The sequence below is a fragment of the Proteiniborus sp. DW1 genome, assembly GCF_900095305.1.
Lineage (GTDB): Bacteria > Bacillota > Clostridia > Tissierellales > Proteiniboraceae > Proteiniborus.
Genome location: NZ_FMDO01000013.1, coordinates 57,672 through 115,342, shown reverse-complemented (window position 1 = coordinate 115,342; position 57,671 = coordinate 57,672). Strand labels below are relative to the sequence as shown.

Annotated in this window: 54 protein-coding genes and 1 other annotated feature (1 of these 55 only partly in view); of the genes, 6 read left to right on the top strand and 48 right to left on the bottom strand. The window is 32.2% G+C overall.

Annotation, left to right across the window (positions count from 1 at the left end):
- Window positions 1-353 precede the first annotated feature (353 nt).
- The gene (locus tag DW1_RS03545; RefSeq protein ID WP_074349258.1) at window positions 354-1,430 is read right to left on the bottom strand and encodes an anti-sigma factor domain-containing protein; all 1,077 of its coding nucleotides are present in this window, start codon (window positions 1,428-1,430) and stop codon (window positions 354-356) included.
- 4 nt (window positions 1,431-1,434) lie between these two features.
- Window positions 1,435-2,142 (bottom strand): RNA polymerase sigma-I factor, encoded by a 708-nt coding sequence (sigI, locus tag DW1_RS03540; protein ID WP_074349257.1) that lies wholly within the window; start codon window positions 2,140-2,142, stop codon window positions 1,435-1,437.
- Window positions 2,143-2,371: 229 nt separating this feature from the next.
- Here sigI and DW1_RS03535 point away from each other — a divergent pair, with 229 nt between their 5' ends.
- The gene (locus DW1_RS03535; protein ID WP_074349256.1) at window positions 2,372-3,118 is read left to right on the top strand and encodes a CAP domain-containing protein; all 747 of its coding nucleotides are present in this window, start codon (window positions 2,372-2,374) and stop codon (window positions 3,116-3,118) included.
- Window positions 3,119-3,199: 81 nt separating this feature from the next.
- Here the strand turns inward: DW1_RS03535 and DW1_RS03530 are convergent, their stop codons facing one another.
- The 21 genes from DW1_RS03530 to DW1_RS03445 form a co-directional block, all read right to left on the bottom strand.
- Window positions 3,200-7,477, bottom strand: coding sequence for a 2-hydroxyacyl-CoA dehydratase (locus tag DW1_RS03530; protein WP_074349255.1), 4,278 nt, complete (start codon window positions 7,475-7,477; stop codon window positions 3,200-3,202).
- A 150-nt stretch (window positions 7,478-7,627) separates the two neighbouring features.
- Window positions 7,628-8,332 (bottom strand): 16S rRNA (uracil(1498)-N(3))-methyltransferase, encoded by a 705-nt coding sequence (locus DW1_RS03525; protein WP_074349254.1) that lies wholly within the window; start codon window positions 8,330-8,332, stop codon window positions 7,628-7,630.
- 304 nt (window positions 8,333-8,636) lie between these two features.
- Window positions 8,637-10,550 (bottom strand): threonine--tRNA ligase, encoded by a 1,914-nt coding sequence (gene thrS / locus DW1_RS03520; protein ID WP_074349253.1) that lies wholly within the window; start codon window positions 10,548-10,550, stop codon window positions 8,637-8,639.
- A gap of 205 nt (window positions 10,551-10,755) precedes the next feature.
- Window positions 10,756-10,989: a binding site (T-box leader), on the bottom strand.
- Between the two features lie 100 nt (window positions 10,990-11,089).
- Window positions 11,090-11,515 carry a GNAT family N-acetyltransferase gene (locus DW1_RS03515; RefSeq protein ID WP_074349252.1) on the bottom strand — a complete coding sequence of 142 codons (426 nt, stop codon included), beginning with the start codon at window positions 11,513-11,515 and terminating at the stop codon, window positions 11,090-11,092.
- 91 nt (window positions 11,516-11,606) lie between these two features.
- Window positions 11,607-12,131, bottom strand: coding sequence for a hypothetical protein (locus tag DW1_RS03510; RefSeq protein WP_074349251.1), 525 nt, complete (start codon window positions 12,129-12,131; stop codon window positions 11,607-11,609).
- A 196-nt stretch (window positions 12,132-12,327) separates the two neighbouring features.
- Entirely contained in the window at window positions 12,328-12,483 is a 156-nt protein-coding gene (locus tag DW1_RS15430; protein ID WP_159433540.1) for a hypothetical protein, read from the bottom strand.
- An 8-nt stretch (window positions 12,484-12,491) separates the two neighbouring features.
- The gene (locus DW1_RS03505; RefSeq protein WP_074349250.1) at window positions 12,492-13,028 is read right to left on the bottom strand and encodes a hypothetical protein; all 537 of its coding nucleotides are present in this window, start codon (window positions 13,026-13,028) and stop codon (window positions 12,492-12,494) included.
- Between the two features lie 91 nt (window positions 13,029-13,119).
- Complete coding sequence (locus DW1_RS15425) at window positions 13,120-13,260, bottom strand: hypothetical protein (protein WP_159433539.1); 141 nt, start codon at window positions 13,258-13,260, stop codon at window positions 13,120-13,122.
- 25 nt (window positions 13,261-13,285) lie between these two features.
- Window positions 13,286-13,858 carry an MFS transporter gene (locus DW1_RS03500; RefSeq protein ID WP_074349249.1) on the bottom strand — a complete coding sequence of 191 codons (573 nt, stop codon included), beginning with the start codon at window positions 13,856-13,858 and terminating at the stop codon, window positions 13,286-13,288.
- A gap of 201 nt (window positions 13,859-14,059) precedes the next feature.
- Complete coding sequence (locus tag DW1_RS03495) at window positions 14,060-14,833, bottom strand: Nif3-like dinuclear metal center hexameric protein (RefSeq protein ID WP_074349248.1); 774 nt, start codon at window positions 14,831-14,833, stop codon at window positions 14,060-14,062.
- Window positions 14,834-14,963: 130 nt separating this feature from the next.
- On the bottom strand, window positions 14,964-15,314 hold the full coding sequence (locus DW1_RS03490) for a hypothetical protein (RefSeq protein WP_074349247.1): 351 nt from the start codon (window positions 15,312-15,314) through the stop codon (window positions 14,964-14,966).
- Window positions 15,241-15,672 (bottom strand): tRNA-specific adenosine deaminase, encoded by a 432-nt coding sequence (locus DW1_RS03485; protein WP_278335719.1) that lies wholly within the window; start codon window positions 15,670-15,672, stop codon window positions 15,241-15,243. The genes DW1_RS03490 and DW1_RS03485 overlap by 74 nt, the downstream gene beginning before the upstream one ends.
- A 238-nt stretch (window positions 15,673-15,910) precedes the next feature.
- Entirely contained in the window at window positions 15,911-16,048 is a 138-nt protein-coding gene (locus DW1_RS15420) for a hypothetical protein (protein WP_159433538.1), read from the bottom strand.
- Between the two features lie 59 nt (window positions 16,049-16,107).
- A complete protein-coding gene (locus tag DW1_RS03480; protein WP_074349245.1) occupies window positions 16,108-16,881 on the bottom strand; it encodes a GNAT family N-acetyltransferase in 774 nt (257 codons plus the stop codon).
- A gap of 71 nt (window positions 16,882-16,952) precedes the next feature.
- Window positions 16,953-17,273: a CPBP family intramembrane glutamic endopeptidase gene (locus tag DW1_RS03475; protein WP_083605511.1), complete on the bottom strand. Its 321-nt coding sequence runs from the start codon at window positions 17,271-17,273 to the stop codon at window positions 16,953-16,955.
- Window positions 17,274-17,279: 6 nt separating this feature from the next.
- Window positions 17,280-17,702: a hypothetical protein gene (locus DW1_RS03470; RefSeq protein ID WP_074349243.1), complete on the bottom strand. Its 423-nt coding sequence runs from the start codon at window positions 17,700-17,702 to the stop codon at window positions 17,280-17,282.
- Window positions 17,703-17,921: 219 nt separating this feature from the next.
- A complete protein-coding gene (locus DW1_RS03465; RefSeq protein ID WP_074349242.1) occupies window positions 17,922-18,269 on the bottom strand; it encodes a DUF885 family protein in 348 nt (115 codons plus the stop codon).
- 143 nt (window positions 18,270-18,412) lie between these two features.
- Entirely contained in the window at window positions 18,413-19,135 is a 723-nt protein-coding gene (locus DW1_RS03460; RefSeq protein ID WP_242942432.1) for a YetF domain-containing protein, read from the bottom strand.
- 308 nt (window positions 19,136-19,443) lie between these two features.
- Complete coding sequence (locus DW1_RS03455; RefSeq protein ID WP_074349240.1) at window positions 19,444-20,772, bottom strand: S1C family serine protease; 1,329 nt, start codon at window positions 20,770-20,772, stop codon at window positions 19,444-19,446.
- A gap of 217 nt (window positions 20,773-20,989) precedes the next feature.
- A complete protein-coding gene (locus DW1_RS03450) occupies window positions 20,990-22,408 on the bottom strand; it encodes a sensor histidine kinase (RefSeq protein ID WP_074349239.1) in 1,419 nt (472 codons plus the stop codon).
- Window positions 22,401-23,102, bottom strand: a complete 702-nt coding sequence (locus DW1_RS03445) for a response regulator transcription factor (protein WP_074349238.1) — start codon at window positions 23,100-23,102, stop codon at window positions 22,401-22,403. Before DW1_RS03445 ends, DW1_RS03450 begins: the two co-directional genes overlap by 8 nt.
- 171 nt (window positions 23,103-23,273) lie before the next feature.
- Between DW1_RS03445 and DW1_RS03440 the strand changes: the two genes are divergently transcribed.
- Window positions 23,274-24,056 carry a ZIP family metal transporter gene (locus DW1_RS03440; protein WP_143474348.1) on the top strand — a complete coding sequence of 261 codons (783 nt, stop codon included), beginning with the start codon at window positions 23,274-23,276 and terminating at the stop codon, window positions 24,054-24,056.
- Between the two features lie 199 nt (window positions 24,057-24,255).
- Here the strand turns inward: DW1_RS03440 and DW1_RS03435 are convergent, their stop codons facing one another.
- Window positions 24,256-24,438, bottom strand: coding sequence for an aspartyl-phosphate phosphatase Spo0E family protein (locus tag DW1_RS03435; protein WP_074349237.1), 183 nt, complete (start codon window positions 24,436-24,438; stop codon window positions 24,256-24,258).
- Window positions 24,439-25,406: 968 nt separating this feature from the next.
- Here DW1_RS03435 and pepT point away from each other — a divergent pair.
- A complete protein-coding gene (pepT, locus tag DW1_RS03430; protein ID WP_074349236.1) occupies window positions 25,407-26,639 on the top strand; it encodes a peptidase T in 1,233 nt (410 codons plus the stop codon).
- A 128-nt stretch (window positions 26,640-26,767) separates the two neighbouring features.
- Here pepT and DW1_RS03425 read toward each other — a convergent pair whose 3' ends face one another.
- The 12 genes from DW1_RS03425 to DW1_RS03370 form a co-directional block, all read right to left on the bottom strand.
- Entirely contained in the window at window positions 26,768-26,992 is a 225-nt protein-coding gene (locus DW1_RS03425) for a hypothetical protein (RefSeq protein ID WP_074349235.1), read from the bottom strand.
- 98 nt (window positions 26,993-27,090) lie between these two features.
- The gene (locus DW1_RS03420) at window positions 27,091-27,339 is read right to left on the bottom strand and encodes a hypothetical protein (protein WP_074349234.1); all 249 of its coding nucleotides are present in this window, start codon (window positions 27,337-27,339) and stop codon (window positions 27,091-27,093) included.
- Window positions 27,340-27,469: 130 nt separating this feature from the next.
- Window positions 27,470-28,423, bottom strand: a complete 954-nt coding sequence (locus DW1_RS03415) for an NAD(P)-dependent oxidoreductase (protein WP_074349233.1) — start codon at window positions 28,421-28,423, stop codon at window positions 27,470-27,472.
- A 170-nt stretch (window positions 28,424-28,593) separates the two neighbouring features.
- A complete protein-coding gene (locus DW1_RS03410) occupies window positions 28,594-29,934 on the bottom strand; it encodes a TldD/PmbA family protein (RefSeq protein WP_074349232.1) in 1,341 nt (446 codons plus the stop codon).
- Entirely contained in the window at window positions 29,934-31,322 is a 1,389-nt protein-coding gene (locus DW1_RS03405) for a TldD/PmbA family protein (RefSeq protein WP_074349231.1), read from the bottom strand. Before DW1_RS03405 ends, DW1_RS03410 begins: the two co-directional genes overlap by 1 nt.
- A 116-nt stretch (window positions 31,323-31,438) precedes the next feature.
- Window positions 31,439-32,395, bottom strand: coding sequence for an ABC transporter ATP-binding protein (locus tag DW1_RS03400; protein ID WP_074349230.1), 957 nt, complete (start codon window positions 32,393-32,395; stop codon window positions 31,439-31,441).
- Entirely contained in the window at window positions 32,388-33,413 is a 1,026-nt protein-coding gene (locus tag DW1_RS03395; RefSeq protein WP_074349229.1) for an ABC transporter ATP-binding protein, read from the bottom strand. The genes DW1_RS03400 and DW1_RS03395 overlap by 8 nt, the downstream gene beginning before the upstream one ends.
- A gap of 12 nt (window positions 33,414-33,425) precedes the next feature.
- Window positions 33,426-34,361 (bottom strand): ABC transporter permease, encoded by a 936-nt coding sequence (locus DW1_RS03390; RefSeq protein ID WP_074349228.1) that lies wholly within the window; start codon window positions 34,359-34,361, stop codon window positions 33,426-33,428.
- A gap of 12 nt (window positions 34,362-34,373) precedes the next feature.
- Window positions 34,374-35,309, bottom strand: a complete 936-nt coding sequence (locus tag DW1_RS03385; RefSeq protein ID WP_074349227.1) for an ABC transporter permease — start codon at window positions 35,307-35,309, stop codon at window positions 34,374-34,376.
- 74 nt (window positions 35,310-35,383) lie between these two features.
- Window positions 35,384-37,111, bottom strand: coding sequence for a peptide ABC transporter substrate-binding protein (locus DW1_RS03380; RefSeq protein ID WP_074349226.1), 1,728 nt, complete (start codon window positions 37,109-37,111; stop codon window positions 35,384-35,386).
- 347 nt (window positions 37,112-37,458) lie between these two features.
- The gene (locus DW1_RS03375; RefSeq protein WP_083605510.1) at window positions 37,459-37,587 is read right to left on the bottom strand and encodes an S-layer homology domain-containing protein; all 129 of its coding nucleotides are present in this window, start codon (window positions 37,585-37,587) and stop codon (window positions 37,459-37,461) included.
- Window positions 37,588-38,832, bottom strand: a complete 1,245-nt coding sequence (locus tag DW1_RS03370; RefSeq protein WP_074349225.1) for a S41 family peptidase — start codon at window positions 38,830-38,832, stop codon at window positions 37,588-37,590.
- 195 nt (window positions 38,833-39,027) lie between these two features.
- Between DW1_RS03370 and DW1_RS03365 the strand changes: the two genes are divergently transcribed.
- A complete protein-coding gene (locus tag DW1_RS03365; RefSeq protein ID WP_074349224.1) occupies window positions 39,028-40,080 on the top strand; it encodes an ArsR family transcriptional regulator in 1,053 nt (350 codons plus the stop codon).
- 312 nt (window positions 40,081-40,392) lie between these two features.
- Here DW1_RS03365 and DW1_RS03360 read toward each other — a convergent pair whose 3' ends face one another.
- The 3 genes from DW1_RS03360 to DW1_RS03350 all read right to left on the bottom strand — a co-directional run bounded on the left by DW1_RS03360 (window position 40,393) and on the right by DW1_RS03350 (window position 43,845).
- Window positions 40,393-41,658 carry a S41 family peptidase gene (locus tag DW1_RS03360; protein WP_074349223.1) on the bottom strand — a complete coding sequence of 422 codons (1,266 nt, stop codon included), beginning with the start codon at window positions 41,656-41,658 and terminating at the stop codon, window positions 40,393-40,395.
- 347 nt (window positions 41,659-42,005) lie between these two features.
- Window positions 42,006-42,842: a C40 family peptidase gene (locus tag DW1_RS03355; protein ID WP_074349222.1), complete on the bottom strand. Its 837-nt coding sequence runs from the start codon at window positions 42,840-42,842 to the stop codon at window positions 42,006-42,008.
- 490 nt (window positions 42,843-43,332) lie between these two features.
- A complete protein-coding gene (locus DW1_RS03350) occupies window positions 43,333-43,845 on the bottom strand; it encodes a D-glycero-alpha-D-manno-heptose-1,7-bisphosphate 7-phosphatase (protein ID WP_242942428.1) in 513 nt (170 codons plus the stop codon).
- Between the two features lie 145 nt (window positions 43,846-43,990).
- On the opposite strand from DW1_RS03350, the gene DW1_RS03345 reads away from it, so the two are divergent.
- Window positions 43,991-44,251 carry a cysteine-rich small domain-containing protein gene (locus tag DW1_RS03345; protein WP_074349221.1) on the top strand — a complete coding sequence of 87 codons (261 nt, stop codon included), beginning with the start codon at window positions 43,991-43,993 and terminating at the stop codon, window positions 44,249-44,251.
- 72 nt (window positions 44,252-44,323) lie between these two features.
- On the opposite strand, the gene DW1_RS03340 is transcribed toward DW1_RS03345, so the two are convergent.
- Complete coding sequence (locus tag DW1_RS03340; RefSeq protein ID WP_074349220.1) at window positions 44,324-44,728, bottom strand: C-GCAxxG-C-C family (seleno)protein; 405 nt, start codon at window positions 44,726-44,728, stop codon at window positions 44,324-44,326.
- 204 nt (window positions 44,729-44,932) lie between these two features.
- Between DW1_RS03340 and DW1_RS03335 the strand changes: the two genes are divergently transcribed.
- Window positions 44,933-46,714, top strand: a complete 1,782-nt coding sequence (locus DW1_RS03335) for a M3 family oligoendopeptidase (RefSeq protein ID WP_074349219.1) — start codon at window positions 44,933-44,935, stop codon at window positions 46,712-46,714.
- 94 nt (window positions 46,715-46,808) lie between these two features.
- Here the strand turns inward: DW1_RS03335 and DW1_RS03330 are convergent, their stop codons facing one another.
- The 8 genes from DW1_RS03330 to DW1_RS03295 form a co-directional block, all read right to left on the bottom strand.
- Complete coding sequence (locus DW1_RS03330) at window positions 46,809-48,110, bottom strand: TldD/PmbA family protein (protein ID WP_074349218.1); 1,302 nt, start codon at window positions 48,108-48,110, stop codon at window positions 46,809-46,811.
- Window positions 48,110-49,540 carry a TldD/PmbA family protein gene (locus DW1_RS03325; RefSeq protein WP_074349217.1) on the bottom strand — a complete coding sequence of 477 codons (1,431 nt, stop codon included), beginning with the start codon at window positions 49,538-49,540 and terminating at the stop codon, window positions 48,110-48,112. The genes DW1_RS03330 and DW1_RS03325 overlap by 1 nt, the downstream gene beginning before the upstream one ends.
- 93 nt (window positions 49,541-49,633) lie before the next feature.
- Window positions 49,634-50,407, bottom strand: coding sequence for a GNAT family N-acetyltransferase (locus DW1_RS03320; RefSeq protein ID WP_074349216.1), 774 nt, complete (start codon window positions 50,405-50,407; stop codon window positions 49,634-49,636).
- Between the two features lie 106 nt (window positions 50,408-50,513).
- Window positions 50,514-51,371 carry an amidohydrolase family protein gene (locus DW1_RS03315; RefSeq protein ID WP_074349215.1) on the bottom strand — a complete coding sequence of 286 codons (858 nt, stop codon included), beginning with the start codon at window positions 51,369-51,371 and terminating at the stop codon, window positions 50,514-50,516.
- A 12-nt stretch (window positions 51,372-51,383) separates the two neighbouring features.
- On the bottom strand, window positions 51,384-54,476 hold the full coding sequence (locus DW1_RS03310) for a GNAT family N-acetyltransferase (RefSeq protein ID WP_074349214.1): 3,093 nt from the start codon (window positions 54,474-54,476) through the stop codon (window positions 51,384-51,386).
- 821 nt (window positions 54,477-55,297) lie between these two features.
- Window positions 55,298-56,194, bottom strand: coding sequence for an aminotransferase class IV (locus tag DW1_RS03305; protein WP_242942427.1), 897 nt, complete (start codon window positions 56,192-56,194; stop codon window positions 55,298-55,300).
- Between the two features lie 47 nt (window positions 56,195-56,241).
- Window positions 56,242-57,243, bottom strand: a complete 1,002-nt coding sequence (locus tag DW1_RS03300; protein ID WP_074349212.1) for a DUF4349 domain-containing protein — start codon at window positions 57,241-57,243, stop codon at window positions 56,242-56,244.
- A gap of 278 nt (window positions 57,244-57,521) precedes the next feature.
- On the bottom strand, window positions 57,522-57,671 hold the final stretch of the coding sequence (locus tag DW1_RS03295; RefSeq protein ID WP_074349211.1) for a hypothetical protein. It continues 759 nt past the right edge of the window; the window shows 150 of its 909 coding nt (coding positions 760-909); its start codon lies off the right edge, out of view; it ends in the stop codon at window positions 57,522-57,524.

Below are 57,671 nucleotides of genomic sequence, written 5' to 3'. Positions count from 1 at the left end.
TATTGCCATTGTGGTGTCTATTGTGGTACTCTTAATCATTATTTCAATGTTTTAGCGAATGATACAGTCCGCATATTAAATCGAGTAGGAGGTAAATAATTATTTTATTTACCGTCCTCTCACACCACCGTACGTACCGTCCGCTATACGGCAGTTCATTAAGATAGTCTGAATTTTTCATAATGTGAAGATAAACTTTTAAAACCGTAATTAATCAGTCTTTGGTTAGTTACGATTTTGTTCAATATCGGACTTTCACCCACTAGCTTACGCCCATGCTGGGTGCACCGTGAAAAAAGCCCTAGCTTAGTGCAAGGGCTTAGTTTATGTGATTATTTTTTTGGATTATTTCTTTAATCGTTCTTCCCATTATTTTTTCTCTGCGTTTCTTTAGATTTATTATTTTTGTCCTTGTTAGCCTTATCCTGTTTATTATTATCCTTGCTCTTATTCTTTGAACTATTATTGAAATCGCCACTTGAATTGTTATCTTTACTTTTTTTACTTTCCGTATTTCCTTTTACCTTATCATTACTTATATTTCCTTTTCTATTGTTTTTTCTGTCTTCTAGCCTTTTTTTATCTTTATTATCATTTGATCTATTCTCTTTTTTCTTTTCCATTTTTCTAATGTTTTTTTCTATTTCTCTCTTCTCTTTTTCAATGTTTTTAATTTCTTTATCTAATTTCTTGTCTTCTTCTTTACTCTCTTTTTTACTTTCTTTCATAATATTCAATATTTCTTTAATTGACTTATCCTTAATCTCACTTGGTTCTATGTTTTTGTTTTCATTTACTGCTTTTTCTATTAACTTAGCCTTTCCAGGAGATGTGCTATCTTGTTTGGTTTCTTCGTAGGATTTCTTGTCGCTTTTTATAACTACTACCTCAGCTTCAATTGAAGAATCCTTTATGTGAGTATTTATTTCCTCTAATATTTTATTATCATCAATTTCATTTTTGCTTTCTGCTATAGTAACAAGTACTGCATTTTCGCTATTTTCTTTAATGTAATTTTCTCTAATGGCACTATCTATAACTTTGTTTACTACTACTTCAATAGGTTTGTTTTTATAATCCTTGACATGCGTCAGAATACTTTCTCCATCTTCATTAAGTCCTTTTATTCCAATAACTCTTTTATATAGATTATATGACAACTCTACCCTCGGATTGATATCCACATCTACATAACCGTAGACAGTATGATATCCAAATACGCCGTATCCACCTGACAAAAATAAAATAATCGCGGCTGCTATGGAGGCAACTCTCCTGAATACTCCAAGTTTATGATTAAAGCTACTTTTAACTTCTATCTCTTGTCCAATTTCTACTGGATTAATATAGTTCTTTATTTCTAAAAATTGACCATCAGTAGTCATTATAATAAGTCTATTTTTATCTTTTTCCATTACTATCCCTCGCAAAGTCTCACCTCCAGTTTATATATTCCTTTAGGTAAGGGTAATCCCCCTTCATCACTATTATTAGTGATATTATATATGTTCGACCTCTTTCAAGCTTTTTTCGATGTATTCCTGTTAGATTTTCAATTTCTTTTATCGGCAATCTTTTTTTATCTAACAACATATTAAGTAGCTCTTCATTTTCCATTATTAATCTTGCAACCTCTTTGTAAAGACTTCTTAGCTTCTCCTGCTTTGGAGATACCTTTACTAAATCAGAAAAATCAATTTGCCAATTATTCAGTTCATTTTTATATTGAAAGATTTCAAGTTTTATAGATTCATTTTCCTTTTCTTTCTCATATTCTTCCAATGCTCTTGCTGCTCCTATATCAATAGTACTTCCATCATGCTGTTGGCTAATCATTTCTAAGGAAATAACTTTGCCATCTTTTTTTGTTTTTCTATAGTAATCTATCATTCTTAAATTAATGACATGTTTTGCAAAGCTTAAGAACTTCCCTTTATTCTTATTAAAAGATTCTATGGATTCTTTAAATGCTAGCATCCCAATAGTCAGCTCGTCATCACGACCATATTCTAAAAACCGTCCAGTTCTTTTTTGAATTGTACTTGCTATAAAAGGCTTGTACTCTTCTATAAGTTTGTTCATTTCATCTGTATTTTTTTTTGCTTTCTCTACTCTATCTTCAAGAGAACTCTTAAAAAACATCAAGTCACCTCTTTTCTATATGGGCATCAATATATATTCGATAAATTGTAACTAATTATTAAGGTAATTTGTAGCGCTATTATATTGAGAGTTTATTTTCCTTTGATTATCAATTATACTATAGTTCTTCAAAATGATTATATTAAAGCTTATAAATAGATTGATTAGGAAACCTTTACCAATTATATATTTAAATTTAATTTCTAATAATAACAATGGAGGTGCTAAAATGCTTAAAAAAATATCTCTCGTAATTCTTTGCTTGTTATTGACGGTTTCATGCGCTAGGCAGCCACAAAGACCAGGCACTGAGGAAATGCTAAGAAACCAATCTTCAATAGATGGCATGAATACTGTTAAAACTGTTAGAACCACAGTAGATAATTGTGAGATAAGAAACGGTACTGATACTGAATCTGATGTAATACAAAGAGTTGATAAAGGGACCTTGCTTAATACGGTAGGTAAATCAGGAGATTGGTATGTCGTAAAAACAAAACATAATCAAATAGGAACAGTATCAGAAAATGATGTAGAGCCTGTAATAGACGATGTTAAAGATACTCCAATACAAGGTGTAGTTAGATTAACAGCTGAAGAACAGCAAATGGTAAATCTAGTAAACCAAGAAAGACAAAAAGCAAACCTTCAGCCTCTAACTGTAGATATGGATGTTGCTAGGGTAGCTAGAATAAAGGCTAAAGATATGGTGGACAATAATTATTTCAGTCATAACTCACCTACTTACGGAAGCCCTTTTGATATGTTAAAAAGTCATGGCATCAAATATTTACACGCTGGTGAAAACCTAGCAGGTAACCCTTCTGTTGAAAGCGCTCATCAAGCTCTAATGAATTCTGAAGGTCATGGAAAAAACATTCTAAATCCAAATTATACTCATATAGGCATCGGCACACAGAACAGTAATAGATATGGTAATATCATTGTAGAATTATTTATTAGTAAACCAAAATAAAAGTGAACAATCCAAATTTCATTTAGATAGACTCTAGATGATATGTTAGGGCTAGAAAGTTTTTTCCTTTCTAGCCTTATCTTAATGTGTTAAAGCCGCTTCTTGCTGATGCCCTTTTAATTCTATTTCTTTTTCAAGGTTTTTAAAAGCTACAGATAACATAAGTTTAATACGATTAAGCTGATTGACCTCACTAGCACCTGGGTCATAGTCAATGGCTGCTATGTTGGATTCAGGATAAGCTCTTCTTAGCTCTTTTATCATGCCTTTTCCAGTAATATGATTAGGAAGACAGGCAAATGGCTGTAAGCACACTATATTAGGTACTCCACTATTTATAAGCTCTACCATTTCTGCAGTTAAGAACCAACCTTCACCAGTTTGATTACATAAAGATAAGTGTTTTTCAGCTCCTTCTGCCAGTTCTTCTATAGATACAGGCGGTGTAAATCTTTTACTATTTGCTAATGCCTTTTTCATATCTTTTCTATAATATTCAATTGCTTCTATTGCAACTCCTGCAAATAATGAGCCCTTATATGAGCCAGATAATTCTCTATACTTTGTCTTGCTGTTAAATGCAGTATATAAAAAGAAGTCAGTTAAATCTGGCACTACTGCTTCTGCACCTTCTGATTCTAATATGCCTACTATATCATTATTAGCAGTAGGATGGAATTTGACTAGTATCTCTCCTACTACTCCCACCTTTGGTTTAATCATATCCTCATGGATTTCAAGGCTGTCAAAATCCTCTACTATACCATAAATATTTCTTATGAAGTCTTTTCTAGTGCCATTTTCCAAAGCATCCTTACATTTTTCTACCCAGTACTCATACAGCTTATTTGCAGAGCCAGGCACTTTTTCATAAGGTCTTACTTTATAGAGAACTCTCATGAGTAAATCTCCGTAAATCATCCCCATAAGTAGGTTGTTTAGTATAGGTATGGTTACTTTAAATCCTGGATTCTTTTCAAGTCCTCCAGCATTAAGTGATATAACAGGCACATGCCCCATACCTGCATCTTTTAGGGCCTTTCTTATAAAGGCAATGTAGTTTGTAGCTCTACATCCTCCTCCTGTTTGGGATATGATAACTGAAGTATTGTTTAAGTCATATTTCCCAGACTTCAAAGCCTCCATTATCTGTCCTACGGTTATAATGGAAGGATAACAAGCATCATTGTGAACATATCTAAGCCCCTCATCTATGGCTTTTTTATCTACTGATGGCAATATTTCAATATTATATCCGGCTTTCCTAAATCCAGTTTGTAAAAACTGAAAATGTATAGGCGACATCTGCGGAGACAGAATAGTGTGGGTTTTCTTCATTTTCTCTGTGAAAATAACTCTTTTTTGAATGCCATAAAGCTCTACTGGCTCAAAGTTTCGCTTTTCTCTTTCTGCTATGGCTGCCATTAGGGAACGTATACGTATCCTAACAGCACCTAGATTATTTATTTCATCTATCTTAATTACAGTATAAATTTTACCGAACCGCTCTAGTATTTCCTGTACTTGGTCAGTAGTTACAGCGTCTAATCCACAGCCAAATGAGTTTAGCTGAACTAGCTCTATGTCATTCCGCTTGGCTACATATGTGGCCGCTCTATACATTCTTGAATGATATACCCATTGATCTACAACTCTAATAGGTCTCTCTACCTCTGCTAAATGACATATTGAATCCTCTGAAATAACTGCAAATCCATAGGATTTAATCATCTCTGGTATTCCGTGGTTTATCTCTGGGTCAATATGGTATGGACGACCAGCCAATAGTATACCTTTTATATTATTCCTCTCTATATAGGCAATTGCTTCTTCGCCTTTTTTCCTAACATCTGCTTTGTATTTTTCTAGCTCCATATATGCCTTATCTACAGCATTAGAAATTTCACTTTTGCTTAGTCCTTCTTTAGCCAACTTTTCATATATCCTTTTCTTAAGTCTATTTGAATCATCTATAGGTAAAAATGGGTGATAGAATGTAATTTCATCTTCTCTTAACTCTTCTATATTTGCATTTATAGTCTCTGGATAAGATGTAACTATAGGACAATTATAGTGATTACCTGCTGTTTCGTCCTCAATTACATTATGAGCTATACAAGGATAGAAAATCTTCTTAATTCCCTTCTTCAATAAATCAATAACATGTCCATGGACCATCTTACCAGGATAGCATACTGATTCTGATGGTATAGTCTCCATTCCCAGTTCATAAATCTTTTTAGAGGAGCGACCTGACAATACTACTCTATATCCTAGCTCCGTAAAGAATGTAAACCAGAAAGGATAATCCTCATATATATTTAATACTCTAGGTATACCAATAGTACCTCTTTTTGCTTCTTCAACCTTTAAAGGCTTATAGTGGCTAAAGAGTCTCTTGTATTTATATTCATAAAGATTAGGTATGTCATTTTCTACTTTTTCAATACCTGCTCCTCTTTCACACCTATTTCCTGATATATACTCACGACCATCAGAAAAATGATTTATTGTTAACAGGCAATTGTTGCCACATAATCCACATCGTCTCATTGATATCTCCGACGTGAAGTCCTTTAATTCATCCTTCATTAGTAGTTTAGTTTCATAGCCTTCCCTATATTTTTCCTTTGCAACTATCGCAGCTCCAAAGGCTCCCATTATTCCTGCTATGTCAGGTCTAACTACTTCTCGATCCACTATAATTTCCATAGCCCTTAAGACTGCTTCATTGTAGAAGGTTCCACCTTGAACCACTATTTTCTCCCCAAGCTCCTCAACACTTCTAAGCCTAATAACCTTGTATAGTGCGTTCTTGATTACAGAAATAGATATTCCTGCCGATATATCACTAACATCAGCACCTTCTTTTTGGGCCTGCTTAACCTTCGAATTCATAAATACTGTACAACGAGTTCCTAAATCTACAGGATTCTTAGAGCTTAAGCCAGCTTTCGCAAAGTCCTTAACCTCCATATTAAGTGAGTTTGCAAAGGTTTCTATGAATGAACCGCAACCAGAAGAACATGCTTCATTGAGCATAATAGAATCTATTACACCATCATGAATCTTTAAGCTCTTCATATCTTGTCCACCTATGTCTAGGACAAAGTCTACTCCTGGAAGAAAGAATTCTGCTGCCTTGTAATGAGCTACAGTTTCTATTTCTCCAATATCTATTCTTAGGGCAGATTTTATCAAATGCTCTCCGTAGCCTGTAACTGCTGAATTTACTATTTTTATATCATCATTTAGCTTATTATATAAGTCTTTTAATGCATCCATTGTAGATTGTAGAGGACTTCCCATGTTGCTTCCATAAAAGGAATATAATAGCCCTCCCTCTTCATCTATTAATGCAACCTTAGTAGTTGTAGAACCTGCATCTATGCCTAAGTAAGCTTTTCCCTTATAGTCTTCTATAGGTACTCTCTTAACCTTGTGTTTATTATGTCTTTCTTTAAATTCAATATATTCATTTTCATCCTTAAATAATGGCATAAGCTTATTTTCTTCATCTGTATCAATTCTATTTATATCAGGTACCCTTTCATATAGACATTCAAAGGGGATTGGTTCCTCGCTTCTCGAAGATAAGGCTGCTCCTAATGCCACATAATATTGTGAATCATCAGGAAATATTATATTATCCTCTTCTAAATTTAACGTCTCAATAAATCTCTTTCGAAGCTCTGACATAAAATACAGAGGACCGCCTAAAAAAGCTACATTTCCTCTTATGGGCTTTCCCTGAGCTAATCCACTTATAGTTTGGTTTACTACTGCTTGTAATACTGATGCTGCAATATCTTCCTTAGCAGCTCCTTCATTTAATAGAGGTTGAATATCAGTTTTAGCAAAAACACCACATCTAGATGCTACTGGATATATTGTCCTATATTCTTTAGCGAGATTGTTTAGTCCTTCTGCATCTGTTTGCAAAAGGGCAGCCATTTGATCAATAAATGCTCCAGTTCCGCCAGCACAAGTACCATTCATTCTTTGCTCAACGGAATCTCCTAAATATGTTATCTTAGCATCTTCACCACCTAATTCTATTGCAACATCTGTATAAGGTATATATCTTTCGATAGTATTGGTGCAAGCTATAACTTCTTGTATGAATGACACGTCCAATTTTTTAGAAATAGATAGGCCTCCCGAACCAGTAATCATCATTGTAATTCTATTTCTTTCTAGAATTGACTTTGCATCTTCAAACATGGAAATAACTGTATTTTTAATATCTGAAAAATGTCTTAAATATTTTTTGTATAGAATATTAGTCATCTCGTCTAATATAACCATCTTTACTGTAGTTGAACCTACATCTAGTCCAACATTTAGCACACTATTCATTTTACTTTCCCCTCCAAGTAACATGCGAAGTAAGTTTGCAAAAAAATTACAACAATACAATTATATTTAAAAGACTATAATAATATAGCTTGTATTGCTTAAATTTATATCATAGATACTAGATTCACTACTAGCCTTCAGAATAGCAGGCTAAAGTCTACCTAATATTACTGGGATTGCTGTCTCTACTCTTAATATTCTATTGCCCAAGCTGACTACTTCAAAGCCTTGCTTCTTAAACATATCGATTTCATAGGGAATAAATCCTCCCTCTGGCCCTATAGCCAAAGTAACGGGCTCTTTTATGTTCCTTGGACATTCTTTATCTGCAATAGGATGTGCTACTATTGCCCTTGTACCTTTAACAATATCTGGTATGCGGTCTTCTACAAAGGGCTTAAAAAGCTTAACTACTTCTATTTCTGGAAGTATCGTATCTTTGCCTTGTTCTAGTCCCAATATCATATTTTCAAATAAGTTTTCTTCCTCTAAAACTGGACTACTCCAAAAGCTCTTTTCAACTCTCCAAGTTTTTATAATATATATCTTCTTTATGCCCATAGTAGTCACATCTTGAATTATTCTTTTTAAGGCTTTTGGTCTTGGCATAGCTAAAACTAATTGTATATTTAATGGTGGCGGGCTAAATTCTGTCAATTCTACTTCCATTTCCAATACTTCCTCATTAAGTTTTGTTATCAGGCCCTTTCCCATTTTATTATTTAATAGACCTACTCTTAGGCTATCTCCTAATTTAGCTCTATGAATAGTTAATACATGTCTTAATCTCCTGTCCACTAATCTAACTTTATTTTCTGTAACAAAATCTTCTTGAAATAAGAGTATTAGGTTCATTTAACAATCCTTCCTTCATTTTTATGACGAGTTCCTACCTATATATATCACAATATATTACATTTTATCACTTAATGCAAATGTAGACAATATATATCCAAAATATGAGAATTAGTGTACAAAATCAGTATCAAGTATAGCACAAACAATCTCTGTATTCCCAGTACCTTCTGATAAATTTTTGCAAAAATAGTCTAATATTTATATCAATTACTAATTTCAACATATAAAAATCTAAGTGTTTTAAATTTGCATGCATAAGCATAAAAAGCGACCTTTCGGTCGCTTTTACTTATATATTTTGTTATTTTACCTTTTCTTCTATTTCTTTCACTATTTTCTCATTAAATTCTTCCACTGCCATTTGACCAATATCTCCTTGGTCTCTTACTCTAACAGATACTAGGTCATTTTCTGCTTCTTTTTCTCCTACTATTAGCATATAAGGAGTTTTAGCAAGTTGTGCTTCTCTTATTTTAAATCCTATTTTCTCTGCTCTAGCATCTACTTCTACCCTTACACCTTTTTCTTGAAGTCTCTTTTGAATACCATATGCGTATTCATTGTATTTATCTGATATTGGTAATATATCTACTTGTACTGGTGATAGCCATACAGGGAATTTTCCTGCATAATGCTCTATCAACACTCCAATAAATCTTTCCATACTTCCTAATATAGTTCTATGAATCATGACTGGTCTATGCTTTTCGTTGTCTTGACCTATATATGTTAAATCAAATCTTTCTGGCATCTGGAAGTCTAATTGGATAGTTGCACATTGCCAAGTACGTCCTAAACTGTCTTCCAGATGGAAGTCTATCTTAGGACCATAGAATGCTCCATCACCTTCATTGATTATATAGTCTATACCTTTTTCTTCTAGTGCTTCTCTTAGGTTATTTGTAGCTCTTTCCCACTGTTCTTCAGTACCCATAGAATTTTCTGGTCTTGTAGAAAGTTCTACATGATATTTAAATCCAAATACTTGATACATATAGTCAGCTAAATCTATTACATTGATTAGCTCTTCCTTTACCTGCTCTGGTAGCATAAACAGGTGAGCATCATCTTGAACAAATGTTCTAACTCTCATAAGCCCATGTAATGCTCCAGCTAGCTCATGGCGATGTACTTGACCTAATTCAGCCCATCTAAGTGGCAAGTCTCTGTAGCTAAACATTTTAGATTTATATACTAGCATTGAGCCTGGGCAGTTCATAGGCTTAATGGCATATTGTCCTTCGTCAATTGTTGTAAAATACATGTTTTCTTTGTAATGGTCCCAGTGTCCTGATTGATGCCATAATTGCTCATTTAACACAAGTGGAGTTTTAATTTCTCCATAGCCTCTTTTAACATGCTCTTTTTTCCAAAAGTCCTGTATAGTATTCCACAATACCATTCCCTTTGGATGGAAGAATGGAAATCCTGGTCCCTCTCCATGCATACTAAATAAATCTAGTTCCTTACCTAGCCTTCTGTGGTCTCTTTTCTTTGCTTCTTCAAGGAATTCTAGATATGCATCTAGGTCTTTTTGCTTCTCGTAAGATGTTCCATATATTCTCTGAAGCATAGGTCTCTTTTCATCGCCTCTCCAGTAAGCTCCTGCTATGCTTGTTAGCTTAACAGCCTTTACCTTTTTAGTACTTGGCAGATGGGGTCCTCTACATAAGTCTATGAATTCACCTTGTTGGTAAAATGAAATCTCTGAATCTTCTGGCAGGTCTTCTATAAGCTCTACTTTATAAGTTTCTCCAAATTTCTTTACAAAATCTAGGGCTTGATCTCTCGGAAGCACATACTTTTTAAGCTCCAAATCTTCCTTAGCTATTTTAGCCATTTCTTTTTCTAATATTTCTAAATCCTCCGGCGTAAACCTGTGTTCCACATCTATATCATAATAGAATCCATCTTTAATTGCAGGACCTATGGCTAGCTTTGCGTCTGGAAAATGTCTTTTTACAGCCTGAGCTAACATATGAGCACTTGTGTGCCAAAATATTTCACGTCCACCTTCGTCTTCGAACTTCAGTAGCTGTACATCTGCATCTTCGTAAATTTCATCATTTAGTCCAAGTAAGCTTCCATTTGCTTTTGCTCCTAAAACCACCCTTGCTAATCCTTCACTTATGTCTTTTGCTATATCTATGACTTTTATTCCACTATCGTATTGTCTAACTGAGCCATCTGGCAATGTAATATTTATTTTTGACATTTTATAACCTCCTTTAATCTTTTTCTTATATCACTCCGAACGTTAGAGAAAGGTCCTGCTTTAGCAATAGCTTGGCGGCAGTTTAATGATAGAATAGCAATTGTTTAGCTACTTTTGCAAAACGAGATATTCTTCACTTCATTCAGAATGATACGAAATACTTTTTGCAATTAAATATAAAAAACTCCCGCTCCTAGAATTGTTATCTAGGGGCGAGAGCTATGTTCCCACGGTACCACCCTAATTAGAATCTTTAAAAAGCTTAAAGATTCCACTCAAGTGATTGTAACGTAATCAACGGAAATCCTTACCCAGTAAACTGGTTTCAGATACAACTCAAGGGTAGTTTTCAATTAGACTAATCTAGGGTCGCTTTCAGCCACGGCTTCCCCTCTCTTTAGACCGTTTACTAATTTACTCGTCCTATCATTGCTTTACATTTTATATTGTATTATTTAATATATTATATTTTTATTTTAATATTATGTCAAGGATATTTTCTGCACCAATTTGCTGTATAAGTTTTGCAGCCCTAACAGTTACAAGTTTTTTTTCATGAAATACCTTGTATGATTTATGGGGCAATCGCTAAGTTCACCAAAGATCTCATATCCCTGCTTAATATAGAAATCTTTTGCTTGGAAGTCAAATGTGTCCAAATGGACTAAATAGCAGCCCTGCTCTTTCGCTACATTTTCAACTTCTTTCAAAAGTATTGATCCATATCCTTCTTTTCTATACTCTTCTTTAACCCATAGTATATCTATATATAGACACTTCCAACAATATAATAAGCCAATTATACCTGCAATTATATTTCCCTCATCATCTTTCATTACTCTATTAATTGAGATAAAAGATGGTTCTTGTAAAAATGGTACTTTCTCTGAGTTATATTTTATTATTTCATCATCAATATAATTTAATTCTTCTCTTGTACCCTTCTCAATTGTATAGTTAATCATTTTTCACCCCTATTGTCCAAATTATTTACATAGAACTTCTTTGACCTATCAAAATAAAATACTGTACTGTAACAACTATTGCTAGCCTCTCCTATTTTAAAATAAAATCAGTCATCTTCGTTTCTTCCCATTCAACTCCTTTAGGTGAAATATTAGAATACAAAGTTATTGAACCATTTTCAGCAATAGCAACCTTTAGATGAAAATTCATTTCTTTTGGTTGTAAATATTCATCATACATTTGTTGATAGTTTTCATGGCCACTTTCCTTTGCTTCTTTAATATATCCCACTGTATCTGGATCTTTATCAAAGTTCTTATGTATTAATGTATATAAAAAAGTAGCTTCAACATTTCCATTCACAATTTCTTCTTTATAGTCTGATATATGAAACTCTAACAACTCGTAGTATGGAGAAAAAGCTTTTCGACATTCTTCTTCCATATATGCACTTATCTTATCATAGTTTGATTCATTATTTGATTCTTCTGCTTCAATAGAAGTCTCAATATCATTTATAAGATCATCCTTTTCTTTTTGTAGGCTCGTATCTTTACATGCTGTAACTCCAAATACTATAAACATTGTAAAGATAATCATTATAAACTTTCTCATTTAATAATCCTCCCTTATTATCTATTAAAATCTTATATTTCTTTTAGAGCTCCTTTGTTTTCATCCATAAATAACACCATCTCAATATAATAATCTATATATAGCTCATTCAAGATATAGTGAAATGGAAATTTTTTAGACACAGAATTCTCTTTTCTATAAAATTTCCTTATTATCAGCTGTATTATATATGATGCTATATGTCCTTAGTCATTATATTCTTATTGATTTCTCGGATTATAACTTCATCATTAAAATAGCTAGTTATAGCTTTAATTGCAAAAACTCTATGGTCAATTCCTGTCAAAAACATTATTCTACTCCCTTTATTCCTGTTAATAATATTTATCATATTATTACTTAAATGAGCATCTCTTTCTCTGTAGAAATTGCTAAGCTTCTCGTAAGGTGTGTCTTTAAACATAAATTATATAGTATATCAACTGCTGTGTCGTACTTTCCGTTATTACATTCTTCAGCAGTATGGTTTATAATCAAAGGCACTCTAATTTTATCAATTACATCAATCATATTTTTTTCTCTTTTGTATTCCTTTGTTGAATAAAATTCCTTTTCTAATATTTTGATATCAAGTGCTTCAAAGTATTTTTCAGGTATTAGATTACCTTCTATACTTTCCCCTAGCCAATCAAAGCCATAGATTTTACAACTATCTCCATACCTAAACTTTGCCTCTATCATTTCATAAGGATAATACTTTTCAAGATATTCTCTAGGCTGCAAAATATCTTCCTCTCTTATCTCAACTCCTATAACATCTGGCCTAAAACTATCTATAATTGAAAATACATCATCATAACTATAATACTTGTTGTCCTTATGCATTCCATGAATAGTTCCCAATATCATAAGCTCTGTTTTTTCTGTATTACTCATAATAATCTCCTTCCATCAAATACTAAGAAGCCTTGCAGTTTGTCTGCTTCTTCTGAAGATATACTGGAAAGACACTTGATTAAACAAGAATTTATCTGTCTAATTTGTTTATTTTTGGATTGTGTTTAAATATCATACTCAATAGAATACCTGTCATTCCTACAATTATAAATAAAAATGCCATTCCTGAACCTCTTCCTATACCAACTATCTTTCCAATGGTTTGTTGCATAAAAGCCGATTTCAACATCAGTGGTTCAAATACTTTGTCTGATAATATACCTCCTAATAGATATCCTAATAGCTAATACAGCTTGCAGACCTTTCAAAGAAATAATTGTTGTTGCAAAAATAGGTGTAAAAATTCTAAGAATAGAATCAGATAAAGACTGTAAACCACTGGCTCTGCTGTACTGATCCTTTGGTACAATTAGTGTAACAGCTACATTAGAGGCTGGTGATTGAAAAGCGTTCATCAATCCTAATAGGCTGTTAATGATATATAAATGCCACAATTGCAACAGACTTGAGTATTTTAGTATTAATACACATAAAGTACATATGGCTGCAATAGCATCAGAAATAAGCATTACAGCTTTTTTGTTCCATTTGTCAATAAATATACCAGCAAAAACACTTACCAATATATATGGTAAATAAGTACATACTGAAAGCAAAGATATTGACATTACAGTTCCATTTTTTTGATATGCCCAAATAATCAATGCAAAGCTTGTCATCGAACTACCAAGCTGAGAAATTGATTGGCTTCCTAGTAAAACCAAAAAATATCTTAAATCATTTATGATTTTCTTATTAATTTTTTCCATTTTGACTTTGCTCCTTCACTAGTTATTAGATACTTTGGTGAATGCAAAGTCTATGTATTTAGACGATTTTATTTACTCCATACAGGCAATCGTCTTTACTAGACCTTGCATGGAGCATAATCTCTGTGGGCATCTTTATTATATATAACATATTTAACTCTCTCCTTCTCTGAAGCCGGAAGACCCTCATGTATATGCCATTTATCGATTATAGGATTCTATATTGGCTTCATAATGTTCTTCATTGAGTTTCACTATTTCTAGTTCTTTTATACTCTCTTTCAACCTCAATGCTAGACCTTCAATTCCAAAGATTTCAGTGAAAGTATGACTTCCAATGATAAGATTTATCCCTTTAAACTTAGCATATTGAATCAAGTACAAATTAACTTCACCTGTAATGTATACATCACACTTGTTTTCTACTGACTCCTTAAGACAAGTTGTTGTACCTCCATTACCACAGACTAAGCCAACTCGCTTCACCTTTTCCTTATTAAATTGCCAATATTTCACTGGTTCTTCAAGCAGCTCTTCAATTTTTTTTACAAATTCATAAAACTCAATTTCTTCATCATATTCAGCAACTCTACCAAAATATAAGCCTTCCCACTCATGAGTTTTATTAATATCTGTAAAATTTAATTTTCTCAATAAGCTATCGTTGGTTCCAAAGTCGCAATCATCAAGGGGCAGGTGATTATAGTAGTGACTAATACCATGCTCTGCTAGTTTTTCTACACAGGCCTCTTTTAATCCATAGATTTCATCCCACGCATCATGGTGAGTGATCATCATATCAACTCCATGAATTCTTGCCTCCTCTATAGTTTCAAGGGTTAAGTTAACACAATACCCTAACTTTTTAACTGCTTTATTTGCATGATATGTGAGCCCAGACTCATTAAAATAAATTTCCTTATTCGTTACATTAAAAAGACCATTGATTCTTTCAACAATATGTATAGCATCCATATTCTACCACCCCAGCTTCTTTATATTTTGCATGTTCTTGAATTCTCTAGTCTAGTTAAATCTCAGATCCTTATAGTACCCTAATGATAAATTAGATTTTATCATTTTCAATAAATCTCATATCACTGAGTTACAGTTTAATCGCTCTTGTTGCAATTGATGTATAGATAAATTTATCCAATGCTGTTCCACCTGTATCCTCATAAAAGCCAACAATAGCAAATCCTGCATCTATTTGTCCTTGTATCTGGTCAGTTAATGTGTGCCCGAATATATAACCATCTTCCTTGCATACCCTTGCAACTGCTTCATCATCTAAATTCTCTAAATCAGAATATGGAATTTTATGTTTTACTACAAAATTTCCTTTCTCCAGCTCACCAAGATGAAAAATGAATTGAAGTGGATTACCAAAACCAGCAATTAAAACACCATTCTTTTTTAAAACTCTTGCACATTCTTTCCAAATCAGAAGCCCCACCTAAAGGGTTAATTTCTAAAAACCTTTGAAATAAATCTCTACTCTCTTCTTTTAGAATCCCACCATGTACTTTAAGGAGTTTAAATATTGATGCTGTATGGTAATCACTCCAAGTTTTTTCTGTCCAAACTGCTCCACCATCAGTAGGAGATTGTAGTGAATAATATATTTCACCTATAAAAGAATGTATCGCAGCACCAAAACACATCATACAGGGTTCTAAGTTCGTAAATAATTGCATTTCCTTTCTAGCCTTATAAGGATACTTCAGTTTATCCATTTCCCATATTGCTTGCAGCTCTGCATGTACCAAATATCGTCCATCTTTTTTCTCCGTAGTATATGCCCTGGCAACAATCTAATCTCCATGAAAGATAATAGCAGCAATAGGTATCTCACCTTGCTCCATCCCCTCTTCAGCCAAGCTTAAAACTAACCTCATTTTTTCCTCTACTGTCACTATACTCACTCTCCTATGCTATGAAATAGCTCTCTTCACTTTTCTACTTGGTAAAATTACATTTAATATTTCTACTATTCATTTGATTTTATGACTTGTTAAAAATATTGCTTAGCTAATGTTAGTACTAAGATTATTAATTTTCATCTAGTATTTTTTTCATCACTGGATCTATACCATTTATATAATCTTCAAAGGTATTCTCAACTTCAATATCTGGATAGATTGAATCAGTATCTACATCTCTATGTTGAAAATACTTAGTTGATACCATACTGATAAACCCGAATTAGGTAAATTAAATGCTCTAACTTCTCCATAATGATATTGATATTAAAAGTTAAATATTAGCTCCCTTTTCTCACCAACTTTGATCATTCCACATTTTTTATACATTTCTTTGGCTGTATCATCATTATCAGTGATTAAATATACTACTTCAGCACCCTGGGCCCTAGCAATTAAGATCATCTCTTTCAAAATAGTTGTTCCAAATCCCTTTCGTTGCATTTCAGGAGCCACATCAAAATCCTCAATCTTTGCCACCTCATCATTCAGAAACAAGTCACAATGACCAATTATTTCACCATTAAAATAGCATAAATAACTATCAACTAAGCCTTCTGCTAGGTACACCCTACTTCTCCTCTCGAATCTTCTCCTAATGAAAGATTTTCCGAGGTCTTCTCCATTAACTCTAATATCAAATTCCAAAGCCTTATCTACTTGTTCATCATTCAATTTTCTAATAGTGCAATCTTGCCTAACATTTAATTTATCTAATTGCTCCATTTGAAACTGATAATAATCATATATTGTTACTTCCCAATTTGATTGCTTATTGTAATCATTTACACTTTCATTCTCAAAATCAAATTGTAGGTTAAGAAAGTTTTTCCCCTTTTTCCTAGCTTCTTCAATTTCTTTTTCTACAAAGTCACAAAATTCTTTTCCTGAGATTGGCTGTTTCAAGTAAGTCAAATTGTGTGAATACATATCCGGTATGATATCATCGCTAAATCTTATTATGTTGCCCTCATCATTAAAATCTGAAAAACATTTTAAATATTCTAATTCTGTATCTATTATTCTACTAAGAGTATTCATTTTTCCCCCTATTGTCATTTTTTAACTATGTGCGCAATCATTGTACTATTGCAAAATAATCGCTAATCCTGCTAGGCACTTATGAATTCAAATATGTATCCTAAACCTACTAAAATAACATTTGAAACACTATGCATTATTATTGGATATATGACACTGTTACTTTCTTGATATGCTTTCCCATAGGCTATCCCTAGAACAAAGCAGTATATCAGTTGAAAGTAATTCATACTTATTGAAAATGGATTGATAGTCCACTTAATATGTGCAACTGAGAATAATACAGCTGCTACAATAACCTCATAAGAAATATTCAATTTAGTAAAATTTCTCCCCTTATTACTGCCACTCCAAAATGTGAGTATCCCAATAGTTAAAGCACGAAATAAAATTTCTTCTTATGACCCTGACAACAATAGTTGAAAGCCTAATGAACCAAGGACATTAATCGCATTTAGTGGATAGTCATATTGTAGAAATTGATTATTAAAATATCTAATTCCATATGAGATTATAGTAAATATAAGTAGAGCAGTTGTAAAAGCTAACACATACTTCATTCCTATTTTCTTATCTCCTGCACTAAAACCAAAATCAATTTTATATTTTTTAGCAATTATTATAGTGGCTGCTGATGCTATAAGCATCTGCACAATATGATGTACAGATATATATGCATAAATACCATATTCATCTATTACCTTATAGCTAAAGCAGTTAGCAATAAGATTTCCAATTTTACTGGCGAGTTGCTGGAAAATTAATAATAAGGCTATTGCCACTATACTTGACCCTGTTTGATTACTTTTACTATTTATCATATATCTCTATCTCCATATCCCCTTGATTAATCTATGTCGTCTTGAGTATCTATTGTCATTACTTTATCATCTAGCCTTTTTATCCTCTTTGTTTTTAAGCAAATAATATACTGATATAAAATTTAAGACTAGACTACCACTTAAGCTTAATAAAATATTAAACAACCTATTTTACCTTATTCAGTCCAATAGGTTGCTTAAGGTAATAATTAATATGGGTTATTTCTTATAAAGAATATATTCATCAACCTGTTTCTCTAGTATTTTTAACGGCATATTTCCATCCATTAAAATGACATCATGAAGTTCTTTTATATCAAAGCTATCACCAAGCTCAGCCATGGCCTTATGTCTAAGCAGTTCAATCTCACCTATCTTATAGGCACACGCTTGACCTGGCCAAACTATCATCCTGTCTACTTCGTTTACTCCACTAATCCTTGTATTTTCATTGTAGTATTTTATAGCTTCCTCTCTGGTCCATCCTTTGTAATGAATACCTGTATCTACGACTAATCTTACTGCCCTATAAAGCTCTGACTGTAATGAAAAAATAAGGTATTGCATATAATATACGCAATACCTAGGTCAATTGTCAATTTCTTTTAAATAATTGTCAAATTTTTAAATTTTCTAAAATATTTTAACACACTATGAATTCTTCTTATCTTTTAGTGGTTAATAAAATATGGTATAGAAAAGTATCTATTTTACACACCTTTATTATCTTCACTCATATCAAGCTTTTCAGCTAGATTATCATCAAACTTATCTACATACCAATTTCCGTCGTGGTCTAGGGTGGCATACATTACTTCATCTATTTTGCTGGCTCCATACATTTTCAGATTATTCATTAATGTTTTGCCGTCTATCTTCATCTTCTTTAAATTTTCATATATGATTTGACCACCTATAATTAGCTCCGTAGGTATTGTTTCAGAGCTTGGAACTAAACCTAGATCTCCTACTGTAACGGTTCTCTTATCCGCTTTTTTTATGATACTTAACTTGCCATTTGCCTCTAAAAGACCATATTCTACGTCGTTGGGAGAAAAGCAACCAGCTTCTCTTAAAATCTCATTTAGCTCATCCATATGATAACGGATGCGTTTTAAGTTTTTTTCAAGTATCTTTCCATTTTGTATTATTACGACTGGCTCTCCTTCTAGGACCTTGCTTATTGTTCTACTCTTCATAGTTATATAAGACATTAGAAAAGTAAGTGCTCCAAATAAAACTAGTCCAATAAAATGCTGCCAGGTTCTTTGCTCAACATCTGTTGCCAGGGTGGCAGCTATTGAACCAAAGGTAATTCCATTTATGTATTCATGAAAGGTTAATTGTGATACCTGCTGTCTGCCCAATAACCTAGTGATATATAGTATTGCAAAAAAAGCTAAAAATGTCTGTACAATGACTTCTATAACCACTTTCAACTATTATCAACTCCTAGTAGAATTTAATATCTATATTTTGCTCCTATGTTGATAATACTATTCTATAATGGATATTTTCATGAGGTGAAGCTTGATGAGAAGTTTAATTTTTGAAATAATTTTTACTATAATATTTATTGTTGTTGGATATTTAATTCTTTATGTGTTGAGTAAAAATGAATTGATATAAAAAATGCAATAGTAGTACTCCACTGCAAAATCTGGCTTAATACTCCTATTGCATTTCCTATATGATTAAAGATTAAAATTAAATATTATCAAACTAAAATTTGTAGGAAAACTTAGTTTGTTGGGGGCATTATATCTAGTGTCAGGTCTACATCTGTATATTTTCCATTTCTATATATTGTTAGTCTAATAGTGTCTCCAGGTTTATACCCTTCTATAATGTTAGATAAGTCTTCTACAGTCTCGACCTTTACTTCATCTATTTTTACTATTACATCACTTGGCTTAAGTCCTACTTTCTCTGCTGGACTATTATAGTATACCTGGCCTATATACACACCTATTGGCAGGTTATATTGCTGAGATATAGATTCTGTTATAGTGGATATTCCTACTCCCATCCAAGGTCGTTTTACGTATCCATTTTGTATTAGTTCATTTATTATAGGTAATGCATCATTAATTGGAATAGCAAATCCCATTCCTTCAATTTCTGCTGATGCAAGTTTCACACTATTTATCCCAATTACCTCACTGTTTTGGTTAACTAATGCTCCCCCACTATTTCCAGGATTTATTGCTGCATCTGTTTGAATTAGTTTCATTTTCTTTTCTCCTATATTTAATGAACGGTTTAATGCACTTATTATACCTGCTGTTACTGTTCCTGAAAACTCTTCACCTGCTGGATTACCTATGGCTACTGCAAGCTCTCCTACCATTAATTTATCTGAATCTCCAAACCTAGCTGCCGGAAGATTATCTGCTTCTATCTTAACTACTGCTAAATCAGTTTTTGTATCTTGACCTAATACTTTACCCTTATATTCTGTACCATCATGTAAAGTTATTATTAACTCTGTAGCACCAGCTATTACGTGTTGATTTGTAATTATATACCCATCTTTTCTGTATATAATTCCTGAACCTGTGCCTCTGTCTACTTGTTGAACTGCAAATCCTCTACTAATATTTACTTTGTTTTTAATCATGACTATTGATGGAAGCACTTCATCCGCCACTTTTACTACAGGGTTTGTATACCAATCTGTGCTTAAAAGCTTTTTAGGAGTATTAGTGCTGGTAGTGTTATTAGGAGATGTTGCCTCTGCTGGTTTTGAGAAATCTATTTCGTTAAATTGCAGTATTCCATAAGTAAATGCTCCTCCTAAAATAACTCCAATAAGCAATGAAGCAAGTACAATATTTAGTAGTCTGCTTTTTTTGTATTTTTTTTCATATTTTTTATTTTCATCTTCATTGTTGTACATGATAAAACCATTTCCTGTAATATAATCATTATTATAGAGTGAATTATGGTTTTCGCTTATATTATTGCTTGTATAATAATTATCATTTGTACTATATCCTCTATTTGTATCGCTGTTATTGTAACCATCATTAGAGTCATTATAATTATTGTTCATATTATAGTAATCCATAAAAAACCTCCTTACTCGCTAATTTGTATATATTAGTATTAGGTAAATACCCTTCTTTAACTATATTATAGACAAAATATTTTAATAAAATATGAACAGATTGTAAATTCATACTAACAATAGTTAATCAATCATTAAACCATTTTTAGTCCTTAATTCTCCTCCTCAGTTCTCAATTTCATTAGGCATATTTGCATATTCTCAAAATAATACATGTCTACTCGTTATCACAAAGTTTCAATGTAAAGCAAAACACCGTTCCTTCTCCAATCTTGCTTTCCACCCATATTTGCTCATTGTGACTTTTTATGATCTCCTTTACTATTGAAAGTCCTAGTCCCGTTCCCTTTATTTGTCTAGATCTTGATTTATCTCCTTTATAAAATCTTTGCCAAATATTATTAAGCTCATTCTCTGGTATTCCTATTCCCGTATCCTTAATTGATATAAATACTTTATCTTCCTTCATTTCAGTTTTAACAAATAAATTTCCGCCATTATTCATGAATTTTATTGCATTATCTACTAAGTTCGATATTACCTGGGAAATACTATCCTTATCCGCCATTACTAGTGTAGGATCCTGTGCAAATCTAGCTTCTATATTGATGTCCTTTTCTTCAAGCTTGTTGCTATAATTAACTATAGTTCTTCTAATCAACTCGTTAATATCAAACTTCTCCATATTGAGTATATTTTTCCCTGATTCCATTTTTGACAAATCTAAAAGATTGTTTATAAGCTCAGTAAGTCTACCTGTTTCTCTATAGATTATGTCTAAGTATTCTTCCCTGGTCTCTTCAGATAATTCCACATCCATAAGCCCCTTCACGTATCCTTTGATAAGTGTTAGTGGTGTTCTTAGTTCATGTGAAACATCTGCTATAAATCCCTTTCTCATTTCTTCTAGCTTATCTAGCTCTCCTGCCATATAGTTAAAAGAAACAGCTAATTGTCCTATTTCATCCTTTGACATTATAGAAACTCTTTTGTCAAATTCTCCTGAAGCTATTACCTTAGTAATTTCATTCATTTCCTTTATAGGCCTTGAAATCCTCTGGGAAATAAAATAGAGTAATACTAATGCTATAGTCATTGATATGAGCATTGAATAGATGATTATTTTATATGTCTCCTTTAAAGTTTCCTTAACCTCATATATTGGCGAATGCATGAAAATACCATTTTCTACTTTGCCATTGATAAATATTGGTATTCCTACTGTCATTACTGGACTATTAAAATACTCGTCGTAGCTTCCCCTTTTAGCAATAATATTTCCCTTCAATACACTTACAATATCATCTTCTGTTAGCTGTCTCCCTATTAGTCTAGTCTCAGATCTATTAGATACTCCATATACATATCCCATTTTATCTACGACCCATACCTTTGTGTTTAAAAATCTTTCTATGGATTCCATTTCAAGCTCAAGTCTTTCATAAGTAACCTGACGATTAAGGTATTTTATTACTGTTGAATTAAGTTTTTGTCCCTCGGCAATTAAGACTTCACTTCTTTTTTCAAAATAATAATTTTCGAACATTTTTATCATTGATGCTCCCAATACAGCAAATATCACTAATATTACAATAAAATATACTGATACTAGCTTTTTAAATACTGTATTAAACACCTTTTTTCACCTCAAATTTATAGCCCACTCCCCACACTGTTTTTATCTCATATTTGTCCTCAACTCCTTTAAGCTTTTCTCTTAATCTTTTTATGTGAACATCAACAGTTCTTGTTTCACCTACAAAATCATATCCCCATATTTGCTCTATAAGCTGATCTCTGGTAAATAATTTGTTAGGATTTGAAACTAAAAAGTATATAAGTTCCATTTCTTTTTTTGGTAGGCTCATGATCTGATCATTTACTTTTATACTGAATTCATCCATATCTACCATTAATGAAGGCAATATGACTTTGTCTCTACTATTATATTCCTTAGGATTAACTCTCCTAAGAACAGCTCTTATCCTTGCAATCAACTCCTCAGGCTCGAAAGGTTTTACCATATAGTCATCGGCGCCAAGTCTAAGACCTAGTACTTTATCAAAGGTTTCTCCCTTTGCTGTAAGCATTATAATAGGTACTTCACTTACTTTCTTTATTTCTCTGCACACATCATACCCATCAATTTTAGGAAGCATAATATCTAGTATGACTATATCTGGCATTTCTTTCATGAATTTTTCTAATGCATCTTCCCCATCATATGCCTTTACTACTTGAAATCTTTCTCTTAACAAAAACATTTCTATCATATTACATATTTCTATATCATCATCAACTACTAACACTTTATAAAAATCACCAGACATAATATCACCTCGTGTAAAATCTTTAATTCAATATTATCAAATTTAGCATTTATTGTGAACTTTTTGATATAATAGATAAATATAGGGTATTAATAAATTGTTAAACTATACCTTTATTTTGACGATTATTCTACATATTTTAATTGAATTTACATCTGAAAGGGGAATTTTATGACAGCTATTTTAAATTCAGAAAATGTTATTTTTGTTGGAATCATAACTAGCATTTTAGCAGGGCTTTCTACTGGTTTAGGTGCTCTTCCTATCTTTTTCGCTAAAGATGTATCCAATAAAACACTTGACACAATGCTAGGCTTTGCTGCAGGAGTTATGCTAGCTGCAACATCTTTTTCTTTAGTTATTCCAGCCATAGAAGCTGGCGGAGGTGGTTTAAAGGGAGCTGGTATTGTATTAATCGGAATTATTCTTGGAGGAGTATTTTTAGACCTTACTGATAAGCATTCTCCTCATATTCATTTACTTGACAAGCGTGAAGAGGGAAACAAATCGTCTTTAGCTAAAATGTGGCTATTTATAATTGCCATAGCCATACACAACTTCCCTGAGGGACTTGCAGTAGGTGTTGGATTTGGTGATGGGAATGTATCTAACGGAATTACTTTGGCTATCGGTATAAGCCTCCAAAACCTGCCTGAAGGTATGGCAGTTGCATTAGCTTTAGTTAGAGAAAACTATTCTCTAGGAAAGGCTTTTTTAATTGCATTGTTAACAGGTTTAGTAGAGCCAATAGGTGCTTTCATAGGGCTAGCGCTTGTTCATATAGCTGCACCTTTATTGCCTCTAATATTAGCCTTTGCAGCTGGAGCAATGCTATTTGTTATCAGCGATGAGATAATTCCTGAAACTCATAAAAATGGTTATGAGAGGCAAGCTACTTATGGAGTAGTCATTGGATTTGCTATAATGATGCTGTTAGATGTTACCTTGGGATGATTAAACCTAGTCCCACTTTCTGAATACTTCTATCAGAAATATGCAACGATAAAGCGGCGAGTATTCACCGCTTTTTTCTATTCTTATGATTGTAATGCTTTATATATCTATGTGAAATATTCTAAAAATAGCGATAAGTATTGAACCCTATGGATTAGTAATAAACCCAAAGAGCAATAATTCTAGGAAATTAGCTATTTTATAATAGAGCATTTATTGTTCGCATAGTATAGGAATAATACTTATATATTAGCTTGTCCAATTCAATACTTAGCTCTAGAGCTTTTGTTTTATCTACTATTTCGCTTTCTAAAAGTTTATTCAATTCTTCTTGTTTGTTTTCTATAGCAGTTTTTATAGCTTCAGTATAACAATTGCACATAGAATCTCACTTCCTTATAAAAAATAGACAACAAACGGTAAAATTCAACCAGATATCTTTCCAATTCAATTCCATATATAGTATAAATTATAACATCTTTATCCATATATAGTATAAATTATAGCATTTTCTGACAATAAATACAAGATAATCTATTCATTTCTGCCCAGTCTACACCTTTTTTCGTATTACAATCTGCGACAATTTCCGATAAAATCAATTTATTGTGGTGATTTCACTTCATGTTTGCCCATTTAATTCCTTTTCTAACCGAATTTACCTTTATTTTTACTTGCCTATTTACTACTAAAGAAAGCTTATACATCTTAGAGAATTATTTAATTTTTTATTTAATATATAGTTGCACTCACCTCCATATCAAATTTTAAATTATTCTTTGTATTATATCACTATATAATCCATAATTCTAAAAAGTCAGCAATCATATTGAATTATAGTTACACTACTTTTTAAACAAATACCTTTTAAGCTTATCTACTTCATATTTAGTTTTATATATATCCCTTTCATTATCCAAGCAAACAAAAACTATTCCTTTATACTTATTTATTTTTAATAGCAGCCTGTCAGGACAAAAAAACAGAGTTCACACCTATATACATTTTTTTGTTTTTGCTGAAAAAGTAGCACTTTCCTAACGAATAAAAAAACTACAGGGGGGGTGGCCCTGTAGTCAAGGGGGGAATTATTCATTTTGGGGGTAGTTTTTCTTTGATAATTATTATCAACTATCTATTACTATATTACCCAGGGTCAACAACACTAAACATTTATATGTAAATTTTTATTAAATTTTTGCATTTTAAATTTAACTCCAGATTGAACATTTGAAAATAATATAAATTTATAATTTTTCTGTTCCAAGTTCTTCTATTTCATTTTTAAATACATTATAATAAGTATAAAATGAAATAGTAAATATAAATATATTTGACGAGGTGACATATATGAAAAAAGTAGTTGATAGGTTTTTAAATTATGTAGCCATAGATACAAAATCAGAATACGATTCTCAGGATTTTCCTAGCTCAAAAAAACAATTTGAACTGGCAAATCTCTTAGTTAAGGAATTAAATGAACTAGGCCTTAAGGATGTTTCAGTAGATGAAAATTGTTATGTAATGGCTACTCTTCCTTCGAACACAGATAAAAAAGTACCTACTATTGGTTTTATTGCTCATATGGATACTAGTCCTGATATGTCAGGAGAAAATGTAAAGCCTAAAATAGTTGAAAATTATGATGGTGGAGATATTATTCTAAATAAAGAAAACAATATAGTTCTATCTCCAAAGGATTTCCCAGAGCTTAAAGAATACATAGGAAAAACTCTAATCACTACAGATGGCACTACTTTACTGGGAGCAGATGATAAGGCAGGCATAGCAGAAATAATGACTGCTATAGAATATCTGGTAAATAATCCTCAAATAGAGCATGGTGATATAAAGGTTGCCTTTACACCTGATGAAGAGGTGGGAAGAGGAGCGGACTACTTTGATGTGAAGAAGTTCAATGCAGATTTTGCATATACAGTGGATGGCGGTAGATTAGGAGAGCTGGAATATGAGAATTTCAACGCTGCTGGTGTTAAACTAACTATAAAAGGTAGAAATGTTCATCCTGGTTCCGCTAAGAATAAGATGATAAATTCCATGGAGATAGCCATGGAACTAAATTCTATGCTGCCTGAAAATCAAAAGCCCAAATATACAGAAGGCTATGAAGGGTTTTTCCTTCTTTCATCTTTAAATGGAGATGTTGAAGAAACAAAAGCAAGCTATATTATAAGAGATCATTTTAGGGATAAATTCGAAGAGAAAAAGGGTCTCATGCAAAAAGTAGTAGATTTCTTAAATGCTAAATACGGCGAAGGCACTGTTCATTTAGAGATAAAAGACCAGTACTATAATATGAAGGAAAAAATAGAACCTGTAATGCATATAGTTGACACTGCCAAAAGAGCTATGGAAGAGTTAGGAATAACTCCTTTAATAACTCCTGTCCGTGGTGGTACTGATGGTGCTAGACTATCTTATATGGGACTACCTTGTCCAAATCTATTTACTGGTGGGCACAACTATCATGGAAAATATGAATTTATCCCTGTAGAATCTATGGAAAAAGCTGTGGAAGTTATTTTGAAGATTATAGAACTGTATAGTAAAGGTAGTAAATAGGTCAATTTAAGTTTTACTACTTATGTAATATAGAAATTTGGTGCTTAATAGAAAATGTCAAGGCAAGACAATTAAACTCAATAATCAAAACTACCATCTTAATAGGTAGTTTTGATTATATTTATATCCTATATCCCAAGGTCATTAATAATCTTTTCAATGCTTTCCTCCAGATCTAACTCTTCAATTAGATTGATAATGTCTTCTTCGGTATTGGAATATTTATATACACTTCTCATGTCATCATTTGTGTCTTTAGAAGTATGTATATCATTAAGATTTTCCTGTCCAATAGTCACTCCACATATATTATTATCAACAAAGCTTTGATGATCGCTCAATCCATAATACATATCTACATATTCTATACTATTTTTATCTAGGCTTATTTTTATTTTATCTATTAGTTCTTTACTTATTAAATTCTCATTATCTAAAGTAATTTTCCCACCTAAAAGTAACTTTCCCCAGTATAAGGGGCTAGTCCAATTTTTTTGAATCTATTCTCAATAAAAAAAGCAACCTTTTCTTTACCTTCTGTACCTGCAAGCCTACCTTTAAACCCCTCTGAAGTAAGTATTTTCATAGTAGCCTCTAAAGAATCCTCTAAGTCAGTTTCAGGCTTAATTACATCTTCGGAACATGCTACCAAAAATAATACAAGTATTATTAATAAAATACTCTTTATTCTCTTACTCATGCTTATCCCCCTAACTTATTAGGGTATATATAGATATTAATGTAAACTTTTGATAAGCTTTATTTTATGACATAAAAAAACTAGAGCCTAAGCCCTAGTTAATATTATAAATATAGTTGTAAAATTTTTATTATATAACTCTATTTTGTGGATTTCCGTCAAGCCACTGGATTATGTTATCAAATGTTATTTGTGCTCTTCTTTTCATGGCTTCTTTAGTTGCAAAGCCTATATGTGGAGTTAGTACTGTATTTGGTGCTTTCAGTAATGGATAATCTAATGGTAGTGGTGGCTCCATATCGAATACATCTATACCCGCTCCTCCTAGGTCTCCATTATTTAAAGCTTCTGCTAAGGCTTTGTTGTCTACTATAGGACCTCTAGCTGTATTTATAAGCAGTGCATCTTTTTTCATAAAGCTAAGTTTTTCAGCGTCAATTAGTCCTCTTGTGTCTTTTGTAAGTGGAAGGTGTATAGTTACTATATCACTTTCTTTTAGTAGTTCTTCTAAGGGTAGATATGTCACTCCCTTATTTTTAAGTTCTTCATTCTCACTTCTATTGTAAGCCACTAGTTTGCATCCAAAAGCTAATCCTATCTCCGCTACTCTACTTCCTATGGCCCCTGTTCCTATGACTCCTAAAATCTTACCCTGTAAATCTGTTTGGCTAAATCCAGCCATGATTTTTCCACTTCTAGTAGCATTGTCTAGTGGAACTATGTTCCTTAATAATGAGATAATCAAACCATATGTAAGCTCAGCCACTGATGCTGTACTATATCCTGCTGAATTTGAAACAATTATATGATTTTCTTTGCATACCTCTAAGTCTACATGGTCTACCCCAGTAAAAGCTACTGAAATCAATTTTAATTTATCATTTGATTCTATAACCTCGCCTTTTAGTGGCATATTAGCTAGGACTATTACATCCATTCCCTTAACTCTTTCTTTTAATTCTTCTATCTCTGTTGTTCTTTGATTATGTACTATTAGTTCATGTCCCTTGTCTGTGATAGGTTTTGCTATAGCTCTAATCTCTTCTTCTGATATACCTAAAGGCTCCAGTACAACTATTTTCATTTATCAACGCTCCTCTATTTATGTTTTTATAATATATTAATACCCTTATATCCCAAGGATATTAATGATTTTTCTATGTTTTATTATAGCACTTTGAAAAAGAAAATCATAGTTCATTAAACAAGTTAAGCTCTGGTGCCTTACACCAGAGCTTAACTTGTTTTTTTATATTATTTACCAGCCACTGTTAAACTTTTTATTTTAATTGAGGGGGAACCAAAATAATTTCCGCCTGGAAATGAAAACCTAGTATCATTTCCTATGGCTTGTATATCGTTTAACAGTTTGTAGAAATTTCCTGAAATAACTATCTGACACAATGATTTTGTTATATGTCCTTTCTCTATTAAAAAACCATTAGATGACAATGAAAAGTCTCCTGATGTTGGATTTATGCCGGCATGCAATCCTTGTATATCTGTAATCATAATTCCTTCATCTACAGAACTTATCATATCCTCTAGGGTTTGTTCTCCTTCTTCAATATACATATTAGTAGATACAACTCCTATGGAGCTTTTGTGAGAATTTCTAAAACCATTTCCAGTTGACTTTAAGCCAGCTTTTTCTGCTGTTTTTTTGTTATGAAGGAAGGTTTTTAAAACACCATTCTTAATTATGTGCTTGGAGTAAGTAGGGGTACCTTCATCATCAAAGGTTCTACATACTATTCCTTTATCCATTAATGGATTCTCTACTATATTTAAATCTGAAACTCCTACTTTTTCACCAATTTTTCCCTTCATTAAGGATAAATTCTTCTGAACAATATTTCCTAAAAACACTTGCAACATATTGCTAAACAGGTTTGCTGATACATTATTTCTCAATATTATTTCATAGTTTCTAGACTCTATTGATGTAGCTCCCAGCATACTTACAGCATCTGAAGCTGCTTCTTTAACTAATACATCTTTATACTCATCTAATAAATCATCTATAACCATATGAGTGTAGCCTGTCTGCATTTCATTTCCATTATTGGCTACAACGGAAAGATCTATAACTGCTACACTATATGTATCCTCTAGCTCTAAGCCCTTTGTATTTACTATGAAAACTGAATTGGTACGTTCATAGTAACTGCAGGATTCTACTGCTTTTACCTTTTCATCATAAGCAAAGGCAGCTTTTTCAATAGACTTCAAAAACTCTATTTTCTCATCATCTGTATATTTATCTAATTTATTTGCCTTTTTTTCAGTATTTTCATATTTATTATCTGGAGCAGATAATACTTCTATATCTTCACTGTCGTTGTTTTCTGCATACTGGATTAAATTCTTAAGTAATTCATCAATGGAGTCTTCCATAAGCTTTTCAGTATAAGAATATCCCATTTTTCCATTGTAAATACCTCTAAGGGATAAGATCTTTTCATCTGCTACATTATAGCCCTCCAAATTTCCTTCGTAAATATTGAAGGCTGTAGATGAATTTCTCACAATATAGACTTCCATGTCTTCAATTCCATACTCTTTTCCTTTTTGGAATAATATCTGAATATCCATTATGCTTCCTCCCTTCCACCTACAATCATAGATTTTACTCTAATAGTAGGCTGTCCTGCTCCGATAAATAGTGCACCACTAGCTGCATAACAATAACCCTGTCCTATTTGTAGGTTGTTACCTACCATATCTACATCTTGAAGCATCTTGTTTCCATTACCAATAAGAGTAGCACCCTTAACAGGCTTAGTTATTTTACCATTTTCAATTAAATAAGCTTCTGAAAGCGAGAAGTTAAAATCTCCTGTAGCAGGATTGACTGATCCGGCATTCAAGTATTTTGCAAATAAACCTCTCTCAGTGTTTTGAATTATTTCTTCCTTAGTACTGTTTCCATTATCTATATAAGTATTAGTCATTCTAGAAGTTGGCGCAAATCTATAATTTTGTCTCCTACCTGATGCAGTTGATTCCATACCCATTCTTCTTGCATTTAGCTTGTCAATCATATATCCTTTTAGAATCCCATTTTCTATAAGGATATTCTTTTGAGTTTTCTTACCTTCATCATCTACTCCAAGTGACCCCCATGAATTAACAATAGAACCATCATCAACTAAAGTAACAATATCTGATGCAATTTGCTCCCCTACTCTATTAGAAAATACGGAAAGACCCTTTGCAACTGATGAAGCTTCTAAACTATGACCACAAGCTTCATGGAACATTAGTCCTCCAAACCCGTTATCAACTACTACTGGCATAACACCTGCAGGACAATGTTCAGCAAGCACCATAGTTTTAGCAGTTCTAGCTGCTTCTCTTGCATAATCTTCAATATTTATTGTGTCATAAAACTCCAGTCCCCTTAAAGCCCCTGGTCCTATATAACCTGTTTCTATTTGCCCTCCATGCTCTGCTGCTACTAATATTAGCATCCTAGTTCTTACTCTCTTATCCTCTACAAATACTCCCTCTGTATTTGCTATAAGCACATTTTGCTCTTGATCCAAATAATTTACTGTAACTTGAGATATTAGTTCGTCATAGTTCTTTGCAGCAGTTGTAGCTCTTTTCATAAGTTCAATTTTTCTTGACAAGTCTACACTACTTGGTAGTATCTTATATCTATGAATACTAGGCTCTACTAACTTGTCAAAGTTAACTACTAAATCTTTTTTAGCACCTTTAAGAACTTTAGATGCTTTTTTGGCAATATTTAGCAAATTATCCTTTGATAAATCATTGGTATAGGCATACATACTGTTTAATCCATCAAATATTCTAATGCCTATTCCATAATCCCTACCACTCATTCCTCTTTCAATATGTCCTCCAACAGTGGCTATCTCTGTAGAAAAGTTGTCTTCTACAAATACTTCTGCAAAATCTCCGCCGCTTGATAAAGCTATATTAAATATGTCATCTATAGTTGATTTATTTAACATTTTATTGCCCCCTTAATCTGTCCATTTATATAACAAAGACTTCAGTAGCAATTCTAAATTTAGGGAAAATCTTTGTTAAATCACATTTTACTGGAAATCCATACTCTCCTATGGGTTTAAAATAGATGACATGCAACAAAGTGTTCCTTGTCTACTTCCTTTAGTTTTGGGGTTACTTCGCCACATATATCTTTAGCATACATACATCTTTGTCTAAATTTACATCCTTCTGGTGGATTAATAGGACTTGGTACCTCTCCTTCTAGTTTAATTCTATTTCTTGTTTCTTCTACCTTTGGATCTGGTATCGGTATTGCTGAGATCAATGCTTGAGTATAAGGATGCAGTGGTTTTTCATATAAAATTCTATTACTAGCTAATTCAACCATTGAACCTAAATACATAACACCTACTCTATCTGAGATATGCTTTACCATAGATAAATCATGTGAAATAAATAAATATGTTAATCCCATTTCTCTTTGTAGCTTAATTAGTAAGTTTACTATTTGAGCTTGAATAGAAACATCAAGCGCAGAAATAGGCTCGTCACACATTATAAACTCAGGCTCTACAGCTAAGGCCCTAGCTATTCCTATTCTCTGTCTTTGTCCTCCTGAAAGCTCATGAGGGAATCTCAATCTATGCTCTGAATTTAAGCCTACTTTCTGAAGCAAATCTTCTATTTTTTTACGTCTTTCTGTGTCACTTAGCTTGTGATGTACATCCATTCCCTCTGCAATAATCTCTCCTATAGTCATTCTAGGGTCTAGAGAAGCATAAGGGTCCTGAAATATAATCTGAGCCCTGCCTTTAAATTTTAATTTTTCACTACGACTCATTGAATGAACATCTTTTCCATCAAAATAAACATGCCCACCAGTTGCTTCATAAATACCTAGTATAGTTCTACCACAAGTAGTTTTTCCACATCCTGACTCTCCAACTAAACCTAATGTCTCACCCTTTTTTATATTAAAGGACACCCCATCTACTGCTTTTAATGTTGCATTTTTGCCTACTTTAAAGTACTTTTTTAAATCTACTACTTCTATTAAGTTATTATTACTCATGTATTTCACCTCTCAATGACTTAGGTCTTTCTACTTTAGGAGCATCTGGATGTTGAAGCCAACAAGATAGTTTATGAGTGCTAGACAATTCAGTTACCTCAGGCTTTTGCTCTAAGCATATTTCCATTGCATACTCACATCTAGATGCAAAGGGACACCCTTGTAAAGGAAGTATCAAATCAGGTGGAGTACCACCTAAGGAATATAACTCCTCTTTACTCTTAGTATCAAGTCTTGGTACAGAATTTAATAAAGCCCAAGTATATGGATGCATACTATTATAAAAAATTTCATTCTTAGTTCCAGTTTCTATAATGCTACCTGCATACATGACCTGAATTCTATCTGCAAAATTTGCAACCACTCCAAGGTCATGGGTTACAAGGATAATTGCTGTGTTAAACTTTACTTTTAACTCATTAAGCAAGTCCATAATCTGTGCTTGAATAGTAACGTCAAGGGCTGTAGTTGGTTCATCAGCTATAATAATCTTTGGGTTACATGACAGCGCAATTGCAATCATTATCCTCTGTCTCATTCCTCCAGATAGTTCATGAGGGTATGCTTTTATTCTTTCCCTTGCATTAGGGATATTAACTGTTTCAAGAAGCCTAATTGCCTCTTCTTCTGCCTCTCTTTTTTTCATCTTCTTGTGTATTTTTAAGGCTTCCATAATTTGCTTACCTACAGTCATAGTTGGGTTTAAAGAAGTCATAGGGTCTTGGAATATCATACTTACATCCTCTCCCCTATAAGAGCTTAATCTCTTTTTATTCATATTTATAACATTCTCACCATCAAATAAAATCTGTGAACCTGCTTTTATTTCTGCTGGTGGCTCTTTTAGTAGTCTTAGAATAGCCTTTGCTGTAACAGTCTTTCCACAACCAGACTCTCCAACAAGAGCTAAAGTCTCTCCTCTTTCTAAATCAAAGCTAATACCTCTTACTGCTTTAACTTCTCCTGCATAAGTATGAAAAGATATATTTAAGTCTTTAACATCTAGTATCTTATTCATTGTAGCTCCTCCTTATTGTCTTAGTTTAGGATCTAAAGCATCTCTAAGTCCATCACCTAGTAATGTAAATGACAACATAGTCAAAGCAATCATAAGTCCTGGGAAGAACATTTGATAAGGATAAAACATAATAAATTGTTGAGCTGATGAGGCTAATGCTCCCCAAGAAGTATTAGGAGCTTGAATACCCAATCCTATATAAGATAAGAAGGTTTCCGAGAATATATAACCTGGAATATCAAATGTAATGGAAACTAGAATTACTCCAAGAGAATTTGGTATTAGATGCTTAGTTATAATCTTCCATGGCCTAACACCTAAGGCTTCTGCTGCCATAATATATTCTTGTTGTTTTATCTGTAGCATCTGTCCCCTAACTAGTCTTGCCATACCACACCAACCAGTTAGAGTTAGAGAAAGAAGCATAGTACCTAGACTTTTGCTATCTGTAATTATGGAAATTAAAATAACAACTATTAGATAAGGTATAGAAATTAGAACTTCAACGACTCTCATCATAATTGTATCAACTCTTCCACCAAAGTAGGCTGCTATGGCGCCGTATATACTACCTACTACAGTAGCTATTAAAGCACCAGTAATTCCGATAATTATAGATACTCGTCCTCCTTGCCATACTCTAGAAAACAAATCTCTACCTAAAATATCTGTTCCGAACCAGTGCTCAGAATTTGGCTTTAAGTTCATCTTAACTACACCATTTGCGTCTTTGTTGATCTCCTCATATTTGAATCCATTTATATGTGGGCCTATTATTGTCATAATCACTATAAGCATAAGTATTATAATAGCTAGCATAGCAACCTTATTTGTCTTTAATCTTCTCCAAGCATCCTGCCAATAGCTCATACTTGGTCGGGCAATTGTCTCAGACTTAGAAGTATCTATACCAACTTTTCTAAATTTATTTGCAGAAACACTTTCCATATTCTTAACCTCCTATCTGCTGTTTTTTGAAACTCTAATCCTAGGATCTACAACACCGTAAAGTAAATCTACCACTAGTTGGGAAACTACGAATAGCGCTGCATAGAAAACTGTAGTACCAATAATCATAGTAAAGTCCCTATCATTGATGGAATTTATATAATAAAATCCTAAGCCAGGAATACCAAATATTCTTTCAATGACAAAAGAACCTGTAAAAATACCAGCAATTTGTGGTCCAAGAATAGTAATGCAAGGAAGTATAGCATTTCTAAGTACGTGTTTTCTTACAACATTAAATGGTGTAACTCCCTTAGCTTGTGCTGTAAGTATATAATCTTGATTTATAACTTCTAGCACATTTGAACGCATATATCTTCCATATGTGGCTATAGAGCCTAGGCACATAGCTGCTGTAGGAAGTATTGTATGCTTAAACTTACCCCAACCAGTTGTAGGTAAGAGTTCAAATTTCACCGTGAATACATACTGAAGTAGTGCTGCAATAATAAATACTGGAACAGTAACTCCTAAAATTGCAATAAACATAACTAAATAATCTGGCCATTTATTTCTATTTAATGCTGCTATTATTCCAAGAGTAATACCTATAGTTACTCCAATAGCTATTGCCTGAAGTCCTAATCTTCCTGATACTTTAGCATTTTTTAGTATAGTCTCAGTAACTGATCTACCAGGATATCTTAATGATTCTCCTAGATTGCCCTCTGTAAGTACATTTTTCATAAACTTACCATACTGTACATGAACAGGCTGATCTAGTCCATATTTTTTATAATAATTGGCTTTAATTTGATCTGGTAAATTTTTTGCCATATGTGATAATGGATCTCCAGGTATGCTATGCATCAAGAAAAACGTCAGCGTTGTTATAATCCATAAAGTAAGTAACATATATCCAACTCTCTTTATAATGTACCTGCCCATAATCTTCCTCCTTACCATATTTGACAAAATAGCAGTTTATGGCATGCCCATAAACTGCTATCAAAGTACCTTTCCTATCTACCTTGAGTATATGCGTATTTATATCCTTGAGTACCAAATGGTGTGACTCCTAAATTATGAACATATTTGTATCTAAATACATTTGATCTAGGATAAACTACTGGTGCTAATGCCGCTTCATCATATAATAGTATTTTTTCAGCTTCTTTGAAGTATTCTAAACGTTTTTCTTGATCCATTTCTTTAGCTGCTAAGTTAATAAGTTCATCATATCTTTCATTTGCCCAACCAGTTGCTATAGCACCAGCATCTGATTTTAATAGGCTTAGCATTGATATAGGATCATTAAAGTCTGCTCCCCACGCCATATAACCTACTTGGAAATCACCTTTTTCAGCTGCAGCACTAAACACTGGCCAGTCGAGTGTTTCTATTTCTACATTAATTCCTAGGTTTTTATTATACATTTGTTGTAAATACTCACCATAAGTTCTAAACCATTGATCTGTTCCACCTAAACTAATTTTTATAGTAAGATTTGCTGGATTTGTATCTAAACCTAGTTCCTCTAATCCTTTAACTAATAATGCCTTAGGATCTGGATTTTCATTAATTAATGTTTGAATTGGTTCTTCAACAATAGAACGATATTCTTGGTCACCAATTGACATACTTGGTGGAACCCAACCTTGAGCTGGTACGTTTACTCCATTGAATATAACATTAGCTATCTCTTCTCTACTGATAGCAGCTGAGAAAGCTCTCCTTATGTTAGCATTACCAAACACTTCATCTTGAGTATTGAAGAATACAAAGAAAGTAGTAGGGTTAATTATCTCAAGATGTCGTAAGTTTTCATCTGCCATGAATTTTTCTCTCCACTCTGGTCTATTAGCCTCTGTACTATCAATAGAACCATTAGCTAAAGAGTTATATCTAGCATTTTCGTCTTGAATTATCTTAAGATTAATATTTTGTAATTTAACTGTTTCGTTATCCCAATAATTTTCGTTCTTAGTAAGAACTAGTTCGCTATTATGCACCCATTTTGTTAGTGTAAATGGTCCATTATAAACCAATGTATCAAGCTCTGAACCATATTTGTCACCAAACTTTTCAACTATATCTTGTCTTTGTGGTAGAGTAACTCTTTGATAAGTTAGCGACAAGAAATATGGAGTTGTAGATTCAAGAGTTATTTCAAGAGTTTTTTCGTCTATAGCTTTAACTCCAAGCTCATCTACTGGAAGCTCCCCACTGTTAACCTTGCTTGCATTTTTAATAGGCTCTAATAAGAATGCATATGGAGATGCTGTTTCTTGAGCTACTGATCTTTTTATACCATATTCATAGTCTTGTGCTCTTACAGGTACTCCGTCTGACCACATATTGTCTCTTATTTTAAATGTCCAAACTGTCCCATCTTCATTAGGTTCCCAAGACTCTGCACCAGCAGGTGCAACAAAGTTGACAATATTTCCATTTTCTTCTTTTTCCTCTAGTCTTGTAAGTGGTTCTAACACGTTGTTAAGTATTCCATTTGAATACATATCTGAGCCTTTAGATGGATCTAGTGTACTTGGCTCAGCACCTAGAACTACATTTAAATATTGTTCACTGTCAATTTCTTGATTATTTGATTGTTCTTGTGTAGTAGCTTGTCCGCCTTCAGTTCCTTGTTTTGAAACGTCAGCATCGGAACCGTTTTCCCCACAACCTACAAGAGTTGTTAGGAGTAACACTAATACAATTGCTAGAGATAAATACTTTTTCATTTTCATGTACTGTCCCTCCATTTTAATTTTTTGGAGTTGTTGAGAATTTCTCTTAACTCCAAAATTTTAGTTTTTACCATGTCTGGTATAGATATAAAATTTTTCTATGTTTCTTGGGTTTAGTATAGAATATTTTCTAACATTAGTCAACACTTTTCTAATGTCATTTTTGTTAAATTAATGACTAACTTTTTTAACAAAATTTAATCTCCCAATTTCACTTACCTGCTCTAAGTTCATCTATGAAATATAATTTTTCAAAACTAAGACCCACTTTAAATAGTGCACCTCATTTCTTAATTGCTCAATTCACAACTTTTTGCTATATATAAACCTATTTAGAACAAAGTTAGTTAATTAGAAATAGCTTCTATAAAAAGCTTCAAAACAGTAGCTACTTCAGCACGTGTAGCCATATCTCGAGGTTTAAGCATTCCGTTGCTATTTCCTTTAATAAAACCATTTCCTACACACCAACTCATTTACTTATTATTTATAACTGCTTGGATACATTTATCTTGTTTAAAATCATCATTAGGTGTAGGATCATCTACTATAATATGAGGCACGGTTTTAGTTTCCATATTTATAGTGCCATCAGCATTTATCCCTAGCTCACTACTAAATCTGAATACTAATCCACTATTTGGTAAGTAGGCAAAAGGGATTTCTGGAAACACCCTATCTCCTCCAGTTGTTTCTCCAACTAGTGTAGCAAAGCCTGTATCCTTAGCAAAGGATGCAAATTTTTCGGAAGATGAGAAAACATATTTGTCTACTAGTAAGTAAACCTTCCCCTTAAAATCAACTAAATTCCAAGGTTGTACTATAACAAAGTTTTTATCATAATAGTCAAAGTCTGTCTTTACTTCTTCCGGAAACTTCTCCAATATGCTTTCATCTAGCTTTTCTATTGGCTTTCCTGTAGCTACCTTGTACATTTCATATTTGTCTCTGTAGTCTCCTCTAAAGAAGGAATAATACTCCACCTTATATGTTTCATCTATTAAAAATCCTACAATATTTTTCCAATAGTCATCAAAACCCCCGCTATTGCCTCTAATGTCTATAATAAGCTTCTCATAATCTTCTACTTCTTCTAGGAACTTTTGAATTCTGGGGTAATCTTCTGTGATATGGTAATTAGACATAGACTTAATCCTCATATATGCTAGTTCGTCCTCAATTAATACTTTAGTTTCTAGTACTGGTTCATCGCTTATTAAGAAGTTTGAATTAGGATTTAACTCTATTGTTTCCACGTTACCATTAAATCCATATCTTTCTTTGGACTTTTCATAATTAAGAACCTCGTGTTCAAAAGGATAAAAATGTTTATAATAACGCTTATATACTTCACCTGAAAAAACATGTGTGTGGTCGTTGTTTAAATCGCTTAAAATATTATTTATAGCTACAAAAAATTCTGCATCATTTTTTGTGTTCTTAATTATTTTTTCATACTTTTTGTGATTTCCTAACCAATCAATGCCATATAATCTTTCATTTACTTTAAAAAAAGTATAATTTTCTTTTAAAAGATTATACATGTATTGAAAATCTTCTAATTTTTCTTCTGTACTAAGATTAGTTTCTACTATTCCATAATAGGATGCTTCATTTGCTGTTGTTATGTATTCTTCATTAGAACATGCTACTAATGTGCTTAATGATAGTAGCATTACCAAAACAAAAACACTAATCCTTGCAGTCCCTTTGCTATTCATTCTAATCCCCCTTCAGCCTTATAATATAGCTATAGTATAATTAGGTTAACGTTTTCACAAATTATTATATATCAAATTTTATATATGTTCAATATTTATCTTATAACGTTAGAATAATTTCTAACATTATATTGATTTATTATCTCCAATATTATATTATGGTAATACAGTAAATAAACCACGGGGGGGAATAGTTTGGAATATAAAATAGAATATAATAGGGCCTTGGAGCTTATTGCTTCAGTGTATAAGTATGGAATTCACAAAATGCAACAAGTTAATTGGAACAGTAAAGATTTTCAGGGGGATTCTGCAAAGGGACTTTTAGATTTTTCACCAAGTAAAGATGTGAAAGAATGGTTAAATTATGTTGATGATAATGTTTCTCCCTTTTTCATGAATAATATATTATTCATAGTTTCTAAGTTTCCAGGAGTTTTAGACTTTTGCTTTGAATTAGTTATAATTGAAAAGCTAAATGAACCTCAAGAATTGATAGAAGTTTTGAAAGAAGTAAATGGTATGGATATAATTCATGAGATTTTTCAAAGATATAATCTAGACATTCCTCTCGAAAGTGATAATGAAGAAATAAAAAGCGTCCTAACAAATCTATATAGTGCAGAATTAGCCTCACTTTTTATACAAATAAAGAATCATTCTGAAGAATTTAAAAATGAAATACTAGAAGTATTCAAGATATTTTATGAACTATATTATCTACCTTTCGAAAAAAAAGTATGTGAATTTATGGAAAAAAGATGCATGAAACATAATAACTTGTTTCAAAAAGATCCTACGTACTTTTTAAATACTATTGGTTTAGGCGATTATTCTAAAATAGTAGCTGAAGAAAAAAAATTGAGGCTGTTCGTTAGCTTTTTCATAGACTTAGGATTTGTTCATTATTATATAGATGATACTTTTATTATGGAATTTGGTCATTATATAGAACCTAGGTTCAATAATAGATTAACTCAAGAAAAATGTAAAACCTTGTTTAAAGCTCTTTCCGATGAAAAAAGGTTAGAAATTATAAAAGTCACTAGTGAGCGTCCTTGGTATAATAAGGAGTTAGCTGATTATTTTAACTTGACTACTGCTACTTTATCTTACCATCTAAATCTACTCCTTGAGCTAGGTATTCTAAACTTTGAACCTAGTATAAGCAACCGTTATTATTATACAACTAACAAAGAAAACTTAAAGAAAATGCTTGAAATGGCTTATAATGAGATAGTAGGCTAATATGAAATAACAATAAAGACGTGACTTAAAAGTCATGTCTTTATTGTTATTTCATATTAATGATTAGTTTTTATAAAATAATAGCTATAAACTACTTTTGATACTTTCTTATACTTGCAATGCCTATATCTTTATAAGTATTTTTATAATACTAGAAGATAAAACAGTTCTATTTCCGTATAATGTATAAATCAATAAGTCTTTTAAAACTACAGATGCATTTGCTTTTGTATCTGAGTATCAGGTTTTAATGTTCTCTACGAGTACTATCATACTTGAAATAGAAAACAAGACAAGTGTCATCCCCTTGTCTTAAATCTTATCTTGAATTACAGCTTGAATACACTTGTCCTGCCTAAAATCATCATTCGGATCAGTATCATCCACTACAATATGTGGTATAGTCTTTGTTTCCATATTTATTGTACCATCAGAATTCATAACAAGCTCTCTACTGTAGCATATTATGTATCCTCCATATGGCGTATATGCCATAGGAATCTCATCAAAAGTCATTCCTCCACCTGTGGTCTCTCCAACTAATTTGGCCAATCCTGTATCTTTTGCAAAGGCTGCAAATTTTTCAGCAGCTGAAAAGACTTCACTATCTACTAATAAGTATACTTTACCTTTAAAACTCACATCTCCCTCTGGTTCTATACTAACTAGGTTCCTTTTATAAAAGTTAAAGTCTTCCTTTATTTCTGGTGGAAATTGATCAAGTACCTCTCCAGCCAAATATTTTATTGTTTTGTCATTAGAAATTACAAAAGAATCAAGTATTGATTTTGGTTTTTGCTTAAAGAAAGAATAATACTCAGCACTGTGCACATTATCTATTAGTAACCCTACTACTTTTTCCCAATACTCATCAAAGCCACCTTCATTTCCTCTTATGTCTATAATGAGCTTATCGTAGTCTTCTACTTCCTTTAAAAAGCTCTTTATCTTAGGATAGTCTTCTTCAACATGGTAATAAGACATAGCCTTGATTCTCATATATGCCAGTTCATCTTTAATTAGTACCTTGGTATCTAAAACAGGCCCATTATGAAATATAAAGTCATTATTTGGATCTAATTCAAAGGTCCCGTCAAAGTTGTATCTTGCAACTACTCTATCATAATGAAAAATATCACGTCTTTTAGGATAATAGTGTTTATAAAAACGCTTATATAAATCACCTGTTAAAATAAACGTATTTTTATCATTCAAATCATTTAAAATATTGTTCATAGCCGCTATAAATTCCGTATCATTTTCTGTATTTCTAATTATTCTTTTATACTTACTTTTATTTTTTAGCCAGTCTACATCGTTTAGTCTTTCATTTACTTTAAAGAAAGGATAGTATTCTTCTAGTACACTACATATGTAATCAAAATCCTTTTTCTTTTCGAAATATGTAAATTTTGCATCTATTATTCCATAGTAAGAAGTTTCTTCTGCAATTGTTTGGAACTTAGCCATGCTATTATAGCTTCTTTCTAATATAATTAATGCTAGGACTATTGACACTGTAATAATGATATTTCTTCTAACTGTCTTTTTTCTCCTCTTAGGTGCCTTTCTGCTCATTAGTACACTCCTTTCTTTAATACAAGCAATTTTATCAAGGTCCTTATATAAAAATGTCTTAGCATAAATAATATACTAAAGTATTAGAATTTTCAATTATTTTCTATTATTTGTTAATAAAATGTTAGAAAATTTCGATAAATAAATTTCGCAGTCTCTTTCAACACAATTGTCTTTTATTGACTACTCTTCACTAATTTAATCCTAGCTGACACTCCTATCATAAACCTACAAATTAGGTTTGACTTAATCAGTTTGATCTAACTCGATCTTCTTATAAGAACATTCAGACAATCAGGTTAGAACAAAAAAGAATAACCCTCTGTCATTCCTCTGATAAAAAATTCTCAATCATTGATTCTTAATTGTTTTTTAAATATGCTCCCATACTTAATTATTGTCTTTGCAAGTTCTCCCCAATAATCAATATGCTTTGGATTTAAGCTGTTAATTCGTACTCCGCTATTTTTTGATGAGGAGTGAATATATTTATCACCACCTATATACATAGCAACATGACCTGGAAAGAATATCAAGTCCCCTTTATTTAGTTCTTCTCTAGATATTTCTCTCATATCATATCCTTCTTTTATTTGAGCATCTCTATAAATAGTAGCTCCATTTATTAAATATGCTATAGAGCATAAGCCTGAGCAGTCTATTCCAAGATGTGATTTCCCTCCCCATCTGTATTGAGTTCCCATATAGTCTAAGGCAGTATTGACTAAATTATTTCTTAACTCTTCCTCTGGTATGTTTTTAAAAGAATTTAAATATTGACTTATATACACTGATTTTATCCAACCTTTCCTACCATCAGGTAGGATTATCTTAGACCATACATCAGAGGTCTCATCAGTAAGCTTAATTCTAGAGCCTTTTACTAGATTATGAATAATATGGGACTGATATTTAGGCTTTGCTAAGACATCTACATATCTATGATTAATAATATTTTTTGCTTCTTCTTTCCATTTACATGTTTTTTCAGTATCAATGGATATACAACTATCATGAACATATCCTTTATATCTATAGCCAGTAATACAATAATACCATCCATTAGAAAGTTCTTCTAAAATTTCTAAAGTCATACCACATAAAGCTTCATCTATTTTTTCTGTATTAAATTTAGGTTCTAGCATTAAAGGCGCTATGGTACTAGTTACTATTGCTAGTTTCATTCTTCTCACCTCTTTTTGATTTTATATTTATCCATCTTAAACAATATATTATATGCAAAATTTTATTTATTATTAAAAAACCTTCACCCTTCCTGATATCAAAAAACAAGGGAAGGTTTATTAGTAAATAATTTTATCTGCATTTTATAGCTTTCAGTAATGTTAGCATCTAAATATCTTATATTCATTTCAACGGTATTAATATATGAAATTATCGTTCCAGTCAAAAAAATTGAAAAGATTTCTCTGTTATTTTCTTTGATACTGGAACATAGTAATTAATAAAATTCCTAATGTATCTTATTATGATTGATTGGCATTTAGATATGGTATATTTTATTTCTTTGAATAAAGAGGATTTTTTGTTCGTTAAAAAAAAATTAATAGACCTCTTATCACTTATCTAGTCTATCAATTCGTATTTGTTTTTATATGTATTTTTGCTTTTATATGCTTATATAATAGGCAAATATTACCTGTTTGTAAAATGTTAGGCTTTATAGCTAACTATTTTATAAGCTACTTCTTCTAAATCCTTTCCATTTATATCTGCATTTTCACTTTTTTGTCCTATTTTAGCTGTTTTACAGCCTGCACTATTCCCTGCTTCAATATCTGTTTCCATATCTCCTATCATCCAGCTATTATTTAAATCAATGTCATACTTCTCTGCTAATTCTAATATCATACCAGGCTTTGGCTTCCTACAGTCAGACTCTCTACTAAAGTCAGGACAGTACATTATCTCTGTTATTTTGCAAAAAGGCTCAAGTTCAGCAACTAATTTTTCATGTATCCTATCAAGCCTTTCATGAGTTAAATGTCCTAGTTCAATACCACCCTGATTAGTCACAACAAAAATCATATAACCTTCATTATAAAGTAGCTTTATCCCATTTTTAGCAGCTTCATATATTATTAAATCCTCAGGCTTATTAACATGCTTTTTATTATCGTTGATGACACCATCCCTGTCTAAGAAAATTGCTTTTATTTTAATCACCTCTGTACAGAAACTTTTTAGAAATGCATTTAAATACTGTATGAGCTTGAAAATATATTTCAGTGTATTTATCTTAATGCAATATGTATTATTATATTATATAATATAAATAGTTTAATAAAGTATTTATTAAGGAGAGTTTGAAATGGGTCATAATTATAAGTTTGTACAAAATTCAAAATGCGAATACTTCCCTTGCCATCAGGTTAAAGATACTGAAAAATTTAACTGCTTATTTTGCTATTGCCCACTTTATATGCTAAAAGATAAATGTGGTGGAAACTTTGTTTATAATTGTGATATAAAGGACTGTTCAAAATGTATTATTCCCCACAGTCCCGGAGGATATGAATACATAATGAGCAAGATGGAAGAAGTGATTCGTATAGGAAGTGAAAGAGACTAGAGTGAACTAGTCTCTTCTACATTATATCGTTGATAAAACAGAAACATTAAGCAAACATTTATAGAATCTGTTTTATCCCTGCATTCTCTCAGTTACTATATCATCCAATATCTCTGCAGCTTTGATAATTACATCATGGCAACCCTTTTCCTCATTTTTGTAGTCCTTCTTCAGTGAAGCACATTCAACACTTTTCATTTCATTTTTATATCTATTTAAAAACTCACTAGTTATTTCTTTTATATCACTTTCACTAGCTATGTTTTCTACAAAAAGCTTACTTAATACCATAACTGATGCTGCTAGAGCTCCGCATGTATTTTCTATGCCCATACCTCCGCCAAATCCAGCAGCTAGCTTCATAGTTTCCTTTCCTAAGCCTAGATTATAGACTTCATTAGCTCCATATAATATTTTTTCTGAACAGTTGTATCTTTGTTCATTCCCATATCCTTTTAATAGTAAATTTCTCAACATTAAAATTCCCTCCAAGTTATATTGTCATATAGATATATTATCAAAAAACTTACTATACTAATATGTAAGGTTTTCACAATAAAAAATGGCAGTTTCATATAAACTGTATTTCGTGAGTCTAAATATTTTTATTGATTATATTATATTTTAATTGTATTATTAGTATGTATATAAAATATACAAAAATAAATAATTTGAGGTGATATGGATATGAGGTGGAGTTTAAAAGAGCTTTATCCATCTTTTGAATCACAGGAGTTTAAAGCTGACATGGATAAGCTCTGTAAAAAAATTGATGAATTTAAAGAATGGACAGAGCTAAGCTTTAATTCTAAAGAGAATGCAGTAGAAAAAGCAGAAGAGTACATAAGACGCATGTCTGAATTTGTAACTTTGTTTTCTAAATTATCTTCATTTGCACACCTGACAGCTAGTGTAGATGCAAAAAATGAAGAAGCACTTAAGGTGTCAGATAGGTTAAGCATTAAATATTCAGAATTAACAAAAGCTTTTGTTAGCTATCAAAAATGGATTGGAAGCATTGAAAATCTTAATGAATTATTTAACGCATCAGATTTATTAAAAGAGCATGAATTTATAATAAGAGAAGCTGCAAATGATGCTAAGTATCTACTTAGTGAAAAAGAAGAGATTATTATTTCTAAAATGAGAAACACAGGCTCTACAGCTTGGTCTAAGCTTCAAAACATGATAACATCTACACTATTAGTAGATATTGAACTAAATGGAGAAAAAAAGCAGCTACCATTACCAGCAGTAAGAAACTTAGCTTATGAAAAGGACCCTGAAGTGAGGAAAACAGCTTATTATGCTGAGCTTGAGTCATATAAAAAAATTGAAGAATCTTCTGCTGCTTGCTTAAATGGAATAAAAGGCGAAGTAATCACAACATCAGGTCTTAGAGGTTATTCTTCTCCATTAGAAGAAACATTATTAAAATCTAGAATGGATAAAGAAACTCTTGATGCTATGCTTGCTGCTATGAAGGAAAGTTTGCCAGCATTTCGCAAATATTTTAGAAAGAAAGCTGAACTTCTAGGTCATTCAAATGGACTTCCTTTTTATGATATGTTTGCTCCAATGGGAGAAGTAAATATTACATTTACTTATGATGAAGCCAGAGATTATATTGTAAAGAATTTCAGAAGCTTTAGTGATGAACTTGCAAACTTTGCTGATAATGCTTTTGAAAACAATTGGATTGATGCAGAACCTAGAGAAGGAAAACGCGGAGGAGCATTCTGTTCTAATCTTCGTCCAATTCAGGAAAGCCGTATAATGGCAAACTTCAACGGAAGCTTTAGCAATATGACTACACTAGCTCATGAGCTAGGTCATGGATATCATGGTCACTGCTTAAAAAATGAGCCAATTTTAAATTGCAGCTATCCTATGCCATTAGCTGAAACAGCTTCTATTTTTTGTGAAACCATAGTAGTTAATGCAGCATTAAAAGAAGCTTCTCAGAAAGAAGCCTTTGGAATATTAGAATCATCTATTTCAGATGCTGGGCAAGTTATAGTAGATATACTAAGTCGTTATATTTTTGAAACCAATCTTTTCGAAAGGAGAAAAGATAGTGCACTATCCGTGAAGGAATTAAAAGAATTAATGATAAACGCCCAAAAAGAAGCTTATGGAGACGGACTAGACCATAATTATCTACATCCTTATATGTGGATTAACAAGTCCCATTATTATTCTGCAGGAAGAAATTTCTATAACTTCCCATATGCATTTGGTTTACTATTTGCTAAAGGAATTTACGCAGAATATCTAAAGCGTGGCAATGATTTTGTTCCTGAATATAATAAGCTTCTAGTGGCCACTGGAAGAAATAATATTGCAGATGTAACTAAGATGGTAGGCATAGATGTTCGCTCCATAGATTTCTGGAGAAGCTCTTTGAAGCTTGTTGAACAGGATATTGAAAGATTTATTGAGCTTGCAGATACAGTAAAATAGATAATCAAACACCGTTGGATTTAATCAATCTAACGGTGTTTTTGGTTAAGTCTATTTAAGAAGTCTTACAAAATCGAAGATTTTAGATATCTGCTCATTCCACTCCTGCTATACTTACATTAAATAGCTTAATTGATTTTGGTCCACTAAAGTTATTTATTTTCTGAGTTTCTTTTGATAAGTACATCTCTTTATGGACATCACTGATATTTCCTGAAATAGAGCCTCCTGTCACTGGTACTGTTTTCTCTCCATCATTATACCAGCCTAGTCTGATTTCTCCTGCAAAGTCACCTGTCAGTGTATCCATTTGAAAATCTGAAAATACTTTAAGCTCTAAATAAGGTCCGTCTTTAATTTCTTCTAGAGTCTTACTTCCACCTTCTACTACAATATTTCTAATATTTCCTGTTGGCTTAATGCCTAAATAATGTGAAAATCTTGTATCTCCCCAATATCTTTTTAAGACACCATTTTCATAAAGTAAAACTTTTGAAAGTCTTAGACCATCTTCATCATAAGGTGCTGAAGCAGTAGAATTCTCTAGATAAGGTTCTAAAGAAATATTAACTTTATCTCCTTTTACCTCGTCACCTTGTATACTTCGGTCTAGCTTAGCAGTTGATGTTTGCTCATAAACTAAACGAGCTGATGCCTGAGCATAATAATAGTTAAAAAGTTCTTTAACTGGTTCTCCAGATAATATTACTGGAATGTCTTTCAGCACAGGTGTTGGTTTTGCTATAGCCTTGTCTCTACTTATTTTAAGCATTTCATCTATTGATTCACTTATTAGTTTCTCATCATAATCTGCAAAAAGTATATCTTTGTAGAGTTCTACTTCTTCATACTCTTTCCAATTTGTAATAAATTCAAGTTCTCCTCTATAGGTTTCGTATGACACATCTACTCCCTCAGAATTTAATATTCGATGTTTTATCTTGTCTAAAAAAAGCTCTGCTGAGTTTATCCATCCCTTATCATATTTGTCAGCCTTAAATATTTCTTCTGTTAGTCTTGGCATCCAGTTTGACAAAGGTTCTCTTGAAAACTTATTTTCCATTGTAGGCTGAATTTCCACCTTAGGATCTACTAATGGATAGTATTGATTTTTTACAAAACTAGCTGCATATAGTGCATTAGCTATTGCATTTGTGATTTCTTCATCATTCATAGTAGGATGCAATAAGGTTGTAGATGAACCTCTGTATTTTTTGCCATCTTCACCAAAATCCTTATAAACAGTAAGCTTAATATGGTGTACATCTTTAGCTCTGTTCATATCAAGTTCTTTTTTTATGAAAAATAACTCCTTTGATTCTACTCTTTTTTCATTGAGTTTCCATCCATCTATGCCTTTTATATTTGATAATATTTCTTTTATTTTCTCTATCATTATCCCAACCTCACTCTTGCTCTAATATATGGGCCTCCATCAGCTGTTTTTACATATTCTTTGTAGCCCTTTCCACAAGCTCCTGAACCAAATATCTCAACTTCCTCAGAAACCATAGAGATGGATTTTAAAACATCCGGCACATATCCAGTCATAATAACTGGAGACATGATATTTCCTGTTAGCTTTCCATCCTTAATTTCCTTTGCTAAAAGTATCATACATTGAATACCCCAGTTCTTTGGATCCTCCATACCACTTAACATACAATCTAGAAGATATCCTTCCTTTATAGATGCAATCATATCTTCCAGTTTATCCTTGCCCCCTTCAAAGAAAGTGTTAGTCATTCTAGCGTAAGCTTTTCTTTCAAAGGATTCCCTTTTACCATTTCCAGTTGGTTTTGTTCCTAATCTAATAGCTGAAAGTAAATCTGATATTCCAGTTTTCAATATCCCTTTATCTATTATTATAGTATCTGTTCCTAAAACGCCTTCATCATCAAAAAAGTAAGAAGAGACATTTTCAGTAGCTGCTGCTCCATCATGCATAGTAACTAAGTGTGAGGCTACTTCTTTATTGATAAATTCAACAGCTTTTGCTCTGTTTTTAACAAACATATCCATCTCTACACCATGTCCAAATGCTTCGTGAGCTATTAAGCCTGCTATTTCTGGTGAACAAATAACATCATATTCTCCTGGTGTCATCTTTTTAGCATCTAAAAGTTTTTCGGCACACTCTACTACTTCCTTTGATTTATGCTGGATCTCATCAAGTATCTCAACACCTTTTAGGCCTGCTACACTATCATAGTAGAATTTTGTATTATTATCTTTTCTAACTACTGCCGAAAGACTTCCTTGACTCCATATGTAGGATTGTTCTAAATCTTTGTCTTTGGAAATAAATACTTTCGATACATGACATTCTCCATAGTTTATTCTGAAGTCCACTAGTAAACTTGAATATGTAAAGGCTTCATCTTTAATTCTAGTCATCTTTTTAATCTTTTCTTCTGCGCTTACTGCTTCTGGTAGTATTTGTACCTCTTTAAAAAGACTATCTGTAATTTTTTCCTCTTCAATTACTGGATAAGTGCTCATATTAATTGATTTATCCTTTAAATTTTTGATATCTTCATGAACCTTATCTTTTACAGTCTTAATTAAAAAATCTAATTTTTCTTCTGAAAGCTCATTAAAGGAATACTCAGAATAGTTGTATCCATTATGAACTCTAACTACAAAACCTCTTTCAGTCCATTCAGAATCGCTAATACCAGCTCCTGTCTTATAGACAGAATATGTCTTGCCACATATATCTGTTCCTAATACTGATACATAACCAAAAGACTTAGATAATTCAGAAACTATCTCCTTTAATAGCCATTTCTTTTCTTGCAAATACCTTGACATACTAACCTGCATTGTTGCACCCCCTCAAAATATTGTTATTAAATAACATATATTACTAGTTTATCACTTTGATTACAATTAATCAAAAAATATGTGATATACTCATCAGTAGTGAATTTTCAGCAATCTTGTATCTGAGTGCATTCCTGCACTCTCAAGTGTTTTTTTCGAGTTATGATTATAATACCAACAACCTGCTATTGGCTTTAGATTTTTCTTGTATGCTATCTCTTTTAACATCAATAAGATGTTTCTTCCTATTCCCTTTTGCCTAAATGCTTCTAAGGTATACATTCCAATACTGGTATACTCTTTCATTATAGTACCTCTTTCCATAATTCCAAAGCCTACTATATTATTATCTTTGCTAACAATATAGATTTCTTCATTTAATATACTTTCATTCAGATTATCAAAGAATTTTCCACTATTTTTTTGAATTTCTTCAATATCACAATGCTCCGCAACCCTAATACTAAGACTTTTATCTATCTTATCCTCTTTAATTTGCTTCATTGAATCTCTAAAAAAGTAAGCTTGTTTCTCAATACTCCTATACTCATCTAATGCATGTGAAAGGAAAAATTCATCACCTGTAGAAACAAAGGCCTGATTTATATACTGCACCTTCTTTACTTTATAAAAAATCTCTTGTCCTAAATATCTATATTCTTTACTTAGATAAAATTGTGTTAATAATTCCTTTTTATGTACTGAAAAATAGCCAGCCCTATTGTTGTCTATAGTAATTAAAAAATGTTCACTTTCACTAATGTGGTCCTCTAAAAAAGAATCCATCGGTGATAATAATAGAGCTTTATACTCACTAATAAACTCATCTAATTCAGAAAAATCGCATTTTATAAAGTTTGTTCTCATAATGCTTCACTCCTTTTAAATTTTCTCTAATAGATCGTTGCAAAGTTCAAAAACTTGATTACTAATAATCAAAATGTATTTAATTCTTATCAACTGCAATATTTTTTCACTTATCTAGCTTACTAAATACATGTAGTGCATTTCTATAAAATACATGTTCGTGAAATTCTACAGGAATAAGTTCCTTTATAAACTCAATATATGGACCTATTTGAACTAGTGGCCAGTCTGAACCAAATAGTATCTTATAATAATTATCTGCATATATAAGTGCTCTTTTAATATGCTCTACAAAAAGCTTTTCATTTTTCCATCTCTCAACTTCTTTCTCATCTCCAACAATCAATCCTGAAATGTCAGTAAATACATTTGAGTTTTTAGAGATTAATTCTGCTGTTTCCATGACCCATGGGTCACCTAAGTGTGCTATTACAAATCTTATATTTCTATATTTAACTGCTAACTCATCTATAGCCAAGGGATGAGAATATTTAAGTAAGCCTCTATCAGAATAGGTATCTCCACTATGTATCACAACAGGCACATCATATTTCTCAGCTAGGGCATATATTGGTTCATATACAGCATCGTAAACATAAAACGGATAATACCCTGCATATATCTTTATGCCAATGGCATCCCTTTTTAGTTCCTCTTCTATTTGAAAAAGCTCTTGCTCCTTTCGTTCATCTATCAATTTAACAGGATTTATGCCAACACAATATGCTAAATTACTTGGTAATTTAGCCTCCAAGTCTAAGTTCATAGGATTAGAAGAGGAAATATCAGGGAACCCTCCTCTTAGCTCCTCTGTTACTCCCATCCCAATCCCCATTATAATGTTATTGTTCTCAAACTCCTTGTTTAGACCTATTGCAGAGTAATCTACAAATGAAATTTCCTTAGCTGTCTTTTTAAAGCTTTCAATTTTTGAAAAATGTAAATGAGCATCTATTATTTTCATATGACTATTCTCCTAAAACTTTATATTTTTTAAAACCTTAAACAAATCATGATTCATTACTTCTTTAGTGAATATTAGGAAACTTGGTGGCAAAAAAATTCTCTCATTATTCTTAATATCCATCTTGTTAATTATATAAGCTCCTATTACTTCACTATTAGTAAAACAGCCTGCAGGAATATCTCCATTATTATATACCATCAATTTATCTTCTCTATTTACACTACTGAAAAACAGGGTTCCTTTTGTTTTCATTTCATAATCCTTTACAGCCTTATAAGTTGTTAATTGTCCTGAAAGAGTCTCTATGGTTACCATGTTGTTTTTATACTCATCATCTAGCTTAAAATACATATCTGTCATGAAAGGCATAGAGCTAAAATAATAACCTGTCTCTTGAACAATTTCAGTAGTTTGGCACAAAACTGGAACTCCTGGAAGCATTAAATAGTATTGCGCTATCTTAAGTCCCTTGAGTTTTTCATTTTTCTTAATATTTGTTTTTATGACTATTCCACTCCAAGTATTTCCCACACTATCTTTTAGCTGTACGAAATCTGCTTCTCTATCTTCTTCATTAAATGACCTGTTAGTCATTTCATCTGGCAATGTTGCTATCCCACCAAACCATGGATTCCACCATGATTTAGGTCTAGATGAAGGAAATGAAGTATCTAACCATTCCTTAGACTTATATAATAGAGAGTGTATAGTATTTGAAAACTGTGGAGAGGTTTTAATTGTTATTTCTCCGTTATCCAATGATAATGTCTCTATTCCCTTCTCCATATTTTTATTCTTCTTAAATATTACATTTTCATTAATTTTAAATACTGCAGATTTCTTTTGTAGCAATACTGCATCGAAATCAATGTCTAATGAAAGTGTATCAATCTTAGGGATATTACCTCCATTAACAGAAAATACAGTTTCATTAATTTGATCAGTAACGCTGAATTTTTTCTCAAGCTCTTTAAAGGATTCCTTAGTCGAGCTTAGTTTCATTTTTCCATCAAAATATGATTTTCTATAATCTTTTATCTTCACATCAAAGCCATTACCTACAAATGGATTTCCATTGTTAATATTTAGTTCAAGCTTATCAGTCGTACTCAATCTACTCCTGTCTTGACAATTATCCTTCAATGCAAATTTTCTTAATTCCTTCCAATCTTTAAAAGTATCTATTGCCATATAGCATGGTTCTGTGCATATATTTGCATGTGCAGGAATCTTACCTAGATTTTTTTCAATTGACAAATACCAGCCGTTAAATTTTATTTTATCCTTCTCTGGCCAGCATAGACCGATAGTTGCACTTTTTTCACTGGAGAAAATCCAGTTCTCAGTAATTTTACTGCTATCCCAAAACTCTAAACCGCTACTATCTTCTCCATCTATTTCTATGTATTTATCTTCATATGGAATAACAGCATCTGCAAGCCCATAATAGTAGCTCTGACTTAACCATACTTCAGCATCAGCATCTACATCACTGGTATTATGCACCTCGTAGCTGTGTTCAACTAAACCATTAGCATATAATTTAGATATAGATACTATCTGAATATGTTTAAAGTCTCTTGACTTATAAAAAGCTTTTAAAGCAATATAATCCTCTCCACAGTAGTTCTCTACTGTGTAAGGTCTTTCTTTTGAGAATTCTAGAGAAAATGGTAAGCCAATCTTTGGATAAAATACTACCACTTCATGTCTGGTTTCAGGTATTCTCTTTAATATTAAGTCATTATTAAATTTAGTTAACTGTAACGAGTAATTTCCATTAAACACACACCAATACTCGTCTGTTTCTCCGCCGAATCTACCATCATAGCCGCTAAATTGTAAGGATATCTTTCTTTTAAATTCTACAAAATTATTTGAAAGACTTGCCTTAATACTTAGGGTAGCTTCATATGAAAATGGTTTATTTAAAATATATGGCACAGCTATAGAAGCTTTTTCTTGTGCAGCTAAAGTTACATTAAAGCTCCTATTTTGAATTATTATATTATCTGATTCAGGTAAGACAAACTGAAATACTGCCTCTTCCTTAAAGCTGTTTTCAATATCGATATAGAATTCTGAGTTCATATTTTTTAACTTATGTGTATTAGGTGCTGATAAAGAAATCTTTGCTGGAAACTTAGGATTTATTCCTACCTTAAATACAGCACTTTTCCCATTGATTGTTATATCAGCTGTTACACAAGGATGAGTTCTCCAATGATTTTGTTCCTCTTCAATTGCATCAACAAAAAATCTAGCGGTTACAGTTTTCTTATCTTCTACTGACGAAACCGTTTCAAAGGAAAACTTTATATTTTTATCATCCTTACCATTAATAGCTATATCTAATTTATTTCCAGTTTTATTTACAATATTATAGCTAATATTGTATTCCTTGCCGAATACAAGTTCTTGCTCTTGGATATCTGCACTTATTAGATAATCATCAGTCTCTATTAAACGTAAACCTCTTCCCTTCCTGTCAAAGGCCATTCTTAGATGCTTTCCATCTTTCTCCCATATGTACTCATAGTTTGAAAAATTATCTTCTTCACTTCCATCTGGTTTTACATCAATATTTCTTTTACAATCCTGATACCAGTCAAACGCCTCAAAGAATTCTTGTACGGCTTCTGTTTGCAATACTGTAGGTATAAAATTCATTAAATGGGTGGAGTCATCTCTTTTTTCCCAGAAAAAGCCACATTTTTTATATAAAGGGACTGCCTTTGTATTGCCAGGCCAAGTGTATAAGTCAAGCCTAGGCCATCCTAACTCTATAGTTCTCTTAACAGCTTGAAGTACTAATGCCTTTCCCACCTTTTTTCCGTGGTAATCTGGACGAACATTTAATAAAGGAATGTATAAGGCTCCTTCATCCTCTCTGTATTCTGAAAAACTACAATATCCAACCACCTCATCTCCATCTAATGCTATATATATGTTTAAGTTACCTGTGTTTTCATTTTCTTCAATTACACTTTCTTCAGTATATATGCTACCAGAGTTACCCCAACTGTCAGCACTCATATTCCACATGTCTGCTAATGACTTCGCATATGCTTTGTCATATTCTACTATTTTAATGTCTCCCATTTTGTACCTCCCTTATTGATTTACAGCAAGTATCAACAAATAATTAATTTTATAATGTTAGGATTATAGCAGATGAGGCAATAAGCCTTCATCTGCTTATACTAAGAATGTCAGGTGTTATCAATAAAATCAGACGTTAGTTTTTCTGATACCTCATTATTTCTTTTATTTGTGCTACCTTTTAATAATATAATCATTTCAAAAACCTCCTCTTATTTTCTTAGACTATCCTAATCTTTAAAATCTGTAATGCTTTTTAAGCTCAAGTCTGGCATATTCTTCAAAGCCAGTATGTTTCCTAAGATTAGGAAATAATAATAACTCTAACAAAAAGCTAGTCATATACATCACCTCCTTTAAAATTACATAATAGTGATTTGTTGCTAATAATTAAATACAAAAAAGCCGCAGGTGTATCCTACGACAAAATAAAAGTCGTAGGAAATAGCCTACGACTAGCTTTAGTTTATTAGCAAAAAACATAATACAGTTTGAATAAACACAAGTAGATAGACAGAATATTAGATTCTATACTAGTCACTTATGCAAAACTTAAATAAAGTCGCAGACTATGTGCCTGCGACTAATAAACTAATTTAAAATTATAATGATATAACTTTATAATTATTTTATTATCCACAGGCCGCTATTATTTTTGTTTTCAGTTTTATTAGTTGTGTTCAAAGTTCTCATTAACATCTTTTCACGGCCTCCTTTTCATTATTGGTAAAGCCTACTAACTTAGGCTACCTTTTCATAATACCACCATTTTTTACATATTGCAATACCTTTTGTGAAAATTTTTTCTATTTCCGATATTCTTATTTTTTTGACTTTATATATTCTTGCATCTTTTGTAAATATCCATCTGCTATTATTTTAATAATACTGTTATTTACTGAATCTAGTTCAATATTATCTATAGTAGATATAGGAAGTGCATTAACTGATGTCCCTGTCATAAATGCTCCGTCTAGCTCCTTTAGAGAATCTCTATGAACCTCCTTCTCTATTACTTCAATATTTTGCTCTCTACATACATTCATAATTTCATTTCTAGTTATGCCTAGGAGTACATCTCCTGCTGGTGCTGTATAAACCTTATCGCCCTTTACAAAGAACATATTTGAGCGACTACCCTCTGTAATAAAACCATTCCTATTTACCAAAAGAGCTTCATAGGCATTTTTCGCTTTTATTTCATCATTTATTCTCTGTCTTAAATCAGAATTTAATATTTTAGCATTAGGATTTTCTCTTTCTGATTCAAACAGAATAGTATGGATCCCCTTTTCGTATACTTCTTTTTCTGGATAGCTAGTCTTATTATAATAAATCATGAAAGTTTGATTTGGACTGTCTACATTAGTACATAAAAGCTTTATGTTCATGTTATGCTCTTTATTAGCATCTATTAGCTTATGTATTTCTTTTGTAATTTCTTCATCTGTTTTTTTTATGGTTTTTCCTATGAGCTCAGCCGATTTTCTCATTCTCTCTATATGTCCCTCTAAAAATATAGGAACGCCATCTATAATCCTAATTACCTCGTATATTAATGGGGGAGTTGCTTCTTTAAACCCCTTATCATCTGATGTAGGCACTAATTCTCCATTATAGATATAGTATTTTAATAATGCTTCATTATCCATTATACTCACCTCTGATATATTGTTAGTATCTTCATATACATTATAGCTTATTATTGATAAAAACATAGCATTTTTTAGTGAAAGCCCTCACACGAGTTCAAATTTATGTAGTGCTATTCTTCATCTCTATCAATTTTCTTATTTCTTCTTTTAGAGACTTTTTTTATAATATAAAAAACTACTAATCCTACTATCGATAAAACAAATATTATAGGAAGCAATACCGCTACGGCAACTAAAAGTTCCTTTCCTAGATTAATTATTCCTTTTATGGATTTTTTAAACCCATTTTCAATTCTATCTCCTAATGTAACAGGTTCTGGTTCTTGTATCTCTCTAACTTCATAAACCATTACATCAATAGTTGAAAAATTAACTAAGTTATCCCATTTTCTTAGAGTCCCTGTATAGCTTTCTATTTGATATCTAACATCTGAAAGCTCTCTTTCTAACTGTATAATATCCTCAATTTTATCTGCTTTCTTTAATATTTCCAGCAATCTTTCTTCTTGAATAGTTAAAGATTTTAGTCTTGCTTCAGTGTCAAAATATTGACTTGTTATGTCATCTCCACCTCTGCTAATATTAATTACATTTCCTATGTCATTAAAGTCTAGTAGAAGCTGTTCAAAGCTCTTTTCAGGAACTCTAAGCTTAAATGAAGCTACTCTATTTCTGAAATCATCTTTATTAACTGGTCGTCCTCCTGATATACTAGAGCTTTCAATATAGCCTCCAAGATAGTTTGTTTTCTCTGTGATTATATTTACTGTTTTATCGAACTCTTTTGTTTCTAATTCTACATTTGCAGACTTAATTATTTTTCTACCAGTTTGGGATTGCTCACCTATATACTCTCTGTCTTGATCTGCTTCTCCATTTTCGCTGGAACCAAATCCTACATTGCTGGTGTACTCTACAGATGTATCTGTTGCATAGTCCATGGACTTGCTTTCGCCTCTAATAGTGTCTACTGATACAGCTGGTGCCTCAGATGGAGCTATGCTGTTCTTTGTTGCAACATTTTTTGGTGAAGAACAGCCGGATATCATTAGTGCTAGCATTAGAATAATTAAGAAAGAACTTAACAGTCTTTTTTTACTCTTTATAAACACAATAGCCACCCCCGTGCCTTTTTATACATTAGACGGAAATAGGTGGCATTAGTTCCAACATAAAAAAATAATAGAAATATTGAGCGAACATTTGCAGGATATGACTATAATTCTTAGCGAATGTAGATACAAAATCCGTTAAGCAACTTGTACTGTTTGAGTGTAGCGAGTTTGCAAGTTGTAGGATTTTGTATCAGAATTTATGTGAGCGTAGCGAGCAAATAAATTTGTGTAAGAGACTGCTACCCGTGAGCGTATATTTCTATTATTTTCTCAGTTTATAACTTATCCTTTATTTCATCTACATTCTTCAAAACAATATCTCTTTTAATTTTTAATAGCTCAACATTTTTCATTGGTATGGATGTTTTCATATTTGCTATGGATAGTCCTAGCTTTTCCATAAGTTTTTGGTCTTCTTTTTCTAG

Bases quoted from the DNA above. Each gene is read 5' to 3' on its own strand.
- DW1_RS15420 (WP_159433538.1), bottom strand. From the start codon at position 16,048: ATGGTATCAACTAAGTATTTTCAACATAGAGATGTAGATACTGATTCA.
- DW1_RS03410 (WP_074349232.1), bottom strand. From the start codon at position 29,934: ATGGATATTCAGATATTATTCCAAAAAGGAAAAGAGTATGGAATTGAA.
- DW1_RS03330 (WP_074349218.1), bottom strand. From the start codon at position 48,110: ATGATAGAGAAAATAAAAGAAATATTATCAAATATAAAAGGCATAGAT.
- DW1_RS03385 (WP_074349227.1), bottom strand. From the start codon at position 35,309: ATGGGCAGGTACATTATAAAGAGAGTTGGATATATGTTACTTACTTTA.
- DW1_RS03455 (WP_074349240.1), bottom strand. From the start codon at position 20,772: ATGGATTACTATAATATGAACAATAATTATAATGACTCTAATGATGGT.
- DW1_RS03370 (WP_074349225.1), bottom strand. From the start codon at position 38,832: ATGAATAGCAAAGGGACTGCAAGGATTAGTGTTTTTGTTTTGGTAATG.
- DW1_RS03320 (WP_074349216.1), bottom strand. From the start codon at position 50,407: ATGAGAACAAACTTTATAAAATGCGATTTTTCTGAATTAGATGAGTTT.
- DW1_RS03315 (WP_074349215.1), bottom strand. From the start codon at position 51,371: ATGAAAATAATAGATGCTCATTTACATTTTTCAAAAATTGAAAGCTTT.
- DW1_RS03405 (WP_074349231.1), bottom strand. From the start codon at position 31,322: ATGTTAAATAAATCAACTATAGATGACATATTTAATATAGCTTTATCA.
- DW1_RS15430 (WP_159433540.1), bottom strand. From the start codon at position 12,483: ATGATAAATATTATTAACAGGAATAAAGGGAGTAGAATAATGTTTTTG.
- DW1_RS03440 (WP_143474348.1), top strand. From the start codon at position 23,274: ATGACAGCTATTTTAAATTCAGAAAATGTTATTTTTGTTGGAATCATA.
- DW1_RS03500 (WP_074349249.1), bottom strand. From the start codon at position 13,858: ATGGAAAAAATTAATAAGAAAATCATAAATGATTTAAGATATTTTTTG.
- DW1_RS15425 (WP_159433539.1), bottom strand. From the start codon at position 13,260: ATGCAACAAACCATTGGAAAGATAGTTGGTATAGGAAGAGGTTCAGGA.
- DW1_RS03425 (WP_074349235.1), bottom strand. From the start codon at position 26,992: ATGTATTATGGATTGAGCGATCATCAAAGCTTTGTTGATAATAATATA.
- DW1_RS03305 (WP_242942427.1), bottom strand. From the start codon at position 56,194: ATGTTTTTATCAATAATAAGCTATAATGTATATGAAGATACTAACAAT.
- DW1_RS03310 (WP_074349214.1), bottom strand. From the start codon at position 54,476: ATGGGAGACATTAAAATAGTAGAATATGACAAAGCATATGCGAAGTCA.
- DW1_RS03415 (WP_074349233.1), bottom strand. From the start codon at position 28,423: ATGAAAATAGTTGTACTGGAGCCTTTAGGTATATCAGAAGAAGAGATT.
- DW1_RS03345 (WP_074349221.1), top strand. From the start codon at position 43,991: ATGGGTCATAATTATAAGTTTGTACAAAATTCAAAATGCGAATACTTC.
- DW1_RS03535 (WP_074349256.1), top strand. From the start codon at position 2,372: ATGCTTAAAAAAATATCTCTCGTAATTCTTTGCTTGTTATTGACGGTT.
- DW1_RS03325 (WP_074349217.1), bottom strand. From the start codon at position 49,540: ATGCAGGTTAGTATGTCAAGGTATTTGCAAGAAAAGAAATGGCTATTA.
- DW1_RS03390 (WP_074349228.1), bottom strand. From the start codon at position 34,361: ATGGAAAGTGTTTCTGCAAATAAATTTAGAAAAGTTGGTATAGATACT.
- DW1_RS03420 (WP_074349234.1), bottom strand. From the start codon at position 27,339: ATGAGTAAGAGAATAAAGAGTATTTTATTAATAATACTTGTATTATTT.
- DW1_RS03510 (WP_074349251.1), bottom strand. From the start codon at position 12,131: ATGAGAAAGTTTATAATGATTATCTTTACAATGTTTATAGTATTTGGA.
- pepT (WP_074349236.1), top strand. From the start codon at position 25,407: ATGAAAAAAGTAGTTGATAGGTTTTTAAATTATGTAGCCATAGATACA.
- thrS (WP_074349253.1), bottom strand. From the start codon at position 10,550: ATGTCAAAAATAAATATTACATTGCCAGATGGCTCAGTTAGACAATAC.
- DW1_RS03470 (WP_074349243.1), bottom strand. From the start codon at position 17,702: ATGATAAATAGTAAAAGTAATCAAACAGGGTCAAGTATAGTGGCAATA.
- DW1_RS03355 (WP_074349222.1), bottom strand. From the start codon at position 42,842: ATGAAACTAGCAATAGTAACTAGTACCATAGCGCCTTTAATGCTAGAA.
- DW1_RS03360 (WP_074349223.1), bottom strand. From the start codon at position 41,658: ATGAGCAGAAAGGCACCTAAGAGGAGAAAAAAGACAGTTAGAAGAAAT.
- DW1_RS03340 (WP_074349220.1), bottom strand. From the start codon at position 44,728: ATGTTGAGAAATTTACTATTAAAAGGATATGGGAATGAACAAAGATAC.
- DW1_RS03525 (WP_074349254.1), bottom strand. From the start codon at position 8,332: ATGAACCTAATACTCTTATTTCAAGAAGATTTTGTTACAGAAAATAAA.
- DW1_RS03480 (WP_074349245.1), bottom strand. From the start codon at position 16,881: ATGAATACTCTTAGTAGAATAATAGATACAGAATTAGAATATTTAAAA.
- DW1_RS03530 (WP_074349255.1), bottom strand. From the start codon at position 7,477: ATGAATAGTGTGCTAAATGTTGGACTAGATGTAGGTTCAACTACAGTA.
- sigI (WP_074349257.1), bottom strand. From the start codon at position 2,142: ATGTTTTTTAAGAGTTCTCTTGAAGATAGAGTAGAGAAAGCAAAAAAA.
- DW1_RS03495 (WP_074349248.1), bottom strand. From the start codon at position 14,833: ATGGATGCTATACATATTGTTGAAAGAATCAATGGTCTTTTTAATGTA.
- DW1_RS03445 (WP_074349238.1), bottom strand. From the start codon at position 23,102: ATGTCTGGTGATTTTTATAAAGTGTTAGTAGTTGATGATGATATAGAA.
- DW1_RS03435 (WP_074349237.1), bottom strand. From the start codon at position 24,438: ATGTGCAATTGTTATACTGAAGCTATAAAAACTGCTATAGAAAACAAA.
- DW1_RS03380 (WP_074349226.1), bottom strand. From the start codon at position 37,111: ATGAAAATGAAAAAGTATTTATCTCTAGCAATTGTATTAGTGTTACTC.
- DW1_RS03395 (WP_074349229.1), bottom strand. From the start codon at position 33,413: ATGAATAAGATACTAGATGTTAAAGACTTAAATATATCTTTTCATACT.
- DW1_RS03375 (WP_083605510.1), bottom strand. From the start codon at position 37,587: ATGAGTTGGTGTGTAGGAAATGGTTTTATTAAAGGAAATAGCAACGGA.
- DW1_RS03465 (WP_074349242.1), bottom strand. From the start codon at position 18,269: ATGCAATACCTTATTTTTTCATTACAGTCAGAGCTTTATAGGGCAGTA.
- DW1_RS03505 (WP_074349250.1), bottom strand. From the start codon at position 13,028: ATGAGTAATACAGAAAAAACAGAGCTTATGATATTGGGAACTATTCAT.
- DW1_RS03335 (WP_074349219.1), top strand. From the start codon at position 44,933: ATGGATATGAGGTGGAGTTTAAAAGAGCTTTATCCATCTTTTGAATCA.
- DW1_RS03515 (WP_074349252.1), bottom strand. From the start codon at position 11,515: ATGATTAACTATACAATTGAGAAGGGTACAAGAGAAGAATTAAATTAT.
- DW1_RS03400 (WP_074349230.1), bottom strand. From the start codon at position 32,395: ATGAGTAATAATAACTTAATAGAAGTAGTAGATTTAAAAAAGTACTTT.